Genomic DNA, 57,671 nt, shown 5'->3' with positions numbered 1-57,671 from the left:
TGCCGGTTTGTCCACCGGCGTGCAGCCGTGACGCGCGTTCCCGTCGGCCGGGCAAACTCCGACTGCGGGGATTAATCAGCCGCCTTGGCAAGGCTGCGCAAACCCTGGTGCGATGTCATGAAAATCCGCTCTTCCTGCGTTGGCGGTCGCGGATTTACAGCACGGCCAAGTGCGGTCACAACCTCGTCAATGTCGAGGAAGCGTCGCGCCTTGCGGTCGTAGACGCCGGCCGTCGTCAGGATCAAGGCGGCCGTGTCGCCATTGTCGAGGACGAAGCGGTGCTTGCCGATGACCTGGGTGCCTTCCCAGGTCTCGATCGAGGACACCACCTCGAAACGGCGCCACAGCCTGATCTCGCGGGCATAGATCGCCTGCAGCCCGCCCATCATCGGCGCCCAACCGTTCTTCCGCGCCAACCTGATCAAGCCGGCACGGACGAACAGGTCGATGCGGCCGAGATCGGCCAGCATCATGTAGCGCGCATTGTTGAGATGGACGTTGAAATCGATGTCGGTCGGCATGCAGCGAAAGGCCAGTTGGCTTTCACCGCCCATCACATAGGGGCCACGGCTTCGCGTCGTGGCCAGCATGCGCGCCATACGCGCCCAGACGTACATGATTTACATCAGGCGGCCTGCTTCACGTCGCCCTTGGCGTAGGGGTCGAAGCGTTCGTAGAAGGTTTCACCCTTCTCGGCCATGTCGAGCAGCAGCTTCGGCGCCTTGAACTCGGCCCCGTATTTCTTCTGCAAGGCCTTGGCGATCTTGACGAATGCCTTGGCGCCGATGCCGTCGATATAGGACAGCGCGCCGCCGGTGTAGGGCGCGAAACCGAAGGCCAGGATCGAGCCGACATCGGCCTCGCGCGGATCGGTGACGATCCCCTCCTCCATCACCCGCGCCGCTTCCAACGCGATGGTGACGAGCAGACGTTGCTGCAGCTCCTCATAGTCGACCTTCTCGGGTGCCAGCTGCGGATAGAGATCCTTGAGGCCCGGCCACAGCTTCTTCTTGGCGGGCTTGGCCGGATAGTCGTAAAAGCCCTTGCCGTTCTTGCGGCCGAAGCGGCCATGGTCGTCGACCATGGCGTTGATCAGCGCCATCTGCTTGGGGTCGACAGCCTTGTCGCCGAGATCCCTGATGGTCTGCTTCATGATCTTCTGGGCAAGGTCGATGGCCGTCTCGTCGGTCAGCGCCAGAGGACCAACCGGCATGCCGGCTGCCTTGGCCGCATTCTCGATCATCGGCGCGGGCACGCCTTCGATCAGCATCTTGTAGGCTTCCGACATGTAGCGCAGCACGCAGCGGTTGACGTAGAAGCCGCGCGTGTCGTTGACGACGATCGGCGTCTTCTTGATGGCGCGGACGAAGTCGATCGCCGTCGCCAGCGCCTTGTCGCCGGTCTTCTTGCCCAAGATGATCTCGACCAGCATCATCTTGTCGACCGGCGAGAAGAAGTGGATGCCGATGAAATTCTTCGGCCGCGCCGAATTCTTGGCCAGCCCTGTGATCGGGATGGTCGAGGTGTTGGAGGCGAAGATCGCCGACGACTTCAGCACGGCCTCCGCCTGTTCGGTGGCGGCCTTCTTGACGGCGGAATCCTCGAACACCGCCTCGACCACCAGATCGCAGCCGGCAAGGTCGGCATAGTCGGCCGTCGGCGTGATCAGCGACAAAAGCTTGTCACGCTCCTCGGGCTTGGCGCGACCCTTCTTGACCTGATCGGAGGCCAAGCTGTCGGAATGCGCCTTGCCCTTCTGCGCCGACTCCATATCGCGGTCGAGCAGCACCACCGGGATGCCGGCCTTGGCCGTGACATAGGCGATGCCGGCGCCCATGAAGCCGGCGCCGAGAATGCCGATCTTCTTGAATTTGGTTTCCGGCACGCCGGCCGGGCGGCGGGCGCCCTTGTTCAGTTCCTGCAGCGACACGAACAGCGAGCGGATCATCGCAGCCGCTTCCTTGGTCTGCATGATCTCGGTGAAATAGCGCTGTTCGATCCTGAGCGCGGTGTCGAACGGCACCAGCAGGCCTTCATAGACGCATTTCAGGATCGCGGCGGCTGCCGGATAATTGCCATAGGTCTCGCGACGCAGGATGGCGATGGCTGGCGGCCACAGGTTGAAGCCGGCGGGTGTATAGATCTGGCCGCCAGGCAGCTTGAAGCCCTTCTCGTCCCACGGCGCCACCGGCTTGAGGCCGTTCCTGATCATCGCCTTGGCGGTCTCGACCAGCCTGGCCGGCTCGGCGATCTCGTGGATAAGACCCATCGACTTCGCCTTCTGCGGCGACAGCGTCTGGCCGGAAGTCAGCATCTGCAGCGCCTGCTGCTGATCGGTCAGCCGCGGCACGCGCTGGGTGCCGCCGGCGCCGGGGAAGATTCCGATCTTGACCTCGGGAAGCGCCATCCTGACCTTATCAGAGTCGGCTGCTACGCGGCCGTGGCAGGCGAGCGACAGCTCGAAAGCGCCGCCCATGCAGGTGCCGTTGATCGCCGAAACCCACGGCTTGCCTGAGGTCTCCAGCTTGCGGAACAGGCCGGTCATATAACCGGCATTCTCGAACAGCGCCTTGGTCGCCTTTTCGGCATCCTTGCCCTTGTCCGTGGCGAAAGTCGCCAGCATCTTCTGCAGCATGGTGATATCGGCGCCGCCGGAGAACGTGTCCTTGCCGGAGGTGATCACCGCGCCCTTGATGGCAGTATCGCCAGCCACATGATCGACAATGGCGTTCAACTCGCGCATCACCTCTTCGGTGAAGACGTTCATCGAGCGGTCCGGGCTGTTCCACGTGACCAGCGCGATGCCATCGGCGTCGATGTCGAGGGTGAAATTGGTGTAGCTCATCTTCTCTCTCCCCGTCAGACGCGTTCGATGATGGTTGCCGTGCCCATGCCGGCGCCGATGCACAAGGTCACCAGCGCGGTGTTGAGGTCACGGCGCTCGAGTTCGTCCAGCACCGTGCCGAGGATCATCGCGCCGGTGGCACCGAGCGGATGGCCCATGGCGATGGCGCCGCCATTGACGTTGATCTTGTCGTGCGGGATGTCGAAAGCCTGCATGTAGCGCAGCACCACCGAGGCAAAAGCCTCGTTGAGTTCGAACAGGTCGATGTCGGACAGCTTCATCTTGGCGCGCTTCAACAGCTTCTCGGTGACATCGACCGGACCGGTCAGCATCAGCACCGGCTCGGAGCCGATGTTGGCGAAGGTGCGGATGCGCGCGCGCGGCTTCAGCCCCATGGTTTTCCCGGCCCTCTTCGAACCGAGCAGCACAGCCGCCGCGCCATCGACGATGCCCGACGAATTGCCGGCATGGTGGACGTGGTTGACCTCTTCCACCTCGGGATGCTTCTGCACTGCGACCGCATCGAAGCCGCCCATTTCGCCGGGCATGACGAAGGACGGATTGAGCGAGGCCAGCGACTGCATGTCCGTCGACGGCCGCATATGCTCGTCATGGTCGAGGATGGTCAGGCCGTTCTGATCCTTGATCGGGATGACGGAATTCTTGAAGCGGCCATCGGCCCAGGATTTGGCGGCGCGCCTCTGGCTCTCGACCGCATAGGCGTCGACATCGTCGCGGGAGAAGCCGTATTTGGTGGCGATCAGGTCGGCCGAAATGCCTTGCGGGACGAACCAGCCGGGCAGACCGACCGAAGGGTCCATGAACCAGGCGCCGCCCGAGGCGCCCATGCCGACGCGCGACATGGATTCGACACCGCCGGCGACGACGATCTCGTCGGCGCCCTGAGCGATCTTGGCGGCGCCGAAATTGATGGCGTCGAGGCCCGAGGCACAGAAGCGCGATATCTGCATGCCCGGCGCCTTGTCGTCGTAGCCGGCCTCGAAGGCGGCGGCGCGCGGAATGACCGAGCCGGCCTCGCCGACCGGATCGACGCAGCCGAAGATGATGTCGTCGACATTGCCGGTATCCAGCCCATTGCGGTCGCGCAAAGCCTCGAGCGTCTTAGCGGCAAGCCGTACCGCCGGCACCTCGTGCAGCGACCCGTCCTTCTTGCCCTTGCCGCGCGGCGTGCGCACGGCGTCATAGACATAAGCGTCAGCCATTTTTCTGCTCCTTGGGTTCGCCGGTCGTCGCTCTCAGAGCGAGCGGCCGATCAGCAATTTCATGATCTCGTTGGTGCCGCCATAGATGCGCTGGACACGGGCGTCGCGGAACATGCGGGCGATCGGATATTCATTCATGTAGCCATAGCCGCCATGCAATTGAAGGCATTCGTCGACGACTTTTCCCTGCAGGTCGCTGAGCCAGTATTTGGCCATCGACGCCGTCACCGGATCGAGGCCGCCATTGATGTGGCGGGCGACGCAATCATTGTAGAAGACGCGGCCGATGGTGGCCTCGGTCTTGAGCTCGGCCAGCTTGAACTGGGTGTTCTGGAAGTCGATGATCGCCTTGCCGAACGCCTTGCGCTCCTTGACGTAATCGATGGTCAGCGCCAGCGCCCGCTCGATCATGGCGATGGCGCCGGTGCCGATCTGCAGCCGCTCCTGCGGCAGCTGCTGCATCAGCTGGATGAAGCCCTGCCCTTCCTCATGGCCAAGCAGGTTGGAGGTCGGCACGCGCACATCGTTGAAGAACAGCTCCGACGTGTCGTTGGCCTTCAGCCCGATCTTGTCGAGGTTTCGGCCGCGCTCGAAACCTTCCACTTCATCTGTTTCGACGACGATCAGCGAAGTGCCCTTGGCACCCTTTTCCGGATCGGTCTTGGTGACGACGATGATGAAGTTGGCGAGCTGGCCGTTGGTGATGAAGGTCTTGGAACCGTTGATCTTGTATTGGTTGCCATCCTTCTGCGCCCGCGTCTTGACGCCTTGCAGGTCGGAGCCGGCGCCCGGTTCGGTCATGGCGATAGCGCCGATCAGTTCGCCGGTCGCCAGCTTCGGCAGCCACTTCTTCTTCTGCTCTTCCGAGCCGTAGTGGAGGATGTAGGGGGCGACGATCGAATTGTGCAGGCCGATGCCGAAGCCGTCGACGCCGACATGGCCGATGGCCTCGATGATGGCGCTTTCATGCGCGAAGGTCCCGCCCGAGCCGCCATACTCTTCCGGCATCGAGGCACAGAGCAGACCGGCGGCTCCCGCCTTCAGCCAGCTTTCGCGGTCAACCATCTCGTTCTTCTCGAACTCGTCGTAACGCGGCGCGATCTCCTCCGACATGAAGCGGACCGCCATGTCGTAGAGCATGCCGACCTCGTCCGCCGCCCAGGCGGGTTTCGGCAAAGAAAGCACTTCAGCTGGATTTGTCATGCCGTTTCTCCCGCGCCGACGTCCCCCTCCCCCTCGAGGGGAGGGTGGCCGCGAAGCGGTCGGGTGGGGTCGCCGATGACGTGCTCGACCTTATCTTCGAAACTGACGCGGGTTTGGGGCATTGCGATCATTCTCCTCCCAAAGCGCCAACCAGCCGGCGCACTGCACGCAGGACCCCTCCCGGCCCTTCGGGCCACCCTCCCCTCAAGGGGGAGGGTGACGCCGGCCATTTCTAGAACGCTTCCGCAGGCAGCGCCATTAGCGTGTCCGCACCACTGGAAATGCGGGCCAGATGTGCCGATGTCTCCGGCATGATCCGCTCCATGAAGAAGCGCGCCGTCACCACCTTGTGGTCGTAGAAGGACTGGGAACCGTTGGCGCCGGTCTTACCCAGCGCCGCCTTGGCCATCAGCGCCCACATGTAGCCCAGCGCCACGAGGCCGAAGAGATGCATGTAGTCGGTCGAGGCCGCACCGGCATTGTCGGGCTTGGCCATGCCGTTCTGCAGCAGCCACATGGTCGCCGCCTGCAGATCGTTGAGACCCTTCTTCAAGCCCTTGGTGAAGGGTGCCATCTTCTCGTCGGCGCGATTTTCCTCGCAGAATTCGCCGACTTCCTTGAAGAAGGCCTGGACGGCGCGGCCGCCGTTCAGGCCAAGCTTGCGGCCGACGAGGTCCAGGGCCTGGATGCCGTTGGCGCCTTCATAGATCATGGCGATGCGGGCATCGCGCACGAACTGGCTCATGCCGTGCTCCTCGATGTAGCCGTGGCCGCCGAACACCTGCTGCGCCATCACAGCGTGGTCGAAACCCTTGTCGGTGAGCACGCCCTTGACCACCGGTGTCATCAGGCCGGTATAGTCGTCAGCCGCCTGGCGGTCCTTGTCGTCGCCCGAGCGGTGGGCGACATCGGATTTGATCGCCGTCCACAGCGCCAGCGCGCGGCCAGCCTCGTTGAAGGCCCTCATGGTCATCAGCGAACGGCGAATGTCGGGATGGACGATGATCGGGTCGGCCTTCTTGTCGGGTGCCTTCGGCCCCGACAGCGAGCGGCCCTGCAAACGGTCCTTGGCGTAGGCGACGGCATTCTGGTAGGCGATCTCGGACAGCGACAGCCCCTGCAGGCCGACACCGAGCCGCGCCTCGTTCATCATCGTGAACATGGCCTTCAAGCCGCCATTGGCCTCGCCGAGCAACGTACCCTCGGCCTCGTCATAATTCATGACGCAGGTGGAATTGCCGTGGATGCCCATCTTCTCCTCGATCGAACCGCAGGAGAGGGTGTTGCGCTCGCCCGGATTGCCTGATGCATCGAGCTTGAGCTTCGGCACGATGAACAGCGAGATGCCCTTGACGCCTTCCGGCGCGCCCTCGATGCGGGCCAGCACCAGATGGACGATGTTGTCCGACATGTCGTGCTCGCCGGCCGAGATGAAGATCTTCTGGCCCGAGATCTTGTAGGTACTATCGCCGTTCGGCACCGCCTTGGTGCGCAGCAGGCCGAGATCAGTGCCGCAATGCGGCTCGGTGAGGTTCATGGTGCCGGTCCAGGCGCCCTCGACCATCCTGGGCAGCCATTTGGCTTTCTGCTCGTCGGTGCCGTGGGTGATGATCGCCGCGATCGCGCCCTGCGTCAGGCCAGGATACATCATCAGCGACATGTTGGCCGACACCATGTATTCGGCAACCGCCGTGTGCACGGCATAGGGCAGGCCCTGGCCACCGAACTCGACCGGCGCGGCAAGCCCCATCCAGCCGCCGTCGCGGTACTGGTCGAAAGCTTCCTTGAAGCCCTTTGGCGTCGTCACCGAGCCGTCGTCGTGACGGACGCAGCCCTCCATGTCGCCGACACGGTTGAGCGGGTGCATGACGTTTTCGGCAAGCTTGGCGCCTTCGGCGAGGATCGCTTCCAGCACGTCGGGCGTGGCATCCGCAAATCCGGGAAGGTTCGAATAGCGCTGGTAGCCCAGCACCTCGTTCAACACGAACAGCGTATCCTGGACCGGTGCCCTGTAGATCGGCATGCTTTTCCTCCACCCTGCAAACCTGGTCCGGAAGCCCCCAAATTCGCGTCAGGGCAGCATGCGGACCTGTGTTGAAGGCGGGATAGCAAAAATTGACGTTTGCGTAAACGTCAATTTTTTCGATGCGACAAGATTTCCGCCCTCTGCTTGCGAGGAGCCTAGCGGTACGGCGGCGCGCCGGCCAGTGCCTGGCAAGCCGAAGATAAGGCGTTGGCAGGCCTGACGGCAAAAAGCCGCGCGGCATGGCCACGCGGCTTTGATCGTCATTTGCCGATGGAAAAGCGCGTCACGCTTTTCCTGGAAGTTGCTTTTAGCCCGCGACGCTCGCCTGCGGCGCCGAGCGCTCGGCCAGCATCTGGCGCACCGCCGTCATCGAGCCGCCCAGCTCGTTGATGGCGTCGTCGATCAGCGCCCGCTGCTTCTGCAGGCGGGCAAGCTGCTTTTCAGACTTGTCGAGCGCCAGCCGCAGCTGCTTGGTGTTGGACCCGGTCGGATCGTAGAGATCCATCATCTGCTTGACGTCGCGCAGCGAGAAGCCGACCTTGCGGCCGAGCAGGATCAGCTTCAGCCGGGCCCTGTCGCGGCGCGTGTAGAGGCGGGTCGAACCGTCACGCTGAGGATTGAGCAGGCCCTTGTCTTCGTAGAAACGCAGCGTGCGCAGAGTCACGCCGTACTTCTTGGCCATCTCGCCGATGCGGACGAGATCCTCGCCGGCTTCGACAGGTACATTGTTGGTATTGGCCGCGGTCTCGCCGGCCGAAATAAGCTTCATGGTCACTGGCTTTCCCCGTCTGGTGGCGTCGCGGTCCTTGACCATGCGTCGCCTGACTGGAAGCGGGGGCGTGCTTCCGGCCGTGGTTTCGACAAACAAATCGCAAAACAGCACACTCAATGCGCCTTTTACGTTTACGTCAATTCTATACCGATAGCCGCCTCATGACGCAAGGGCGTTCTGTGGGTGTTCCGCGAACGGTGCTTTTTGCCGCAGCGCAAGTGCGATGCCGCGGCGCGAGCGCGGCAGCGAACTTCCTTCCAACTTCTTAAGCTTGGTTAACGCGTTGTTTACCACGTTGGGCGAAATGTGCGCATGTCGGCTACCCGTGTTTATCCTGTATCGAATTTTTCACGGTTTTTCGGAGCGCGGGTGAACCCCGGGAAGCTTGTCTTCCACCGCATGGAAGCGCGGTCGCCTCGTTCCGGCAGGGACTTGGGGAGCTGGTCGCAAACTGGCCAATCTGAAAGACGGACGCACCGATGAACAGCAAGCGGTCCTATCTCGATACACTCAACGCCGGCAGGCAGCGTAGGCCGCAGACCACGCTCGAGCAGCTCAACCGCTCGCTGGAGACGCTGGAACAGCGGCTGGGGCAGACGCGCGAAGACACGATGGCACGTCCCGCTCCCCGACAGTATGGCGCCGAACCGCGCTATCCCGCGGCCGATCCCCGCTATCCCGCCACCCAGCCTGCCGGCCAGCAGCGCTGGTACGAGGATCCGCAGCCGGCACCGCGCGCCAAGGCCCCGGCGCAGCCTCCCGCCTTCGACCAGAGCTATCAAGCTATTGCCCGCGACATCGACCGTGTCCGCGGCCAGGAAGACAGCGTCGCCATGGTCGGCAAGATCGCCGGCGAGCTGCGCGGCATGCGCGAGGAACTGCGCCACCAGATGACATCAGGACTGCAGCGCGAATTCGAAGCACTGCGCAAGGATATCGACCGCGCCTTCCAGTCGAACGCCAAGCCGGGCGCATCAGGCCCAGGCGCATCGGGCAAGGGCAGCGCCGAACTCGGCGTCGAATTCGAACGGCTCTCCGGCGCCATCAAGTCGCTGTCGGAAAAGAGCGACGACAGAAGCGTCAACCTGCTGCGGCTGGAACTCGAACAGGTCAAGGCCGCGCTCGACACGCTGGCGCGCGAGGAGAGCGTGCAGAAGGTCGATCGCCGCTGGGATGATTTCGATCGCCGCTGGACAGCCTTCGAAGACCGCGTCGACGCCGACCAGCGCAAGCGCTCCGACGAGCCCGCGCTTGCCGCCCTGACCGATCGGCTGGAGCAGATCAGCAATGCCGTCAACAACCTGCCGGAATCGCTGTCGCTGCGTTCGCTGGAGGAAAAAGTCCGCACGCTGGCCGGCGCCGTCGATCACTTCGCCAGCCAGCAGGACAATAGCGGCAGCGACACCCTCGCCATGATCGACGAGCGGCTGGACGAGATTTCCCGTGCCATCGTTGCCTCGACTGTCGCGGCGCAGGCCAATTCGCTCGACCATGAAGCCTTCGAGCGCATCGAGAAGCGGATCGATTCTCTGGCCCGGCAGATCGAGGAAGTGGCGCAGGACCGCCCCGGCAATGCCGTCATGGATCGCCTGAGCATGCTGTCGAGCCGTGTCGACGAGCTCGCCGGCCGCGCCAACCTGCCCGAACAGGCGATGGAACGGCTGGCCAAGCAGATCGCGCTCATCGCCGACAAGATCGACCAGGCGCCGGCCATGCCCGATGCCGACTATATCTTCCACGGGCTGGAGCAGCGTTTCGACGTGCTGTCGAGCATGATGGAACGCCGTCAGGGCGACGCCATCGAACAGGGCAACATGCTGTTTCGCGATCTCGAGCGCCGGCTGGACGAGGTTGCCGACCGGCTGGACCAGCGCGTGCCGCAGGTCGACAGTGCCGGTATCATGGAGGCCATCGACGCCCGCTTCACCGCGCTCGCCAAGCGCATCGAGACCCGCGCTCCCGATCCCGCCGGCGAAGCGGCGATCCGCGGCCTGGAAAGCCGCCTCGTGGACATTTCCAGCCGGCTCGACGCATCGGCCGCGCAGGTTGCCGGCATTGACCCGGCGCTGATCCGCAGCCTGGAGGCTCAGGTCACCGGCTTGTCCGCGCATCTTTCCAAGCCCGGCACGCCGCTGCCGGAATTCGAAGACATCAGTCCGCGCCTCAACGAAATCGAGAAGTCGCTGGCCGGGACCCGCGATTCCATCCTCGGCGCGGCGCGCGAAGCGGCCGAAAACGCAGTGCAGTCGCTCGCCGGGTCGAGCGCCAATACCGCCGCCGTTTCGGGGCTCGCGCAGGACCTGAAGACGCTCGAGACGCTGACACGCCGTTCCGACGAGCGCAATTCGCGGACCTTCGAGGCCATCCACGACACGCTGCTCAAGATCGTCGACAGGCTGGGCTCGCTGGAAACCAGCGATCCGTCCGAGGCGGTGAGCGAGCTTTTGGACGCGCGCCCGGACGAAGCGGTCGGCAAACGCCGCGCACGCACGGCCAAGATGGCTGTCGAGGCTCCGTCGATGGATATCGACGCGCCAATGCCGCTGACGGGCGACATGGCCGATCTCGACGGCCGTGCCGCTGCCATAATGCGCAACGAGCCGGGAGGCACACGCTCGCCGGCGGAAGCCGCTGCTGCGGCCGCCATGGCCGCACTCGGTTCCGACACCATTGCCGAGAAGGACCAGCCGGCCGGCCGCAAATCGATGTTCGGCGGGCTGGCACGCGCCTTCAAGGGCAAGAAGGTGGCGGACATGCCGCCCCTGGCCGGCTCGGCGCCGAGCGCCGATATCCCGAGCGTCGATCTCGACGAGCCGCTCGATCCGAAAGTGGCCAACCGGCCGCTGGAGCCCGGCTCGGGCGCGCCCGACCTCAATGCCATCATGAAGCGCGTGCGCGACGAGCGGGGCCAGCCGGCAAAGCTCAGCGACAGCGATGCCTCCAAATCGGACTTCATCGCGGCGGCGCGGCGCGCGGCGCAGGCCGCCGCGGCCGAAGCCGATGCCTTGAAGCGCCAGTCGACGATGAAAGGGCCGGTGAAGGCGCTCAGGATCGGCGATCTGCTCAAGGCGCGGCGCAAGCCGATCCTGATGGCGGCGGCCGCGATCATGCTGGCGCTTGCCGGCCTGCAGCTCGGCAAGGCATTCCTCTCCGATCCGGCTCAGGTGGCGAGCAACGACGCGGCACCAATCGCGGCCTCGCAGCCGGTTCAAACGGCATCCGTCGACACGGCCAGCCCGCCGAAGCCGGAAGCCCAGCCGGCGGCAACGGACAACGCGCCGGCCCACGCCGTCAGGCAGGCCGAACCATCCACGCCGATGGCCAAGGACGACATGGTCAACCAGACCGCCATGGCGATGCCATCGGACAGCGATGCGATGGCGGATACGGCACCGGCCACATCGGGATCCACGGCTACGGCCGACGCTTCCGGCGCAGGCGCCGCCTCCGAAGCAATGGCTCCGGCCGCGCCGACGGCGCCCGCTTCGACAGCGCCGGCGCCCGTCACCGGTGGCGCGCAGGCGACGGCCAGCGATGCCCAGCCGACCATGGCCGCGCCAACCGCGACCAACGACACCGCGGGCAAGGACACCACTGGCGCGGTGGCGCCGACGGATACATCCGCCCCGACAGCCGCGGCCAAGTTCGACATTCCGGCCGAGGCCGGCCCGGCCGCGCTCCGCGATGCCGCCGCCGGCGGCGATGCCAAGGCGCTGTTCGAGATCGGCTCGCGCTATGCGGAGTCGCGCGGCGTCAAGGAAGACATGGCGACAGCGGCCAAATGGTATGAGAAATCGGCGGAACTCGGCTTCGCGCCGGCCGAATATCGTATCGGCAATTTCTACGAGAAGGGCATCGGCGTCGCGCGCGACATCAAGAAGTCGAAGACCTGGTACCAGATGGCCGCCGAGCAGGGCAACGCCAGCGCTATGCACAATCTGGCCGTGCTGTTCGCCATGGCCGCCGACGGCGTGACCGACAATGAATCGGCCGCCCACTGGTTCCAGGAGGCCGCCGACCTCGGCGTCAAGGACAGCCAGTTCAATCTCGGCATTCTCGCCGCCAAGGGCGTCGGCATGAAGCAGAACCTCGAGGAATCCTACAAATGGTTCGCGCTCGTCGCCAAGACCGGGGACAAGGACGCGGCCGCCAAGCGCGACGAGATTGCCAATGCGCTGCGGCCCGAACAGCTCGAGCGCGCCCGTGCCGCGACCGAATTGTGGAAGGCCAAGCCGCTCAACGTGGCAGCCAATTCGGTCGACGTTCCCGATGCCTGGCAGGACGGCACGCCGCAGACCACCGCCAGCATCGACATGAAAAAAGCGGTCCAGAACATCCAGCGCATTCTCAACAAGAATGGCTACGATGCCGGTGGTGCCGACGGCAAGATGGGCCAGAAGACGAAGACCGCGATCATGGCTTTCCAGACCGACAACAAGATGCCGGCCACCGGCGCGGTCGACGAGAAACTGGTCAAGGCACTGCTGGCGCGCAAATAACGGCAGATGCGTCGCTTCCACGACGCCCTTGCCACACATTTGCCTGTTAACTGATTGAGATGTTTTTTGTTTCGGCCCGGTGACGGGGTTTTTCCCCGCCGCCGCGTCGGCGCAAGAAAAAATTGGCTTTTCGGTGCGAGACTGTCCGCAACGGCTGTATTCGCCGACAGGCAAACTGATCGAGACTGACGGGTGGGCATCTATCTCCCGATTGCGGAAATTTCCGTCAACGTCTTCGTGCTGCTGGCCATGGGCGCCGCGGTGGGCTTCCTGTCGGGCATGTTCGGCGTCGGCGGCGGCTTCCTCATCACCCCGCTCCTGATCTTCTACAACATTCCGCCAGCGATCGCGGTCGCCACGGGCGCCAATCAGGTTATCGCCTCCTCCTTCTCCGGTGCGCTGTCGCACATGAAGCGGGGTACGCTCGACTTCAAGCTCGGCGGGGTGCTTCTGGCCGGCGGCGTTGTCGGTTCAACCGGCGGCATCTTCGTGTTCGCTTTCCTGCGCAGGCTCGGCCAGCTCGACCTGTTCATCTCACTGCTTTACGTCGTGCTGCTCGGCACCGTGGGCGGACTGATGCTGGTCGAAAGCGTCAATGCGCTGCGCGCGACGCGCAGCGGTGCGGCACCGGTTATGAAGAAATCCGGCCAGCACAACTGGATCCACCGCTTGCCGCTGAAGATGCGCTTCAGGGCCTCGAAACTGTTCGTCAGCGTCATCCCGGTGCTAGGCCTTGGCGCCGGCATCGGTTTCCTGTCGTCCATCATGGGCGTCGGCGGCGGCTTTATCATGGTGCCGGCGCTGATCTATCTGCTCAAAGTGCCGACCAATGTGGTTATCGGCACGTCGCTGTTCCAGATCATCTTCACCTCCGCCTACACGACGCTGGTTCACGCCAGCACCAACCAGACCGTCGACGTGATGCTGGCTTTCCTGCTGATGGCGGGTGGCGTGGCCGGCGCACAATATGGCGCCAAGGCCGGCCAGAGGCTGCGCGGCGAGCAATTAAGGGCGCTCCTGGCGTTGCTGGTCCTGGCGGTGGCGATAAGGCTTGCCATCGGCCTGTTCGTCACGCCGCCCAACCTATATTCGCTGTCCGGCGCGGGTCTCAACTGATGGCGGGCCCTAACGCATTCGCAACTGCCATTCTCCTGTCCTTGCTCGTGGCCGCCTTGCCGGCGAAGGCACAGACGCCGCTGACGGAAGGCATCCAGATCGGGCTCTCCACAGACAATGTCTCGATCACCGCCGGCTTTTCCGGTGCCGACCTGACCATTTTCGGTTCGCTGGAGAACCCCGACCCGCTGGTTGCCCGCCAGGGCCGCTACGATGTCATCGTCGTGCTCGAAGGACCACCCAAGCCTGTGGTGGTGCGCCGTAAGGACCGGGTGCTCGGGGTCTGGGTCAACCTGGAATCGGAAACCTTCGAGAACGTGCCGGTCTCCTATTCGGTGGCGACGACACGGCCGCTGCAGGACATCACCGAACCGAACAGCTACAAGCAGCTGTCGCTCGGCGCCTCCAACCTCTACATGCAGCCCGCCGATGCCGGCGACAGCCCGGCGACGATCCAGGAATTCACCGCCGCCCTGCGCGAGCGCAAGGCGGCGGCCGGCCTCTACAGCGAGAATGTCGGCGGCGTGCAGTTCCTGTCGCAGAACCTGTTCCGCGCCACCGTCAGGCTGGCGCCGAACGTTCCGGTCGGCACCCATAAAGCCCGCGCCTTCCTGTTCAAGAGCGGCCTGTTCATCAAGGAGAGCTCGGCCCAGCTCGAAATCCGCAAGTCCGGCTTCGAACAGTCGATCTTCCGCGTCGCTCACGATTATGCCTTCCTCTATGGCGTCTTCGCCATATCGCTGGCCATGCTGACGGGCTGGCTCGGCAGGCTGGTCTTCCGCAGGGATTGAGGCATCTGAAAGGGGTTTCCCTTTTCCGGATCATGCTGTAGACCGCACCTCCCCCGCCCGACGGGCAAGCAATTCAATTCGGCAGAGTGGTCAATCCGGCAGAGTGGTTCGGTCGCCCCGGACCGCAGCGCACGCTCCCTTCTGCGAGCGCCGATCCGCTGCCTGCCACCAATGACAGGAGGCTGCCTTGCGACCAGCATTCGCCGGTATCGACTTCGGCACGTCGAACTCCACTGTTGGCGTGGTCCGCAATGGGCAGCCTCGCCTCGTCGGGCTTGAAGACGGCCAGGTCACGTTGCCGAGCGCGGTGTTCTTCAATTTCGAGGACGGCCGCATCTGCTTTGGCCGCCAGGCCATCGCCAACTACACCGACAGCGTCGAAGGCCGGCTGATGCGCTCGCTGAAGAGCGTGCTCGGCAGTTCGCTGGCGCACGAAAAGACGCGCATCAAGGCGCGCTCGATCGGCTTCATGGAAATCATCGGCCTGTTCCTCGGGCATCTCAGGAAGAAGCTGGAAGAAGACGCCGGCGACGTGGTCGAGACGGTGGTGCTCGGCCGGCCGGTACAGTTCGTCGACGACGATCCGCAAGCCGATGCGAATGCGCAGGGCGACCTCGAAAGGGCCGCCCACGCCCAGGGCTTCAAGCACATTGCTTTCCAGTTCGAGCCGATCGCCGCGGCGCTCGACTACGAGCAGAGGGTCACGCGCGAGGAGCTGGCGCTGATCATCGATATGGGCGGCGGCACGTCCGACTTCTCGGTCGTGCGCGTCTCGCCGGAGCGCTCCCGCTCGCTGGACCGCAAGGACGATATCCTGGCCAGCCGGGGCGTTCATATCGGCGGTACGGATTTCGACCGGCTGCTGAGCATTGCCCATGTGATGCCGCGGCTCGGCTATCTGACCCCGACCAAGGACGGCAAGCGCAATCTGCCGGCCAGCTATTTCATCGATCTCGCGACATGGCAGCGCATCAACCTGGTCTACACCGCCAAGGCGATGACGCATCTGCGCCAGATCCGCTACGAGGCCGTGCGCGCCGACCTGGTCGATCGTTTCATCCACATCGTCGAGCATCGTTATGGGCACGCGCTGGCGGCACTGGTCGAAAAGGCCAAGATCGAGTTGACGGACAGATCATCCGCCGAGGTGGCGGTGAAGCTGCCGGGCGCGGACTTCTCCGCCGAGATCACGCGCGGTGGGCTCGACGCCACGATCGCCAGGGACATCGAGCGGGTCACCGCAACGGTCGGGGAGACCATCCGCGACGCGCGGGTCAAACCATCCGACATCACCGCGGTGTTCCTGACCGGCGGATCGACCGCGATCCCGCTGGCAAGACGGGAGATCCTGTCGCTGGTGCCGCAGGCTTCCGTCATCGAGGGCGACATGTTCGGCTCGGTCGGGCTTGGCCTGGCTCTCGACGCGCAGCGCAAGTTCGGCTGACCGGTCCGTTGATATTCAGGTGATGTCGGCCTGCAAATGGCCGTTTCCTGCGCTTCCGGTACTCGCGTACCCGAACGTACGCTCCGTTCCGGTTCTCGGAACCAACCATTTTCGGCACGGCCTGACCTGAATCTCAACGAACCTTATGCTGGCGCAGATCCGGTTGTTTCGGCACCGAGATGCGCCTTGAGCGCCATCTGGGCCAGGCTTGCCTGGCGATCCCGGTGCGTGATCATGGCGAAGTCGCGTTTCGGCAGTTCGAGCGGCACCGACCGCAGGCTGCCTTCGGCAACGGCACGTCCGACGACCAGATCCGAAATGATGGTGGCGCCGGCACCCGCCTCGACCGCCTGGCGAACCGCCTCGTTGCTGGGCAGCACCAGGAATATTTGCAGGTCGGCAAGCGAAATCCCCTCGCGCCGCGCCAGATCCTCCAGCACCTCGCGCGTGCCCGAGCCGCCCTCGCGGATGATCCAGCGCAGGCCCCTGATGTCGGGATGGCCGGGCGCGGTTTCCGCGATCTCGGGGTGGGAGCTGGCAACGACCAGCATCAGCCTGTCGGTATCGACCTTGGCGCGGCGCAATATGTCGGATTCGGTGCGCCCCTCGACCAGGCCGAGATCGGCGGTTCCATCCAGCACGCTGGCCTCGACCTGCCTGGTGTTGCCGATGGTGACGCTCAGCCTGACGGCCGGATAGGCTTCGTGGAAGGAAGCCAGCCGGCGCGGCAGCCAGTAGCTGGCGATGGTCAGGCTGGCCGCGATGGAGAGGCTGCCGGCGATCGTCTGCGAGACATGTTCAAGCACATTGCGGGCGGCGGTGGCCCGCTCGAGCACGGCCTTGGCCTCCGGCAGGAACCGATGGCCGGTCTGGGACAGTTCGATGTTGCGGCCGACGCGGTTGAAAAGGTGCACGCCGTGCTGCTCTTCGAGCGCGCGGATGGCAGCCGATGCCGCCGACTGGGAGATACCCAAAAGCTCCGCTGCCTTGGTCATGTGGCCGCGCTCGGCGACGGCGACGAAAATGCGCAACTGGTCCAGGGTCATGCGCCCATTAAGAACCAATATCGATCGAATTTACAAGAACAACTGATTAGACGGATCGATAGCTTTATTCTACTTTTTCAGTCGAAGTTAGAAAAAATTGGCCATCAGGTCGCAGCGAATAAAATGATCGGGCGGTTCAGATCCCTGTTTGCCCATTGGGCCCGTGGCATAAGGCGACGGCTGACCGGCGATCGCTACCACCCGGAAGAACATTACATGCGCGGCCCCGGACCGAAGACGCGGGCCAAATCCGCGAACCGCACGGGATCATGATGCACGGACCGCCGCGCGGCGCGAATTCGGCACCATCGCAACGCCCGCTGGCTGACACGCGCGCGCCTGACGAAGGTGACGGCGTCGACACTTCGCCCGATGTTTCCGACAGCATCGCCAAGACCACCTGCTACATGTGCGCCTGCCGCTGCGGCATCGACGTGCACATCAAGGATGGCAAGGTCCGCTACATCAACGGCAACAAGGACCATCCGGTCAATCGCGGCGTGATCTGCGGCAAGGGCAGCTCCGGCATTATGCAACACTACAGCCCGGCCCGGCTGAAGAAGCCCTTGTTGCGCACAGGCCCCCGCGGTTCGGGCGAGTTCCGCGAGATCGAGTGGGAAGAGGCGTTCGCGATCGCCACGGAACGGCTCTCCGCCATCCGCCGGACCGATCCGAAAAAACTCGCCTTCTTCACCGGCCGCGACCAGTCGCAATCCCTGACCGGCTGGTGGGCGAGCCAGTTCGGCACGCCGAACTTCGCTGCCCATGGCGGCTTCTGCTCGGTCAACATGGCGGCCGGCGGGCTCTATACGATCGGCGGTTCGTTCTGGGAGTTCGGCGAGCCCGACTGGGACAACACCAGATACTTCATGCTGTTCGGCGTTGCCGAGGATCATGATTCCAACCCGATCAAGATCGGCCTCGGCAAGCTCAAGGCGCGCGGCGCCAAGGTGGTGTCGATCAATCCTTGCCGGACCGGCTACAATGCCATTGCCGACGACTGGATCGGCATCCGGCCGGGCACCGACGGCCTGTTTGTCTTCGCGCTCATCCACGAATTGCTGAAGGCCGGCCGCGTCGATCTCGATTATTTGCTCCGCTACACCAATGCCCATATCCTCGTCGTGCAGGAGCCGGGCGCCTCCGACGATGGGCTGTTCATCCGCGATGCCGACGGCAATCCGCTGGCCTGGGACAGGGTTGCGAAGACCTCCATCAAGGCAACCGACCCGGAGGCGAAGCCGGCGCTGACCGGCAGCTTCGAGGTCGGCGGCCGTCGCTGTACGCCGGTGTTCCAGCTCATTGCCGACCGCTACCTTGACGAGAGCCATGCGCCGGATGCGGTCGCTGAGCGTTGCGGCATTCCGGCCGATACGATCCGCCGGATCGCCGCTGAGCTCGCCCATGTCGCCTTCGAACAGACGATCGAATTGCCGATAGCCTGGACCGACTGGGCCGGGCGCCGGCACGAGACGATCAAGGGTCGGCCGATTTCGATGCATGCCATGCGCGGCATCTCCGCCCATTCGAACGGTTTTCACACCTGTCGCGCCATCCATCTGCTCCAGGTGCTGCTCGGAACCGTGGATGTTCCCGGTGGCTTCCGTTTCAAGCCGCCCTACCCCAGATCCGCGCCGCCGGGCCCAAAACCCGCCGGCAAGATAACCAAGGCGATGACGCCTCTCGACGGCATGCCGCTTGGCTTCGTCTGTGGGCCGGACGATCTGCTGGTCGACAAAACAGGCACACCGCTTCGTATCGACAAGGCCTATTCGTGGGAGGCGCCACTGGCCGCGCACGGCCTGATGCACACCGTCATCCGCAATGCCTGGGCCGGCGATCCCTACCCGATCGACACGCTGATGATGTACATGTCGAACATGGCCTGGAATTCCTCGATGAATACCGTCGAGACCATGGCCATGCTGACCGACAGCGATGATGCGGGTAATTACAAGATCCCCTTCATCATCTATTCCGACGCCTATTATTCCGAGACGGTGCCATTCGGGGACCTCGTGCTGCCGGACACCACCTATCTCGAGCGGCATGACTGCATCAGCCTGCTCGACCGGCCGATCAGCCATGCCGACGGGCCGGGCGATGCCATCCGCCATCCCGTCGTCGAGCCGGACCGCGACGTCAGGCCGTTCCAGTCGGTGCTGATCGAACTCGGTGCGCGGCTTGGCCTGCCCGGCTTCGTCAGGGATGACGGTTCGGCCAGATATGCCGACTATGCCGACTATATCGTCAACCACGAGCGCACGCCGGGCATCGGCCCGCTTGCCGGCTGGCGCGGCCAGGATGGGACGTCGATCGGCAAGGGCGAGGCCAATCCGGACCAGTTGCAGCGTTACATCGACAATGGCGGCTTCTGGCACCACGACTTCGCTGACGACCAACGCTACTACAAGATGGCCAACCGCTCCTATCTCGACTTCGCCGTGCAGATGGGCTTCATCCCCACGGCGGAGCCGATCGTCTTCCAGCTTTATTCCGAGCCGTTGCAGCGCTTCCGCCTCGCCGCGCGAGGCCACGGCCGCGTCTTGCCGCCAGAGGGTGATCGCCAGCGCATCGAGACCTACATGGACCCGCTGCCGTTCTGGCACATGCCGTTCGAGGAAGCGGCCGTCGACCTCGAAAAATACCCGCTGCACGCGCTGACGCAGCGGCCGATGCACATGTATCATTCCTGGGGTTCGCAAAATGCGTGGCTCAGGCAAATCACCAGCCAGAACCGGCTGTTCGTGCATCACCGGACCGCCGCCGGCCTCGGTCTTGCCGACGATGACTGGGTGTGGATCGAAAGCGTCAATGGCAAGGTGAAGGGGCAGATCAAGCTGATCGACGGCGTCAACGAAAGCACGGTCTGGACCTGGAATGCGATTGGCAAGCGGCGCGGCAGCTGGGGGCTGAAGGACGACGCGGCCGAGAGCAATCGCGGCTTCCTGCTCAACCATGTCATCGGCGACCAGACCGCGGCGGACGCGCAGGGCAGACGCTATTCGAACTCCGATCCGGTCACCGGCCAGGCGGCATGGTTCGATCTGCGCGTGCGCATCGTCAAATGCGCTGATGAGGAATCCGGCTTCACCGAACCGCAATTCGAGCGGTTTCAACAGCCTCCGCATTTCGAGCCCGCGCCCGATAAATTGACCTTCGGCGCCGAATTCCGCACAAAAAGAGAAACCACCGGATGACCTGCCTTCCCTCCCACACCGACAAAAGGCTCGGCCTGGTCATCGACCTCGATACCTGCGTCGGTTGCCAGGCCTGCGTCACCGCTTGCAAGGAGTGGAATACCGGCGGCCACATGGCGCCGCTGACCGACATCGACCCCTATGGCGGCCATGCCGACGGCGTCTGGTTCAACCGTGTGCACAGTTACGAGCACACCACCGAGATGGGCGGGCGCACGGTCAACTTCCCACGCTCCTGCCTGCATTGCGAGACGCCGGCCTGCGTCACCGTCTGCCCGACCGGGGCCTCCTACAAGCGGGCCTCGGACGGCATCGTGCTGATCGACGAGGACAAGTGCATCGGCTGCAAACTGTGCAGCTGGGCCTGCCCTTATGGGGCCCGCGAATTCGACACCGATGTCGGGGTGATGAAGAAGTGCACGCTCTGCGTCGACCGCATCTACAACGATAATCTGGCCGAAGGGGACCGCGTGCCGGCCTGCGTCGCCGCGTGCCCGACCAGCGCCCGGCATTTCGGCGACCTCGGCGATCCCCAGTCAGCCGTCTCGCAACTGGTGGCGGAGCGCGGCGGCGTCGACCTGATGCCGGAACTCGGCTATCACCCGACCAACAAATACCTGCCGCCGCGCGCCCACACGCAGCGCGCCGCATCGGTGCCCGCCAAGCCGCTTGAGCCGGTGCGGGCCGAGGGCGGCTTCCTCGGCTGGGTCGACCGCATGCTTTCGAACTAGAACATGCATCCAGCCTTTTCCGTTGTCTTCTTCACCACTGCTACAGGCGCGGGCTACGGCCTTCTGGCGCTGCTCGGCGTGCTCGGAGGCCTCCAGATCATCCCGCCCGATTTCTGGCTCGGCCTCATCGGCCTGGGGCTGGCGCTCGGCTTGATCGCGGCCGGATTGTTGTCCTCGACCGGCCATCTCGGCAGGCCCGAACGCGCTTGGCGGGCGTTCTCGCAATGGCGCAGTTCATGGCTGTCGCGCGAAGGCGTTGCCTCCGTCATCACCTTCATCCCGGCGGGGCTGTTCGGCATCGGCTGGGTGTTCTTGGGCCGCACGGACGGCTGGGTCGGCATTGCCGGAATTCTGACGGCCTGTTGCGCGGTGGTCACCGTCTGCACCACAGGCATGATCTACGCGTCGCTGAAGCCGATCGCCCAGTGGCACAGCCGCTTCACCCTGCCCGGCTATCTCATCTTCTCGGCGATGACCGGCAGCGTGCTGTTGAATGCGCTGCTGCAGAGTTTTGATATCGGTTCGAAGACGCTTCTGGCGGCTTGTGTGCTGCTGACCGTGATCGGCTGGGGCTGGAAGCTGGCGACATGGCGCTACAACGACCGACTGGAGATCCCGACCACCGCCAACACCGCGACCGGCCTTGCCGGCGGCACGGTGCGATCGCTGGAGTGGCCGCATACCGAAGAAAATTACCTGCTCAAGGAAATGGGTTTTCGCATCGCGCGCAAGCATGGCGCACGCCTGCGCCAGATCACGCAAGCTCTGGCCTTTGCCTTGCCAGTCCTGCTTCTCGCCGTCACCTTTGCCCTGCCCTGGCCCTTTGCAGCGGTGCCGTCGGTGCTCGCCGCGATCGTCCAGTTCGCCGGCATGCCGGTCGAGCGCTGGCTATTCTTCGCCGAGGCGAAGCACACGGTCACGCTCTACTATGGACGTTGAGGTCAGCCGGGGCGCAGCATCGAGCCGGAGATGGCGAAGATGCGGTCGACGCCAAGCATGTAGGCCATCAGCGATTCCAGGCGGAACAGCCCGGCATAGGCGCGGTCGAGCACGTTGAGCGAACCGGTATAGGCGCCAAAGGCCGGCATGATCATGCGGCCACCGTCGCCGGCAAAGCAGCGCCTGCGCACCGAGCGGCCCTGCTGTACGATGCGCGCGCACGGATGCAGGTGACCCGATATCTCGCCCTCGACGCGCAGCTTGGATGGCTCATGCCGAAAAAGCAGCGAGCCGATCGCCAGTTCGCGCACGGTCTCGCCGGGCAGGTCGGCCGGCGCTTCCGGATCATGATTGCCAGCAACCCAGAACCAGTCGCGGCCTGCCATCAGCGCTTCCAGCCGCTCGCGAAAACTCGAATGCATGCGCTCGGCGCCGCCGCCATCATGGAAGCTGTCGCCCAGGCTGATGACGATCGAGGGTTGATAATCCGATATCACAGCCTGCAGCCGCAGCAATGTCGCGCCGGTGTCGTAAGGCGGGATCAGCGTGCCGCGCCTTGCCAGCGACGAGCCTTTTTCGAGATGCAGGTCCGATACCGCCAGAAGCCGAAGCTCGGGAAAGTAGAGCACGCCGCGCGGATCGCAGACCGCGCTCTCGCCGGCGATGCCGACAAGGTCGGCCTCGGCGATCAGCGATGTCCTCGCCAGCGAAAAGTTCATTCCTCGACCATCTCCGGCCCCATGGCCTCTGCGACCAGCGTCGCGGCATCCATCAACAGCGTTTCATCGGCTTCGCCGTTCACCGGCATCTTGCCGATCTCAAGCATGATCGGCACGGCAAGCGGCGAGATCTGTTCCAGATCCTTATGCACGATTCGACCTTGGATGCGCGAGAGCATGTCGGCAAGTCTGCTGACATCGAGCAGGCCGGCCGCGGCATCGGCACGTGTCGCCTGCAGCAGAACATGGTCGGGCTCGTGGCTGCGCAGCACATCGTAGATCAGGTCGGTGGATACCGTGACCTGGCGGCCGCTTTTCTCCTGGCCGGGATGGCGTTTTTCGATCAGTCCGGAAATCAGCGCGCAGTTGCGGAAGGTGCGCTTGAGAAGCCAGCTGTCGGCCAGCCAGGCTTCGAGGTCGTCGCCAAGCATATCCTGGTCGAAGAGCGCACCGAGCGAGGGCTTCCGGGCCTTGAACATCGCGCCCATATCACCCAGCGACCATATGGCCAGCGCGTAGTCGGTGGCGACGAAGCCGAGTGGTCTCGCGCCCGCCCGGTCGAGACGCCGGGTAAGCAGCATACCGAGCGTCTGGTGCGCCAGCCGGCCTTCAAAGGGATAGGCGACCAGATAATGGCGATTGCCGCGCGGAAAGGTCTCGATCAGCAGATCATCGCGTTTTGGCAGCACCGATTTGTCGGCCTGAAAGCTCAGCCAGTCGGCCACCTGCTCGGGCAGTTTCTTCCAGCGCCCCGGGTCGTCCAGCATGATGCGGACCTGCTCGGCAAGGTAGGTCGAAAGCGGGAACTTGCCGCCGCCATAATAGGGTACCTTGGCATCGCTGCCGGGCGCATTCGAGACGAAGCATTCGTTCTCGCGGATCCCTTCGAAGCGCAGCACCTTGCCGGCAAACATGAAGGTGTCGCCATGCGTCAAGGTTTCGAGAAAAGCCTCCTCGATCTTGCCGAGAACCCGGCCACCGCGTGAGGCCGAGCCCTTGCTGCCAGCCTGCACGTAGCGCACGTTCAATGCCGGCACTTCTATGATGGTGCCGACATTCAGCCTGTATTGCTGGGCGACGCGCGGATTGGAGACGCGCCATAGCCCATCCTTGTTGAGGCGGATGCGGGCGTAGCGCTCGTAATTTTTCAGCGCGTAGCCGCCGGTGGCGACGAAATCGATGACGCGGTCGAAGGTGGGCCGGTCGAGGCTGGCATAGGGCGCCGCCGTTCGCACTTCCTCGAACAGATCATCGGCACGGAACGGCGCGCCACAGGCGCAGCCGAGCACGTGCTGCGCCAGCACATCGAGCCCGCCATCGACCAGCGGCGGTGTATCCTGGGCGCCGAGATAGTTGGCGTCGAGCGCTGCCCGGCATTCCAGCACCTCGAAACGATTGGCCGGAATGAGGATCGCCTTCGACGGCTCGTCCATGCGATGGTTGGCGCGGCCAATGCGTTGCGCCAGTCGGCTCGCCCCCTTCGGCGCACCGACATGCACGACCAGATCGACGTCGCCCCAGTCAATGCCGAGATCGAGCGTCGAGGTGGCGACGATGGCGCGCAGTGCGTTCTCGCCCATCGCCTTCTCGACGCGCCGGCGCTGGGCGACATCGAGCGAGCCGTGATGCAAGGCGATCGGCAAGGTATCCTCGTTGACCCGCCATAATTCCTGGAACAGCAGCTCCGCCTGGCTGCGGGTGTTGACGAACAGCAACGTCGTCTTGTGGCGCTTGATCTCGCGATAGATCTCCGGCGTGGCGTAGCGCGCCGAATGTCCTGCCCAAGGCACGCGCTCTTCGGAATCGAGGATGGAAATCTCAGGCTTCGCGCCACCGGTGACAACGATCAATTCGGACATATCGCCGGGTGGATTCTGGCTAACCAGCCAGCGCCGCAATTCGTCCGGCTCGGCGACCGTCGCCGACAAGCCTATCGTCTGCAGGCCGGGCACGTAGCCGCGCAACCGCACCAGCCCGAGCGCCAGAAGATGGCCGCGTTTCGAGGTCACAAGCGAGTGCAATTCGTCGAGCACGACATAGCGCAGGTCCTCGAAGAAGCGCCGGGCGTCGGAGGCGGCGATGAGCAATGCCAACTGCTCGGGTGTGGTGAGCAGAATGTCGGGCGGCACCAGCTTCTGCCGCTGGCGCTTGTGGGAGGGCGTGTCGCCGGTGCGCGTCTCGATGGTGACGGGCAGGCCGATCTCTTCCACCGGCTTGCCGAGGTTGCGCTCAATGTCGACAGCCAGCGCCTTCAGCGGCGAGATGTAGAGCGTGTGGATGCCGCGATGCGCCTGCCCTGGCTTTCGCTTTGGCCTGACGGCGAGTTCGGTCAGCGAGGGAAGAAACCCAGCCAGCGTCTTGCCGGCGCCGGTCGGTGCGATCAGCAGCACCGATTGCCCGGCCTGGGCCTTCGCCAGGAGTTCGATCTGATGGGCGCGCGGCGACCAGCCTTTCTCGCCGAACCATCTGATGAATGGTTCGGGCAGGACGACGGCTGCATTCTGATTGGCAAGGCGCGGTTGCTCGGTCACGCTCCCAGAGGTAGCGCGACGGCGGCCCAACGCCAAGGAAAATCGGAACAAAAGGGGATCGAGCGGTTCTTCCTTCTCCCCCTGCGGGAGAAGGTGGATCGGCGCGCAGCGCCGAGACGGTTGAGGGGTGTTCCAGCGGAGTGAGACGTTGGCGTTCCCTGGAACACCCCTCATCCGTCGCCTTCGGCGACACCGCCCGGGGGCGAGCCACTTGTCTCGCCCCGTCCTTCGGACCCCACAAGGGGAGAAGGGAAGATCAGTGCTACGGCCTTCTGAACCCGGTCGGCCCACCGTAGAGATAGCCGATGCGGGCGATGGCGTCCTTCAGCCCTTCGCGCGAGACCAGCATGGTGTGGCCATTGGCGTGGATCATGGTCCCGGCATCGGTCATGACGGCGACATGGCCTTTCCAGAAGACGAGGTCGCCGCGCCGCAATTCTGAGAAATCAGCGCCCGGATCGAGCGGCTCGCCGATGCTTGCCGCCTGCATGTCGGAATCGCGCAGCACGTTTTTGCCGGCCATGCGCATCGCCAGTTGCACGAGGCCCGAGCAATCGATGCCGAAGCCGGAAACACCGCCCCAGAGATAGGGCGTGCCGAGAAACATCTCGGCCACCGAAACATAGTCGCTCGCCCTCTCACCGATCGGCCGAAGGTGACCTGATATGACGGCCTCGCCGGAAGGCAGGACAGCATAGTGCGTGCCCCTCGTTTCGGCGGCACCTGCCACGGTTACCGTCGATCCCATCGACAGCTGTCCGGCGATCGGGAAACGCAGGTCCGGACCAGGGTAGAGGAAGGTGCGCGGTACCGAGACGATATGGGTGGGCGCGCGGTCGCGTCCGCCCAGCATCATGTCGGCGACATAGCCGACATAGCCGTCGCGCTCTGCCTGGACCCAGGCCCAGCCTTCCCTGTCCTCGAAGACGAGGACATCATCACCGAACAGGAGCTGCGTGTTGATGCCGGCATCCGGACGCGGCGCCTTGCGCAGATCAGCAACGGAGGCGGTGACCCGGGCCGGCCGGCCGGCGACAAAGCGGTCGGCGGTAACCTCTCCTTTCAATCTTGCATCGGCAAGGTCGGAACGAAAGGCGTGAAGGCGGGCATCCCTGGCAGTCAAATCAGCAACTCGGTCAAGGTTGGTTGGTTAGATCGGCAGTTCGTGGGCTCTGGCAATGATACCATCGCCGAAGCGCTCGACAAAGAGCGCGCCCTCGACCGTGCGTTTGATCAGCACGTTGCGCTTGTCGAGCTCGTCGCGGTGGCGCGACACCAGTTTCAGCGCGCCCATCGTGTCGAGCGCGCGGGTGATGACCGGCTTGGTGACGTTGAGGCGGGCGGCGAGCCCGCGCACCGTGTGCGGCGGCGGATCGAGATAGATGGTGAACAGGATCGCCGTCTGGCGCATGGTCAGGTCGGGCGCATCGTCGCGCACCTGCGACAGCATCACTTGCTGCCACAGTCGCAAGGCCTGGCTTGGGCGCATCGCAATCGACATTGCGCCAGCATGGCGGCAAATTGTTTCGGTTCCGTTTCAGTCACGGCAATTTGCCGGCTCAGCCCACAGCTGTCAGCCGAAGCGTTTCGAGATGATCCGCTCCAACGCGCGAATACCCTGCGCCTCGCCGCCGGCGGGGCCGTGCGGGCGGTCGGCGGGGCTCCAGGCGAAGATATCGAAATGCGCCCAGCTCGCCGTCCTTTCGACAAAGCGCTTGAGGAACAGCGCCGCCGTGATCGAACCGGCGAAAGCGTCCGATGTGACATTGTTGATGTCGGCGATCTTCGACGACAGTTTCGCCTCATAGGGCCGCCACAGCGGCATGCGCCACAGCGGATCCTCGACCGCGGCGGAAGCCGCCGCCAGGTCGGAAGCCAGTACCTCGTCGCCGGTGTAGAACGGCGGCAGATCAGGGCCGAGCGCGACACGGGCAGCTCCGGTCAGCGTTGCCATGTCGACCAGCAGCTGAGGCTCCTCGTCATCGGCCAGCGCCAGCGCGTCCCCCAGCACGAGCCTCCCTTCAGCGTCCGTGTTGCCGATCTCGACTGAGATGCCCTTGCGGCTCGCCAGCACATCGCCCGGCCGGAAGGCGTTGCCGGCGATGGAATTCTCGACCGCCGGGATCAGCACGCGCAGCCGCACGTTCAGCCGGGCGGCCATGATCATCGAGGCCAGGCCAAGCACATTGGCCGCACCGCCCATGTCCTTCTTCATCAAAAGCATGCCGGATGACGGCTTGATGTCGAGACCGCCGGTGTCGAAACAGACGCCCTTGCCGACCAGCGTCACCTTCGGTGCGCCTTGTCGTCCCCATGTCATGTCGATCAGGCGCGGCGCGCCGACGGATGCGCGGCCGACGGCGTGGATCATCGGGAAATTTTGCGCAAGCAGGTCGTCGCCCTTGATGACCGAGACTTCGGCCTTGTGGACCTCGGCCAGGGTGCGCACCGCCGCCTCCAGATCGTCCGGCCCCATGTCGCTGGTCGGCGTGTTGACCAGGTCGCGTGTCAGGAAGACACCATCGGCGATGCGACGAACGCGCGCTGCATCGGCACCGGCCGGCAGGTCGAAGCGCAGCGTCTTGCCTGGCTTCTTGCCATAACGGGTAAAGACATAGCCGCCGAGCACCAACGCGATTGCCGCAAGTTGCGGATCGGCCGGCCCCGAGGCGAAATGCCAGTCGCCTTCGGGCAGGGCTTTCGCCAGCGCGCCGAGCGCGAGCGCGCCATCGCCGTCGCCAAGACCGAACAAGGCACCGGCGAGCGCGCCATTTTCGCCGGGCACGGCCAGCGTCCTGCCCGCCTCCCCGGAAAAGCCGTTGACGCCGGCCCAGGCGGCCATGGACGGCGCAAGGCCCGCGGCCTCCAGGCCATCCCTGGCGACCAGATGAACCGGCAGCGCGCCCTGCAATTTCTTCTCGACGAGTTCGACAGGCATCCGATGTTCTCCTGCCGACCCCTGGCGAGTCGGCGTTTCTTAACCGTCCGTTAGGGTTAACAGAATATTTCTGCGGGAGGAAAGATGGCCACGCAATGGCCGCGTATGAATGGAGGCCCAAGGCCGATGCCGACCAACCGCACGATCGACGCCAGGGGAAAACGGCTGATCACCACGACCTTCATGCTGGCGCTCGCAGCGGGTGTCGCCGGCTGTGGAACCAGCAATCTCACCACCGGCTCGATCGGCCGCACCACCAGCGGCAAACCGCTGGAGACCATGTCGGCGGGCGAACTCCACAATGCCACCGCTTCCCTGGGCCAGTCCTACTCCAGGAACCCGAACGACAAGCGAATCGCCACCAATTTCGCGGCCGCGCTGCAGATGGACGGCGATGCCGACCAGTCGCTTGCCGTGATGCGCAAGCTGGCGATCGCCTACCCCAAGGATCGCGACGTGCTCGCCTCGTATGGCAAGGCGCTGGCCGCCAATGGCCAGTTCGAAGCGGCGCTCGACGCCGTGCAGCGCGCACAGACGCCGGAATATCCCGACTGGAGGCTGGTGTCGGCGGAAGCGGCCATCCTCGATCAACTCGGCCAGAAGGACCAGGCGCGCCAGGACTATCGCAAGGCGCTCGAACTCAAGCCGAACGAGCCTTCGGTTCTCTCCAATCTCGGCATGTCCTATGTGCTGGCAGGCGATCTGCGCACCGCCGAGACCTACATGCGTTCGGCCGCACAGCAACCCACCGCCGACAGCCGCGTGCGTCAGAACCTCGCGCTCGTCGTCGGCCTGCAGGGTCGCTTCGACGAAGCCGAGAAGATCGCCTCGCAGGAACTCTCGCCCGAGCAGGCGCAGGCCAATGTCGCCTATCTCAGGCACATGCTGGCGCAGCAGAATGCCTGGAGCCAGCTCAAGGACCAGGACAAGGACAAGTCGAAGTCGGCGACCAACTGAAGCGCACCGCGCCGAAAGCGGATTCAGCCGGCGCGCTCAACTCACGATTTCATGCATGCGGATTTTCGGGCGACATGCATCAGGCGAAAATCCGTTGCGACCATGAATGAAAGCCGCGCTTGGTTCAGCGCGGCTTTTTTAGATGTCATGCGGGGATGTGCCGCCGTTACTGGGCAGTCGATGAGGCATGATCGCTGCCGAAGATGCCGCGCTGGCTGACCTGAATGCCGGCGGGACCCAGAATGATGGCGAAAAGCACCGGCAGGAAGAACAGGATCATCGGCACGGTGAGCTTTGGCGGCAGGGCTGCCGCCTTTTTCTCGGCGGCGTTCATGCGCTGGTCGCGGCTTTCGGCTGCAAGCACGCGCAACGCATGCGCCACCGGCGTGCCGTAACGCTCGGCCTGGACGAGTGCCTGCGACACCGACCTGACCGATTCCAGGCCGGTGCGGCTGGCCAAATTCTCGTAAGCCTGCTTGCGTTCCTGCAGATAGGAAAGCTCGGCGTTGGTCAGGATGAACTCTTCAGCCAGTGCCACCGATTGCGCGCCGATCTCGTCGGCGACCTTGCGGAGCGCGGCTTCGACCGACATGCCCGATTCCACGCAGATCAGCATCAGGTCGAGTGCATCCGGCCACGCCATCTGGATCGATTGCTTGCGCTTGGTGGCGCGGTTGTTGACATAGACAACCGGCGCATAGAAGCCGGCATAGGCAACGAGGATGCAAACGAACAGCCGGATGACCAGTGGCTTATCGGGCAATCCTCCGAGCACGAATATGTAGACCAGGGCCAACGCCAAGCCGACGAAAGGCAGCACGAGACGGAAGAACAGAAACCGCGTCAGCGGATTCTGGCCGCGAAAGCCGGCAACCTTGAGCTTCTGCAAGGTGCTTTCGTCGGCAAGGGCGCGGCGCAGATCGAGCCGGTCGACAATGTTGCGCATGCCGACCGACTGTTCTTCGCGCAAGCCCTTGCGCCGGCGATCGGCCTCGGTGGCCAGCCGCGCGCGCTGCTTGGCGCGAAGCTCATCCCGCTCCAGCGCGACCGATTTCATGCGCGACTTGAGCTGGTTTCCGCTGAACGCCGGCAGCAGTGTAAAGACGGTCGCGAACACCGCGATGGCGACGAGCAGCGCGATCAGGAGGCTCGGATCGGTCAGTGATTTGATGACTTGATCGGTCATGTCGCGATCCTAGACCTCGAAGTTCATCATCTTGCGCATCACCAGGATGCCGATTGACATCCAGACTGCCGAACAGCCGAGGATGAGATTTCCAACGCTGGTGTTGAACAGCGGCATCAGGTAGCTCGGGCTCGACAGGTAGACGAGAAACGCGACGATGAAAGGCAGCGCGCCGATGATGGCGGCCGACGCCTTTGCCTCCATCGACAGCGCCTGGACCTTGGCCTTCATTTTCTTGCGATCACGAAGCACCCGCGAAAGATTGCCCAACGCCTCGGAGAGATTGCCACCGGCCTGCGACTGGATCTGGATAACGATGCCGAAGAAGCTCGCCTCGGTGCATGGCATGGTTTCGGGCATGCGCAAGGTTGCGTCGGGGATCGACAGGCCCATCTGCTGCGAATCGACGATGCGGCGAAACTCGGTCTTCACCGGCTCGGGGGCTTCGTTGGCGATCAGGCGCACGGCATCGTTCAGCGGCAGGCCGGATTTGACGGCGCGCACGATGATGTCGAGCGCGTTTGGAAACTCGTTGAGGAACGCCTTGACGCGCCGGCTGCGGCGAAATGAAACGAACCAGCGCGGCAGGCCGAGCGCACCGGCCAGCAGCACGCCGGGCAAGACGATCAGCGGCGCCCCGGCCACGAACGCGAGCACTGTCAGCGCGATGCCGCATATGGCGGAATAGATATAGAAACGCTCGATCGGAACCTTCATCCCAGCCTGGCGAAGCTGTGCCTTCAGGGGCGGCTTCTTGATGGCGCTGTCCTTGGATTTCTGCTTCTCGTCGAGTTCCTTGAGCGAATCCTGGACCGATTTGCGGCGCTTGGCCGCGTCCGTCGCGCGGTCGCGCGTGGCCTTGACGACGGAACGGTCGGTCTCCGCGGCCTTGATCGTTTCAAGCCGCTTGCCGGTCTGTCTCTCATTGCTGATCTGGTTGAACAGAAATGCATAGGCGACCGCGCCGGCGCTGAAGCCGGCGAGCACGACAAACGCCAATACAGTGCCGTCAATTCCAAACATCGACCAGAACCTTCACGCCTGCGGGTACGTCAGTCAGCGCGTTTCTCCATCGCCTCGAGCGCTATGGCGAGGCGCTGCTCCTCGCCGTAGTAGCGAGCCCGTTCCCAGAAATGCGGACGGCCGATGCCGGTCGAGACGTGCTCTCCCAGCAGCCTGCCGTTGGCGTCCTCGCCCTTGATATTGTAGAGGACGATATCCTGCGTGATGACGACGTCGCCTTCCATCCCGATCACCTCGGTGATGTGGGTGATGCGACGCGAACCGTCGCGCAGGCGGGCCGCCTGGATGATCACATCGATGGAGCCGACGACGATTTCGCGCACGGTTTTCTGCGGCAGCGAGTAACCGCCCATGGCGATCATGGATTCGATACGGTTCAGGCATTCGCGCGGGCTGTTCGAGTGGATCGTTCCCATCGAGCCGTCGTGGCCGGTGTTCATCGCCTGCAGAAGGTCGAACACCTCGGGTCCGCGCACTTCGCCGACGATGATGCGCTCGGGTCGCATGCGCAGGCAGTTCTTGACCAGATCGCGCATCGTCACCTCGCCTTCGCCTTCGAGGTTGGGCGGACGGGTTTCCAGGCGCACGACATGCGGCTGCTGCAGTTGCAGTTCCGCCGAATCCTCGCAAGTGATGACGCGCTCCTCGCGGTCGATGTAGTTGGTCAGGCAGTTGAGCAGTGTCGTCTTGCCGGAGCCGGTGCCCCCCGAGATGACGATGTTGCAGCGAACACGGCTGATGATCTTGAGGACTTCGGCTCCCTGTGGCGAGATGGCGCCGAACTTGACCAGCTGATCGAGCGTCAGCTTGTCCTTCTTGAACTTGCGGATGGTGAGCGCGGTGCCATCGATGGCGAGCGGCGGCGCGATGACGTTGACGCGGGAGCCGTCGGGAAGGCGGGCGTCGCAGATCGGGCTGGATTCATCGACACGGCGGCCGACCTGGCTGACGATGCGCTGGCAGATGTTGAGAAGCTGCTGGTTGTCACGAAAGCGGATCGGGGTCTGTTCGACCTTGCCGTTGACTTCGATGTAGACGTTCTTGGAGCCGTTGACCATGATGTCGGCGATGTCGTCACGGGCAAGCAATGGCTCGAGCGGCCCATAGCCAAGCACGTCGTTGCAGATGTCCTCGAGCAGTTCCTCCTGCTCGGCGATCGACATCGCGAAATTCTTGATCGCGATGATGTCGTTGACGATGTCGCGGATTTCCTCGCGCGCGCTTTCGGGATCGAGTTTGGCGAGCTGCGACAGGTCGATCGTGTCGATGAGCGCCGAGAACACCTGGCTCTTGGTGTCGTAATAGGTCTCACTCTTTTCGCGGCCACGCTTGGGCTCCGGCGCGACGGGCGGCGCCTCGACCGCGCGGCGAACCGTCGGTGCGACAGGTGCGCTCGGCTGCGGCGCTGCCGCCGGCCGTGCAAGAACCGCCGTGTCAGCCGAACCCGCGGCTGCCGGTGCGGCCGGCGCAGGTGCCGGCTGGCGAAATTCCGGCGTGAACCGGTTGCCGTCGTCGTTGCCTCGTTTACCAAACATGATCGACTACCGATCCCACTGCGTCACTTCTTGTTGCGCGACAGCTTGCCGAGCAGACTGCCCAGGCCAGCCTTCTTTTTCGTCTTGATCTCGCTGCGGCCGGTCAGCACATGAGCAATCTCGTTGATCGTGGCCACAACCGGGTTCTTGGCATCCATCTCGCCGAGCATACGCCCGTTGTTGGCGGCATTGCCGAACAGGACCGGATCAAAGCCGATGACCGACATCGGCGTCAGGCCGAGCGGCTCGGCGAAATCGGAAGGCGAAATCTCCGGTCGCTTGGGGATCCCGGCCTGGTTGATGATCAGCTTTGGCGGCGGGTCGTTGGGACGAAGCCGCTTCAACATGTCGACCAGGTTTTTGGTATTGCGCAGGTTGGCCAGCTCCGGCGTCGCCGTGATGACGATCTCGTCGGCCTTGACCAGCGTGTTCTTGGCCCACCCGGTCCAGACATGGGGAACGTCGAGCACCAGGAGCGGCACGCTGCGCTGCGCGGTATCGACAAGTTGCGCAAAGGCATCCGGATCGAAGTCGTAGACGCGTTCCAGTGTCGAAGGCGCCGCGAGCAGCGACAGGTGCTCGGCACACTGGGTCAGCAGCCGGTCGAGATAGACTTCGTCTATGCGCTCGGGCGAAAACACCGCTTCGGCGATGCCCTGTGCCGGATCCTGGTCGAAATTGATGTTGGCGGTGCCGAAGGCGAGGTCGAGGTCGGCAACGACGACCTCGGATTTGAAGAGAGAAGACATCGCCCAGGCTACATTGTGGGCGATCGTCGAGGAGCCGACGCCGCCCTTGGCGCCAATGAAGGCGACCGAGCGGCCGAGCGGTTCAGCCTCCGGATCGACGAAAATCGACGACACGACACTGACGATGTCGGCCATCGAGACCGGCGCGATGACATATTCGGAGATGCCGGAGCGGATGAGTTCGCGATAGAGGCCGACATCATTGTAGTGGCCGATCACCACCACTTTCGAGGACGGATCGCAGTACTCCGAGAGCTGGGCGAGTTGCTCCAGCAGTTGCTTGGGTTCGCTGCGCGACTCGAGCAGGATCAGATTGGGCGTCGGCGCCGACTGATAGAACTCGATTGCGGTGGGAACGCCGCCCATGTGGACCTTGAGATGCGCCTTGGTCATGCGGCGGTCCTCGCCGGCCCGCTCGACCGGATTGGCAACGCCCTCCGTCTCGCAGAATGCCTGGATCGAGATGCGCGGTATCGGCCGCAACGCCTGCATCGCGGCGATGTCCTGCGGCGAGGTATCGCCGCCATCCACGGTGGCGTCATAGGCGAGGTTGCTCATGGTCATGCTCTTTCCGTGGCCTGTTCTTTGCGTAGCCTGTTCTTGCGTGACTTCTCTTTCCCGAGGGCGGCTCAGTAGGTCACTTCCGAATTGCCGAGGAACTCATCCGAAATGCCCCTGCTGCGGTAGACATCGATCACCGCGCCACGATTTTCCGCATCGATGGTGGTCTGCTTGCGCGGTCCGAGCAGATCGGCCGGATTGGCCATCTGGGCGGCGAGATTGTTCTGATAGGAGCAGCCGAAGTCGGCGTAGTGCTTGTTCTCGGACGACTCGACCAGATCTTCGGGCCAGCGTCCGCATTTGTCGGTCTGGGCCCTCACCGCGATAAAGGAGACGCGAACCGGGGCCGATGCCTCGCTCGACCCAGCCTGATAGGAGACCACGGCGATCCGGTTGCGCTTGATGCCGCTGGCGACCGCGAGCCTGGCGAAATCACGGCCGGCCGCCCTTGCGGCAACCTCGTTGGCCGATCCGCTGGGAATCTGGATGGTCAACGCCGGAGCGGCACTCTTGTCATAGCCATCGAGGAAACCCAGAAGCGTATCGCGTTGCGAGCCGGTCATGCCGCGGTCGCCGGCACCGACGGGCAGGTCGATCTTCTGGTTCTTTTCCGCGATGACGATGGGATGGTTGGTGCGATAGTCGTCCGGAATGGCGCCGACGGTGACACTGTCGCGCTGGGCGCAACCGGCCAGCAGAGCCGTTGCCGCCACCGCCAGGACCGGAAGGGCGCGCAGCCAGATCCGCGAACGGCCAGGGCGCATCGTGGCGATGCTTGTCTTCAACGCTGACTGAGACATGTCCGCTTCCCCATTCACTTGTAGATGTAGCCGACAACGCCGTGGTACCGGCCGTTGGGCTTGTCGGTCTGCATGGTGCCGTAGACGCGATTGACCTTGCCAAGGAACATGGCGGCGCCATCGCTGGCAGCGTTGAAATTGTCATCCGGCTTGGCGAGATCGTTGCGCGCCACCGGCTTCACCAGATAAGGAGTGATGATGATCACCAGCTCGGTCTCGTTGCGCACGAAATCCCTGCTGCGGAAGAGCGCACCGAGCACCGGGATCTTCGTCAATCCAGGCAACCCGTTGACGGCTTGCCTGACATCGTCGCGCACCAGGCCGGCGATCATCATGGAGCCGCCCGAGGGCAGTTCGACGGTCGTATCCGCAAGACGCTTGCGCAGCGACAGGGCATTCATGCCGACACTCGTGTTGGACGTGGAGGACGACACGGATCCTTCGGTTGTCGGTTCGGAAACCGAGGTTCTAACTTTCAGGCTTATGCGACCGGGCGACAAAACCACCGGCTGGAATTCCAGGCCGATGCCGTACTCGATCTTGTCGACCGAATAGGTCTTCAGGCCGGTCTGGTTGTCGGCGGACACGTTCGCGGAGACGCCGGTCACCATGTTGTATTCACCGCCAACCTTGAAGGTCGCCTTTTCTCCAGACACGGCGGTCAAGGTCGGCTCTGCCAGGGTCTTCATGACTCCCGACTGCTCCATTGCGTTGATATAGGCCTGCAGCCCCGAAGCATTGATACTGAAGCCCGCATTCGACAACGGCTTGCCTAGACCCGTGAAAGGGTCACTGAGCGCGCCGTAGCTGATGCCGTTGCTGCCGCCGCTGCCAACCATGTTGACACCGAGCTGCTTCATCACCGAGCGGCTGACTTCAGCGACGGTCACTTTCAGCGTCACCTGGTCGTCACCGATGATCTGCAGGAGGTTGACGATCTTGCTGGTGCGGCGTTCCTGGTCGGGGTTGTTGATGTCGACACCGCTCTGGGCCGAGCCGCCGGCCGCGGTCTGCGAATATTGTCCTGTCGTTGCTTCACCGCCCGAGACGAAGATGGTCGCCAGATCAACGGCTCGTTTCGAGTCCAGCGGCGTATCGACCGTTCCGGTCAGGACGACGTTGTCGTTCAGCAGTTCCACCTTGATATCCGAGGTCGGAATAAAGCGCCTGATGTAGTCTTCCAGGCCGGCGACGTCGCGTTCGACGGCCAGATCCAGGCTGGCGATCTGTTCGCCGTTCGGACCGAAGACGAAGATGTTGGTCTCGCCGACCGCCTTGCCGAACAGGTAGATACGCCTTGCGGTGCGGGTCACGGCATCGGCAACGGACGGGTTGGCGACGAGAATGTCGTAGGCATCGCTCGGCAGGTCTATGACCACCGACTTGTTGAGGCCAAGCTTGACACGCTGGGAGGCCGTGGTGGCCGTCACCTGCGTACTCTTGGCCTCGACAACGCCCTGCACGTTCGTCCCGACAAGCAGGAGGCCGAATGCCGCGGCCACGATCGCTGGCAGTTTACCGCTTAGCCTCATTTCCTTGCCCCTACTTCGGAAACTTCGCCCGACTTGATCAGTCTCACCGTTCCCTTGCGGCCATTGCCGGAAACGAGATAGTCGGCCTCGTCCACATTCTTTTCCTGGGTGTCCGTGATCGCCCGCAGCGCCAGTGTCAGGCGATCCGCCATCTGCTGGGCGACGGTGATGATCTCCGCCTGCTTGGGTGTGAGTTCCAGCGTGGCGGTCTGGCCCACCCTGGTCTTCTTGCCTTCCTCGTCCTCCTGGATGGTCTGATCGATTGCCAGGACGCGGATGTTCTTGAGGATGGTTTCGGTGTTGAAGCCGGTGCTGCCGCTGTTGGCATCCGCCCTGCGGGTCATGATGACGTCGACAAAATCATTGGGAAGGATGAAGCCGCCGGCCGACGTGTCGGCCGATATGGTCGTGGCGACCGCCCGCATCCCGGAAGGCAGGATCGACGACATGAAGCTTTGCCCCTCGCCGATCAGCTTAGAACGCCGAACAGGTTCGCCCGCGTACATCCCCACACGGGCTATCGACCCCTTCAGTTTCTCCAGCGCGTCGGGAGCCGTGGCCTTGGTGATGAAGTTCGCGTTGATGCCGTCTGCTGGCCAGGACTGCCAGGCGATGTTGTTCTCGAGCTGGTTGCCCATCGCGACATCGCCCGAAAGCACAAGCACGTCCTGGAGAGCCACCGCGGGAGCCTTGGGGCCGGAATCGACGACGATCTGGGCGGGTGGCGGGGCGACCATGTTCTTCGCGACGTAGCCAGCACCACCCGCCGCGGCTACCGCCACGCTTAAGATAATCAATCGGGATGCTGGCATCTGTCCGAACCCTCGCCCTTGGCAAACCACGTAGCCAAGGCGGACTTTGCAGCGGCAATCGTCAAAACAAGGTTAATGTAATGCTTACGATCGTGATTAATTTAAGGTTTACATAAATTAGACGGATCGGGCCGCAGCCCAGCAATGCTGCCGGCCAGACCCTTTTCAAGGCCAAGCCCAACGACACAAATCAGGAAAAGAAATTAGGACTGAACTCAGCTCGCCAACCTTGCCAGCGCCCAGACCATCAAGGGCGAATCCGGATAGGTCAGCAGCCCACCCAGGCCGAGAGCGATCCCGTATGGAACACCGGCCGACTCTTCGGCGAAATGACGCAGGAATGGATTGCGGCCGGTAATTACCGCCAGCGGCGACTTGCGATAAAGCACGATGGCGAGCGTCAGCAGGCCGCCGATGAACGTCGAGACAACAAGGTACTCGACGAGATGCACGTTGAGCCCCATCCACACGGCCGTGGCGGCCAGCAGCTTGGCGTCGCCTCCGCCCATGCCGCCCATCGCGAACAGGCCGAACGTCACGGCCAGAATCAGCGCGCCGGCGGCAAAATGCCAACCGTATGTTGCCCATTCCATGCCCGTCAGCGGCGCAACCAGTGCAAAGACGATAACGAGCAGCACCGACACGCGGTTGGCTATCGTCATCGACAGCATGTCGGAGATTGCCGCGAACAGCATGCAGAACGGAAAGACGACGAAGATCAGGGCTTCAAGCATCGGCGCTATGCCTATTGTGCGAATTCCACCGGGTTCAATCTATGCATCTTCGATTAACGATTGATGAGACCCGGAATGAAAGATGGCTGTGTTGGCTAGGATATAGAAAAAGGGCCGCCACGCGGCAGCCCCTTTCCAATACGCAATCTGGATACCCAGCAATACGGCGGATCAGGCGCCGCTGGAGTTCAGGGTGGTTCCGATCGTGGTGAACTTGGCATTGATTGCATTGCCGAGCGCGCCGGCGCCGGTGATGATGGCGAGCGCGATGAGAGCGGCGATCAGACCATATTCGATAGCGGTCGCGCCGGATTCGTCCTTCACGAAACGTGCAAAAAGGTTAGACATTCGAGAGCTCCTACTCCACGTGTTACAGCACTTCCGTCAACTTCTGTGATGGTTGATCGGATGCTGCCAATCTAGGGAGAAGCTCTTTCGATCGGCTTAATAAACAGCCTTACCGATTCCTTTCCCGGCTCGAACATATTGCGTGGTTAACCCCATACTAAGCGGTCGCTAAAATACCATTTTCAAGGCCAATGCCGCAAAGGGCAAGGGCTGGGAACGCTCGCGACCAAGCTGAGATCCAGCCGTGCCGAACACCCCCTCGATCGCGACTTCCGATGCCGGGCAGGCAGACTTAACCGTTGGTTCACCAATCTCGTTCATGTTCTGTTGAACAAGTTGCTTGCGTGGAGCGCCCCAATGGCCGAGCCGAGATTCTCAATCCTGATTGCCGCGCTTCTTGCAGCAACGTGCCTCGTCGTGCCTGCCATCGCCGGCACCGGCATCGAGGTCACCATGAATCAGGCCAAGATCGTGAAGCTGTCGCGCCCCGCCGACACGATCGTCGTCGGCAACCCGTCAATCGCCGATGCCTCGGTCCAGGACGCCTCGACGATCGTGCTCACCGGCAAGGGATTCGGCGTCACCAATCTCGTCGTTCTCGACCAGGAGGGCAGCCCGATCGTCGACGCGCAGGTTACAGTCGTTCGGCAGGCAGCCTCCTCGGTGCGCATTTACCGGCGCGCCGAAGTGCAGACCATGTCCTGCACGCCCTACTGTGAAAGCTCGTACAAGAGCGAGGCGGAAAAATCCTCCGAAGCAGAGATGGGCGGCGGCAGCAAATAGGCGGCGCCCGCCCGCTATCCGGGTTACCGCCTGGTTAAGACGCGTGCGTCGACTTTAGCGATCATTCAAACCGGGCCTCAATTGGTTTGCGCTAATAACACCTGTCAGAACCGTCCAGGGGTGGCAGGAAACAGGGCATGGGCAAGGAATTCACATCGAAAGGTCAGCGCAAGGTGGAGCGCTCCAGCTTCTTCAGGCGCTTCGTTCGCGACCGGCGCGGCAGCACGGCCCTGGAATTCGCGCTGCTGGCAATGCCGTTCGCCCTCCTCGTCTTCGCTATCCTTGAAAGTTGCATCTCGTTTGCCGGCCAGGAAGTGATGGCCAACATCACCGACGATGTCGCGCGCCAGCTGCGCACGGGCCAGCTGAGGCCGGCCGATGTCGCGGGAGGCAAATTGACGACCCTGATCTGCGACAGGCTGGAGATCATCGTCTCCACGGATTGCCCCAATCAGTTGCTTGCGGATCTTCGCGAATATCCGACTTTCGCCGACGCGGCCTCGGCGAGCTTCAAGATCCAGAACGGCGACGTCGTGCTGATGCAAGGCACCAACTCACAGGCCTTCGCGACCACGCCTGGCCTCGCGGAATCGAGAAACATGCTGCGGGTCTTTTACAAATGGCCTGTGATGACCGATCTGATGGCCAAGTCGATGGCCAATCTGAGCGGTGGCCGGACATTGCACTTCGCGTCAGTGACCTGGCAGAACGAGCCGTTCGACAATTGAGTTCGCAAACACCAACAAGAAAAAAGGCAAGGGCATGATGCGTGCGGGGGCACATCCGGAAATCGCAGGGATCCGCGGCAAGGCCGTCGGGTTCTGGTCCAATCGCCGTGGCGTCGCCGCGGTCGAGTTCGCTCTCATCGTGCCTATCCTGCTGGTCATGTACTTCATGACCATGGAGGCTTCGCAGGCCATCGAGACCAGCAAGAAGGTCAGCCGTATCGGCAGCATGGTCGCCGACCTGGTCACGCAGCAGCCGACCATCGTCGCGGCGGACCTCGATGCCATCATGAAGATCGGCACCTCGACCATTCAGCCCTATAACCGGTCGACGCCCAGCATTATCATCACGGCAATACAGGTCACCACCGATACGCCGCCCAAGGTGAACGTGGTGTGGTCGCGCAAGCTGGTCAATGGCGTCTCCAGCATCGCCACTACCCTGCCCGCGACCACCACGGTTCCGACAACGCTCAAGGTCGCCGGCACCTTCCTCATCCGCGTTCAGAGCAATCTCAGCTATTCGCCGATTATCAACTGGCAGCCGGATACCCAACAAAAGCTCGGATTGACCCAATCCCTCAGCACCACCATACCGATGGGCGAAACCTACTATCTGCGTCCCCGCAGAAGCCTGACGATCCCCTGCAGCGATTGCTGAGGCCTTACTGCTGCCCGCCATCGGTTGATACAAATCGCACGATGGCTTCCGCCATCGCGTAATCCTTCGGGGCCACGGTCAAAAACCCACCGGAATGTTTCGATTCCAGGAGATCGTAGACATCCGGCGTCGTCGACTTGAGGTTGGTGAGGAACACGGTCAGCCGGCGCTTGGCTTCCGGGTCAAGATCGCTGCGTACGGCGTGGGGACCGTATCTGAGCACCCCCGACGTCCAGACGATCTGGAAAGCCGACGGCGAAAGACCGGCCGCCTCGAGCCTTGCCTGCGTGCCGCCCGATAGCAGCGGCTGGCCGTCGGCCGCAGCCCTTACCCAGCCGAACAAGGCGTCGGCCCTGCCATCGAAGAGCATGGCCTCCGCCGCTGACGCCGTCACGGCATGGATCAGAAACGGTGAATCTTCGGCGATCTTGACGTGTTCGGCGGCCAAGCCCGCCAGCGGCAAAAGCGAACCTCCGACGCTGTCCGATGGCGGCATGGCGATCCGGTGGCTCTCCATCGCCGCCAGGCCTGATAGCTTGCCGTCCCTGGTGAGCAGCACCGAACGGATGCCGGCCGCACCGTCGGAATCGACCGGAGCCACAAGCGGCTCGACGCATCCACAACGCTGCAGCGCCGTGGTGTAGGCAGTCGCCGAATAGATGGCGTATTCGATCCGGGCGTTGGTCTGCGCCTCGATCAGGGCGGCATAATCGCGCGCGACGACGAACTCCACCTTCATGCCGAGCGCGTTGGTGAAGGCTTGCGTCAACTGCGCCAGCCCGGGAACGGTGTTGCCGGCGCCAGGCTCGGCGACGACGCCGATGCGGAATGTGCCGATATCGTCGCGCCAGTCGGCCTGCGCCGGCCCGCACCAGAACGCACCATGCACGAGCATAAGGGCAGCCAATGCCTTGGGCGCAGCCTTCATGACAGGACCGTCCCGGGTTCTATTCCATCCATGCCACGCCCGCCGCGTCGCCACACTTTTGTTTTGTCCATGTCGTTATCCAAAACCGCTGCGCACTTTTGGGCGACATGGACTCTTGGCCTATCCATGTCGTTATCCCAAAACCGCTGCGCACTTTTGGGCGACATGGACCTGACTATCGCGCCAAGCCGTTGCCGTTTGGTTTCCGAATTGCCAATGCCACCGTGGGACCCTATGTCTGGTCGTTCACACTGGCAACGATGATCCGATGGCGCGTGCTTTCCTCTTTGTCCTGGATTCCTTCGGCATCGGCGGCGCGACCGACGCCGAACGCTATGGCGATGCCGGCGCCAATACCCTCGCCCACATCGCCGAAGCCTGCGCGGAAGGGCGCGCGGACCGCGAGGGGCTTCGTCAAGGTCCGCTGTTTGTCCCCAACATGGCATCGCTCGGGCTTGGCAAGGCGGCCGAGACAGCGACGGGATTGGGCTTTGCCCATTTCGGGACGGACCTGCTCGCCTATGCCTTCCACGGTGCGGCGCAAGAGGTTTCGAGCGGCAAGGACACGCCTTCCGGCCACTGGGAGATGGCGGGCCTGCCGGTGGGCTTCGACTGGGGTTACTTCCCCGACACGGTTCCCGCGTTTCCGGCGGAACTGACCGAGGCGATCATCCGCGAGGGCAAGGTTCCAGGCATTCTCGGCAATTGTCATGCGCCCGGCACCGAGATCATCGAACGGTTCGGCGAGGACCATATCCGCACCGGCAAGCCGATCTGTTACACATCCGTCGATTCTGTCCTGCAGGTTGCCGCGCATGAGGTTCATTTCGGCCTGGAGCGGCTTTATGAATTCTGTCAGGTGGTGCGGCGGCTGGTTGATCCATTGAGGATCGGACGCGTGATCGCCCGACCTTTCGTCGGCGAAACCGCCGCCACCTTCACGCGAACGTATAACCGCCACGACTACGCCGTGCCGCCGCCGGAGCCGACCTTGCTCGACCGCCTGACGGCGCGGGGAAGCCGCGTCATCGCCATCGGCAAGATCGGTGACATCTTCGCCCATCGCGGGATTTCGGAAGTGCGCAAGGCCGCCGGCAACATGGCTATGTTCGACAAGGCGTTGGGCGCGATGGACGACGCCGGCGCCGGCGATCTCGTTTTCGCCAATTTCGTCGATTTCGACACCGAATTCGGCCATCGCCGCGATGTGGCGGGCTATGCCGCCGCGCTCGAGGCCTTCGACCGGCGGCTGCCGGAGGCATTCTCCAGGCTGAGGCAGGGCGACCTGCTCATCCTGACGGCCGATCACGGCAACGATCCGACCTGGCGCGGAACCGATCATACGCGTGAGCGTGTCCCGATAATCGGCATCGGGCCGGACCTCGGGGGTGGCGACATCGGGCTGCGTGCGACATTCGCCGATATCGGCGAGACCGTGGCCGAACATCTCGAACTGGCGCACGGCCGTCATGGCACTTCCTTCTATCCAGCGATTGGCGGCCCGGCGATTGGCGGCCCAATGATTGGTGGCCATGCCTGAATTGCCCGAAGTCGAAACGGTCCGGCGCGGGTTGCAGCCGGTTATGGAAGGCGCCCGCCTTGTCCGTGTCGAGACGCGACGACCGGATTTGCGGTTTCCCTTTCCCGAACGGTTTTCGGAGCGGCTGACCGGCAGGACGATCACCGCGCTCGGCCGCCGCGCCAAATATCTGACCATGCACGTACAGGACGGTCCGGTGCTGATCTGCCATCTCGGCATGTCGGGCTCCTTTCGCATCGAGGCCGATGACGACAACGAGGCCGACGACAACGGGACTCTGGGCGCGTTCCATCACGAACGGTCGAAGAGCGCGGTGCACGACCATGTCGTGTTCCATGTCGCCTCCGCGGCCGGTGCCCGGTCGCGCGTGATCTTCAACGATCCGCGCCGCTTCGGCTTCATGCTGTTTGCGGAAGGATCGCCGGAGACGCATCCGATGCTGGCCGGGCTGGGCGTCGAGCCCACGGGCAACGCGCTGGACGGCGTGCTGCTCGCCTCGTTGCTGAAGGGCCGCAGATCGCCGCTGAAGGCAGCGCTTCTCGACCAGAGGCTGATCGCGGGGCTTGGCAATATTTATGTGTCGGAAGCGTTGTGGCGCGCCGGCCTGTCGCCGCTGCGCGAAACAGGCACCATCGCCAGACCGGGCAAGAAGGCCAGGGAACAGAGCGAACGCCTCGCCGAGGCGATCCGCTCTGTCATATCGGATGCCATCGCCGCTGGCGGATCTTCGCTGCGCGACTATATGCACGCGGACGGATCGCTGGGCTACTTCCAGCATTCCTTCGCCGTCTACGACCGGGAGGGTGAGCCTTGCGCGAAACCCGGCTGCGGCGGCCACGTCGAACGCGTCGTCCAGAGCGGGCGCTCGACCTTCTATTGCCGGACGTGTCAGAGCTGAGTTAGACCGGATCAAGCGAGGAGCGCAGCCATGGCCTATGAAACGATCATCACCGAGACGCGCGGCAAGGTCGGGCTGATCACGCTGAACCGGCCAAAGGCGCTCAACGCGCTGAATTCCCAGATCCTCGCTGAACTCGTCGTGGCGGTGAACGCTTTCGGCGCCGATCCCGGCATCGGCGCCATGGTCGTTACCGGTTCCGACAAGGCCTTTGCCGCCGGTGCCGACATCAAGGAGATGCAGGCCATCTCCTATGTGGACGCCTACAGCCAGGACTTCTTCGCCGGTTGGGAGGAGTTCACGCGTGTCAGAAAACCTGTCATCGCGGCGGTGGCCGGCTATGCCCTGGGAGGCGGGTGCGAACTGGCGATGATGTGCGATTTCATCATCGCCGCCGATACGGCCAAATTCGGCCAGCCCGAAATCACGCTTGGCGTCATTCCTGGCATGGGCGGGTCGCAACGACTGACCCGGTTCGTCGGCAAATCGAAGGCCATGGACATGTGCCTGACCGGACGAATGATGGACGCCGCGGAAGCCGAGCGCTCCGGCCTGGTGTCGCGGGTGGTGCCTGCCGGCGAGCTTGTCGAGGAGGCCGTCAAGGCGGCGGCCAAGATCGCCGATTTCTCCTTGCCGTCGGTGATGATGGCGAAGGAAGCCGTCAACCGCGCCTACGAGACGACGCTGGCGGAGGGATTGCGGTTCGAACGCCGCCTGTTCCACTCGCTTTTCGCGCTCGAAGACCAGAAGGAAGGCATGGCGGCCTTCGCCGAAAAGCGGAAGCCGAATTTCACCAACCGGTGAGCTTCGCCGGCCGCGACCGAAACCCCACGGCATCGGCCAAAAAGAACGCCAGGCAGCGTTGACGCGCCGGAAAAGCTGAACTATAAGCCGCACCAACCGAGGCGGCCCCGTGGCTGCCCGTTTGTTTTTTGCGCCCTGCGGCATGCCGCGTGCGCCGACCAGATCAGAAGAGAGGCATCATGGCCAACACATCCTCGGCCAAAAAGGCAACGCGCAAGATCGCCCGCCGTGCGGAGATCAACAAGAACCGCCGCTCGCGCGTCCGCACCTACGTCCGCCAGGTCGAGGAGGCACTCGCTTCCGGCGACAAGGCCGCCGCGCAGGCCGCTTTCAAGGCCGCCGAGCCGGAATTGATGCGCGCCGCGACCAAGGGCATCATCCACAAGAACACCGCGTCGCGCAAAGTGTCGCGTCTGGCTCAGCGCCTCAAGGTGCTGTCGGCCTGATATCGCCTTCCAAGGCTGATCTTCTTTGAACCCGGCCGATCGCGCCGGGTTTTTTCGTTTGCCGGCAAGTACTTAAAAAGAATGCCCGCAAGCAGCGTCAAGAACGGATTGCACGGTTCAAAGTGTTTTGCCGGCACATGCATGCCCGTTGAAGGTCGACATGCTTGAAAAGCGTCGCCTAAAAAATTCTCACCCCTCAGAAATAGCCCTTATTTTTCAACCAGTTATTGATGGTCATCCACAACTTGTCCACAGCGCGTCGGGGCGACGGGAGGACAACTGGCTGTCAAGAGAATTATTTCAGAAAATTTCGCGCCGGCCCGGCTTTTTCATATTCGCCGGAAAAGGGTTTGAATCACAATGGCTTTGTCAAAATATACCACTACGCCATAGAGCACCAACCTGCCGGCGCTAACCAGATTCCTTAAAAATCCGTTAGAGGTGGCCTTGCCCTATCCACAGCGATTTCGGTAATGTCGGTTCATCAAAAAGGGACGGGCCATTGGCCCTTAACCCAGCCCGAATCGGCCAGCGCAAATTGGCGGGATTTGCAACGCGGATCAAGTCCGCGAACGGGTTTGGTTTGTCTTTTTTTGATACGGTAGGGGACTGGCGTAACAAGACATGGCAGGTAGACGGCGCGCCGGCGCTCTTTTCGCCGGGCGGTGTTGTATTGCCCTGACATACCCAACGCGGACTGGCTTTCAAGGCCGGCACCGGTCCCCCCGGTAATGGGCGACGTTCATCTGCCGGCGGCGGCAGCGGGCATCGTAGCAAAGACTTAGGTCGCCGGATCACGGATGCAGGAGGCGCATTCCCGGCGGAAAACAGGTACAAAAAGACAAGGAACTCGATCATGCAGAGCGGCGTCGAAAGGGAGCTTACGGGCGACCTTCCATTTCCAGGAACTTTGATTGGAGCAAACGGCATGGCGGTCTCCAGCGACGCGGAACAGAAGTTCGACCGGGTCAAGGCCCAGTTGAAGGCGCGTCTGGGAGCCGAGGTCTATTCGAGCTGGTTCGGCCGCATGAAGGTCGCGGAGGCCTCCAAGGGCATTGTCCGCATCTCGGTGCCCACCGCGTTCCTGCGCTCCTGGATCAACGGCCATTATCTCGACCTGATCTCCGAACTGTGGAAGCAGGAAGATGCCGATCTCCTCAAGATCGAAATCATCGTGCGCACAGCCACCCGCCAGGGACGCAGCCATGCCGAGCCGGAACTGGCGCCAGTGCGCAAGATGACGCGGCAGACGCAGACGGCGCTGGCCGCCGGCACCGTGAGCCCTGGCAGGATCGAGCGATCCCCGGTGCCGCGCCCCGGCGCCGCGATCGAGAGCGAATTCCGCCACAATGTGCTGGGATCGCCGCTTGACCCGCGCTACACGTTCGGCTCGTTCATCGAGGGGCCGTCGAACCGGGTGGCCTTCGCCGCCGCCAAGGCCGTGGCGGAATCGCAATCGAGCGCGGTGCGCTTCAATCCGCTTTTCCTGCACGCGACCGTCGGGCTCGGCAAAACCCATCTGCTGCAAGCAATCGCCGCGGAATCCCTGAAGCAGAACCCCAAATCACGCGTCGTCTATTTGACGGCCGAGTATTTCATGTGGCGCTTTGCCACCGCGATCCGTGACAACAATGCACTGACGCTCAAGGAACAGTTGCGCGACATCGATCTCTTGATCATCGACGACATGCAGTTCCTGCAGGGCAAGTCGATCCAGCACGAATTCTGCCATCTGATCAACATGCTGCTCGACAGCGCCAAGCAAGTGGTCGTTGCCGCCGACCGGCCACCGTCGGAACTGGAATCGCTCGAACCGCGAGTGCGCTCGCGTCTCAACGGCGGCGTCGCGCTCGAAATGTCGGCGCCCGATTTCGCCATGCGCCTCGGCATGCTCAAACTGCGCCTGGCCACCGCCAGGGTCGACGACGCATCGCTCGACATCTCGGAGGAAATCCTCAACCACGTCGCCCGCACCGTGACCGGCAGCGGCCGCGAACTGGAAGGCGCCTTCAATCAGCTGCTGTTCCGTCAGTCGTTCGAGCCGCAGATCACCATCGACCGCATCGACGAGATCCTCGGCCACATCTATCGCACCGGCGAACCGAAGCGGGTCCGGATCGAGGACATCCAGCGCATCGTGGCACGCCACTACAACGTGTCGAAGACGGAATTGCTGTCCAACCGGCGCACGCGCACCATCGTCAAGCCGCGGCAGGTCGCCATGTACCTGTCAAAGGTGATGACGCCGCGTTCGCTGCCCGAAATCGGACGGCGTTTCGGCGGCCGCGACCACACCACGGTGCTGCACGCCGTGCGCAAGATCGAGGATCTGTCCGGCAACGACAACACGCTGGCGCAGGAACTCGAGCTGCTGCGGCGCCTGATCAACGACCAGGCCTGACCGATCCGGGACAGGCAAGCCAGAACCGCGCTGGAATTCAATGACTTGCTTACAATGCCATGGGCCCGGAACGGGCTCGCGGCATTGCCTGGAGACGATCCGGATTCCCGATTCTGCCCAGCGGCTGGCGGTCTTCGTACCCTTTATCCCCAGAAAGGCCGCACGGCCGGCCCGAACCGGTCGCGCGGGCTTGCGTTTACTGGCTTTTTCCTGTCAGTTTACGCAGATTCTGAGCCTGTTCAGACCTTTCGCGGGGCGCCGCCAGCCGGAGACCCGCTCATCCTTTCAAGCGAGCCTGTTTCGTCATGCGTGTTATCCTGGAACGGTCCAATCTCCTGAAGTCGCTCAACCACGTCCACCGTGTGGTCGAACGGCGCAACACCATACCGATCCTGTCCAACGTGCTGCTCAGCGCCGACGGCGCAAGCCTCGAAATGAAGGCCACCGACCTTGACCTGGAGGTGACGGAAGCGACGCCGGCCAAGGTCGAGCGCGGCGGGGCGACGACGGTTCCGGCGCACCTGCTCTACGATATCGTGCGCAAGCTTTCCGACGGCGCGGAGGTGATGCTGAAGACGGATGAGGACGGCAACGCCATGACGGTGACGTCCGGCCGCTCGAGCTTCCGCCTGCAGTGCCTGCCGCAATCCGATTTTCCCGAGCTATCGGCCGGATCCTTCTCGCATATCTTCCGCCTCGATTCGGTTGCCCTGAAGGGCCTGATCGAGAAGACGCAGTTCGCCATTTCCACCGAAGAGACGCGCTACTATCTCAACGGCATCTACCTGCACACGCATGAGGTCGGCGGCAAGCTGAAGCTGCGCTCGGTGGCGACCGACGGCCACCGCCTGGCACGCGCCGAGATCGACGCGCCGGCTGGCTCCGAGGGCATGCCGGGCATCATCATTCCGCGCAAGACGGTGAGCGAGCTGCAGAAGCTGGTCGACGATCCGGATGTCGCCGTGACCACCGAACTGTCGGACACCAAGATCCGCTTCACCATCGGCAGCGTCGTGCTGACCTCGAAGCTGATCGACGGCACCTTCCCGGATTATCAGCGGGTCATTCCGACCGGCAACGACAAGAAGCTGATCCTCGACCGCCAGAGCTTTGCTGCCGCGGTCGACCGCGTCTCGACCATTTCCTCCGAACGCGGCCGCGCGGTGAAGCTTTCGATCAGCGAAGGCCAGGTGACGCTCGCGGTCAACAACCCGGATTCAGGCAGCGCCACGGAAGAACTGGCGGCGGACTATTCGTCGGACCCGATCGAGATCGGCTTCAATGCCAAGTATCTGCTCGATGTCGCCGCGCAGCTGACTGGCACGGAAGCGAAATTCATGCTGGCCGATGCCGGTTCGCCGACGCTGATCCACGACATGGCCGACGAGACCGCGCTTTACGTGCTGATGCCGATGCGGGTATAGCCCGCGCGGCGGTTGCCTCGCGGCACGGCCGGCAGCGAAAGCTATGTTGCGGCGACTTCTATAGGCGGATAGCGGTTGCCAGGACAAACCCACATAAGTAAGCTAACACTTACTAATTTCCGCAATTATGCGGCGCTGGCGATCGATCTCGCGCCAGGCGCGGTGGTCTTTTCCGGCGACAACGGTGCCGGCAAGACCAATCTCCTCGAAGCAATTTCCTTTCTGACGCCCGGGCGTGGCCTGCGCCGCGCTCCCTACGCCGATGTCGCGCGCGCGGGCGGCGACGGCGGCTTTGCACTGCACGCAAGGCTCGACGGGCCCGACGGCCAGGTCGAGATCGGCACCGGCGTTTCCGGCGGTGACAGCGAGGGCGGCAGGCGGGTGCGTATCAACGGCGTCACCGCACGGTCGGCCGAGGACATGCTGGAATGGCTGCGCGTCGTGTGGCTGACACCGGCCATGGATACGTTGTTCACCGGGCCGGCCGCGGATCGCCGGCGGTTTCTCGACCGATTGGTGCTGGCGATCGATCCCGGTCACGGCCAGCGCGCCCTGGATTACGAGAAGGCGATGCGGGGCCGTAACCGCCTGCTTACCGAAAATTCGCGGGACGACCGCTGGTTCGAGGCGATCGAGATACAGATGGCCGAGACCGGGGTCGCCATCGCCGCGGCACGCGCCGAGCTGGTGCGTCTGTTGGCCGCCATGATCGACAGGCTGCCCGACAGCGGGCCATTCCCGCAGGCCGATATCGGCCTTGCAGGCGATCTGGAAGCCGAGATCTCCGGCACGCCGGCGGTCGATGTCGAGGAGCGGTTCCGGCGGGCGCTTGCCGATGGCCGTGACCGCGACCGCGCCGCCGGGCGTACGCTGGAGGGTCCGCACCGCTCGGATCTCTTGGTCCGGCATCGCACCAAGGCGATGCCGGCCGAGATCTGCTCGACCGGCGAGCAGAAGGCATTGCTGGTCGGCATCGTTCTGTCGCATGCGCGGCTGACCGGCGAGATGTCCGGGATGACACCGATACTGCTGCTCGACGAGATCGCGGCACATCTCGACGGCGGACGGCGGGCGGCACTGTTTTCGATCCTCGAGGAGTTGAACTGCCAGGCTTTCATGACGGGAACCGATGCGGCGCTGTTTTCCAGCCTGCAGGGCCGCGCGCAGTTCCTGACGGTCGACCATGGCATGGTTGGGCCAACCGTCTAGATTTTTGTTGCATGGATGTCGTCAAGATTTTTCGGCCGCTATATGGTCCTGATATGACCACCGCGCTCACCGCCGACGAGATCGAACGCTACGCCCGCCACATCGTACTGCCGGAGGTCGGCGGCGCGGGCCAGCAGAAGCTGAAGCAGGCACGCGTGCTGGTGATCGGCGCCGGCGGGCTGGGCGCGCCGGTGCTTGAATATCTCGCGGCAGCCGGCGTCGGTACGCTCGGCATCGTCGACGACGACACCGTGTCGCTCTCCAACCTGCAGCGTCAGGTCATTCACGGCACCGATACTGTCGGCCTGCTGAAAACCCATAGCGCCGAGGCCGCAATCGCCCGCATCAATCCCAACACCAACGTCGAGACGCACACATTCCGGCTGACCGCGGACAACGCCCCTGCGCTGGTCGCTCGCTATGACATGGTCGTCGACGGTTCCGACAATTTCGAGACCCGCTACGTGGTGGCCGACGCCTGCGCGAGCGAGCGCAAGCCCTTGGTGCATGCCGCCGTCGGTCGTTTCGACGGCTCGGTGACCGTGCTGAAGCCTTTCGAGGACGGCAAGGATGGCAAGCCGAACCCCGGCTATCGCGACCTGTTCCCGGAAGCCCCGCCGCCGGGCCTGGTGCCGTCCTGCGCCGAAGCCGGGGTGCTTGGCGCGTTGACCGGCGTCGTCGGCACGCTGCAGGCGATGGAGGCGATCAAGTTGATCACCGGCATCGGCGAGCCGCTGGTCGGCCGGCTGCTGCTCTACGATGCACTCGCCGCGCGCTTCGAAACGATCCGCTACAAGAGAAGTTGACCTTGGCGCGGATCGCGGCGCCCTCGATTACGCGAATCCCGGCGGACTTCGGCCGCTGGGATGATGTGCTCGCACTCATCATGCGCGCCTTCGCCTTCATGGACGGCGTCATCGATCCGCCGTCATCGGCTCACCGGCTCACCGTCGATTCCCTGCGCGACAAGGCCCGCCTGGAGAGCGGCTTCGTGGCTCTCGACGGCGACAGGATCGTCGGCTGCGTCTTTGCCATCGAAAGGGCTGACGACTTCTATGTCGGCAAGCTCGCCGTCGAGCCGGACTGCCAAGGACAAGGCATCGGCCGGCAGCTGATGCGGGCGGTCGAAATTCTTGCGCTCGACCGCGGCAAGGCGGCGCTGGAGCTCCAGACGCGGATCGAGCTCACCGCCAATCACGCCGCCTTTGCCCGCCTCGGCTTTCACGAGACCGAACGGACGGCGCATGAGGGCTACAGCAGGCCGACCTCGATCACCATGCGCAAGGCCCTTTCGTAAGAACTAGCTTCATTTGCCGTCAGGTTCGGAGCGGCAGCACGCGATCCGGCGGTCGATGGCCATCGACGAAGGCCCGAATGTTGATGATGACCTTCTCGCCCATGTCGATACGGCCCTCCAGCGTCGCCGAGCCCATATGCGGCAACAGCACGACCTTGTTCCTGGCGGCAAGCTTGAGCAGCTTGCCGTTGAGCGCCGGCTCGTGCTCGTAGACGTCGAGGCCGGCGCCGGCGATCTTGCCGTCCTGGATCAGCTTGACCAGCGCTTCCTCATCGATGATGTCGCCGCGCGCGGTGTTGACGATGTAGGCCGTCGGCTGCAGCAAGGCCAGCCGCCGCGCCGACAGGAGATGGAAGGTGGCTGGCGTCGACGGACAATTGACCGAGATGATGTCCATGCGGGCCAGCATCTGGTCGAGGCTCTCCCAGTAGGTCGCCTCCAGCCCGTCCTCGACGGCCGGCAGCACGCGATGGCGATTGTGATAGTGGATGGAAAGGCCGAAAGCCTTGGCCCGCCTCGCCACGGCCGTGCCGATGCGGCCCATGCCGACGATGCCCAGCCGCTTGCCCCAGATGCGCCGGCCAAGCATCCAGGTCGGCGACCAGCCGGCCCATTTCCTGTCGCCGGTGAGCACGTTGGCGCCTTCCGCCAGCCGGCGCGGCACCGCCAGCATCAGCGCCATGGTCATGTCGGCGGTATCTTCGGTGAGTACGTTGGGCGTGTTGGTGACGGTGATGCCCTTCTTGGCAGCCGCCGCCACGTCGATCTTGTCGACGCCATTGCCGAAATTGGCGATCAGTTTGAGGTTGTCGCCGGCCTGGGCGATCAGTGCGGCGTCGATCTGGTCGGTCACGGTCGGCACCAGAACGTCGGCTTCCTTGACTGCGGCAACCAGCTCCGGCTGCGTCATCGGCCTGTCCTCGACATTCAGCCTCGCGTCGAACAGTTCGCGCATGCGGGTCTCGACCGGGTCGGGCAGCTTTCGCGTGATGACCACGAGAGGCTTCTTTTTGCCTGCCATTGTTTCCCTCGTTGAGACCTCTTTAACCAAGACCGGCGAAACTGAAAGCCGGTCGCGGTAGCCGATTTACCCATGTAACAAGCGGTGCCGCCGAAGACAAAGAAAAAGGGGCGCAGCAGCCATCAGGCCGGCGCCGAAAGGAACGAAAGTGTCTGGTTTCGCGTCGCTTCGCCTGGTCCTCAGCGCAGCATTTCTCGGCACTCTCCTCTATTCTCCGCTCGCGGCGGCGCAGGGCGCGGCCGCACCTGCCCAGGGCGCCGTCACGCTGGGGCCGAGCGGCCTGCCGCTGCCGCGATTCGTCAGCCTGAAATCCGGACGCGTCAACTCGCGCGTCGGCCCGGGGGCCAATTACTCGGTCGACTGGATGTATATGAAGGCCGGCCTGCCGATGGAGATCATCCAGGAATTCGATACGTGGCGCCGCGTGCGTGATGCCGACGGTTCGGAAGGTTGGATCAACCAGTCGCTGCTTTCAGGCCGGCGCACCGCGATCATTGCGCCCTGGCAGCGCGGCAAGGGTGCCCAGATCAACCTTCTGAACAGCCCGGACAAGGACGCCAGGGTGATAGCGATCGTCGAGCCGGGCGTCATGGGCATGATCAAGTCCTGCGACGGCCAGTGGTGCGAAATGACGCTCGGCGGCCACACCGGCTGGCTCGCCCAGTCGACGGTGTGGGGCGCCTATCCCGGCGAGCGGGTCAAGGACTGAACGCCCCCGGTTTGCGCCCGATGCGGCCGAGATGAGTATCCTGAAAGCCGGTCGACAGCTTGAGGCCGTAGCCCAAGGAACGGTCGATGGCGATGTGGGCGATCCAGATCAGCGCGACCGTGATAGCGGCCGCATTGCCTAGCAGGTGGCCGGCGAGCAGCAGAAGCACCGGTGCGATCAGCATATGCAAGGCGTTGTAAGCTATCGCGCCAAGGCGCGGCCCACCGAGGTAGCCGAGCATCGACAGATCCGGCGCCAAGATAAGCACGGCAAAGAGCCACCAGGAAATGCCCGACGAAGCGTAGAAGACAATAGCGGCCACCGCCACGACGACCCATTCGAGCCGGATTATCAGGTCGATGGGTTTCATCCCGATTGTCCGGCCAAGCGGATTATTCTGGCTTCGCCGACTGTTCTGGGCCGGCCGGTGATTCCTGGCGCTTGGGACGCAGCCTCACCACGATATCGACATTGGCGATTTCCATGCCCTCGGGCGGGTCAGGCAGGTTGGTGACCGTCACCGGGCCGTTGGCGATGTCGAAAATCCGGTTTTCACCCTCGATGTAGAAATGATGGTGGTCGGAAGTGTTGGTGTCGAAATAGGTTTTCGCGCCCTCGACGGCGAGGATGCGCAGCAGCCCCGCCTGGGTAAACTGGTGAAGCGCGTTGTAGACGGTGGCCAGCGACACCGGCACGCCGGCGGCCAGCGCCTCCTCATGCAGTTCCTCGGCCGACAAATGGCGGTCGCCCTTGGCGAAGAGCAGGTCGGCCAGCGCGATGCGCTGACGCGTCGGCCTCAGGCCGGCTTCACGTACCCGCTTGTCCACAGCGACATTTTCCTTCCGGCAGCCCCGGTCCATCTGGTCTTCCAAGCTCACAGTCCCGCTTCAAGACACGCCCAGAATGGCAAAAAAATGAATGTCTGCCGAAACCGGACCCCTGTTGACATATATTCTGTCGCCGGAATGCGATCAATAGCGCGCATTGACCCGGGCAGACTGGCGGGTTAAGCGCAAACGCCGGTTTCCGGCCTGAAACAGATTGTGTTAGGACACCGACGACAAGGGCGCGTTACCGCCCGGACGAATGGGGATGAGATTGATGGCGGGTAAACCCAGCTACGACTACGACGAATTGCTGGCCTGCGCCCGCGGCGAGCTGTTCGGAGAGGGCAATGCCCAGCTGCCCTACCCGCCCATGCTGATGTTCGACCGCATCACCGAGATCAGTGAAACGGGCGGTGCCTTCGACAAGGGTTTCATCCGCGCGGAATTCGACATCAAGCCGGATCTTTGGTTCTTCGCCTGCCACTTCATCGGCAATCCGATCATGCCTGGATGCCTCGGCCTCGACGCCCTGTGGCAGTTGACCGGCTTCTACCTCGGCTGGCTCGGCGAACCCGGCAAGGGAATGGCGCTGTCGACCGGTGAGGTCAAGTTCAAGGGCATGGTCACCCCATCGGTGAAGAAGGTCGAATATGGCGTCGATTTCAAGCGCGTGATGCGCGGCAGGCTGGTCCTGGGCATCGCCGATGGCTGGATGAAGGCGGATGGCGAGCCCATATATGCGGCGACGGACCTGAAAGTCGGTCTGTCGAAGCAGTCGGCGGTCGCTTGACCGCAGCCCTGGCCGATCCACTGGCCAGCATCCCTGGAAGGAGTTGCGAATGAGACGTGTCGTAGTCACAGGCATCGGCATCGTGTCGTCGATCGGAAACAATGCCAACGAGGTGCAGACCTCGCTGCATGACGCCAGATCCGGCATCAGCTTCTCCGATTCCTTCGCCGAGCACGGCTTCCGCTGCCAGGTCTGGGGAGCGCCGACGCTCGATCCGTCCGCCATGATCGACCGCCGCGCGATGCGCTTCCTGTCGCAGGGCGCGGCCTGGAACCACGTCGCCATGGACCAGGCGATCGCGGATGCGGGACTCGGCGAGGACGACGTCACCAATGAACGCACCGGCATTGTCATGGGCTCGGGCGGGCCTTCCACCCGCACCATCGTCGAGGCGGCCGAAACAACGCTCAAGAACGGCAGTCCCAAGCGCATCGGCCCGTTCGCGGTGCCGAAAGCGATGTCGTCGACCGCGTCGGCCACCCTGGCCACCTGGTTCAAGATCCACGGCGTCAACTATTCGATCTCGTCGGCCTGCTCGACCTCGGCGCATTGCATCGGCAATGGCTACGAACTGATCCAGTGGGGCAAGCAGGACATGGTCTTTGCCGGCGGCCATGAGGATCTCGACTGGACGATGTCGGACCTGTTCGACGCCATGGGCGCCATGTCGTCCAAGTTCAACGACAAGGCATCGACCGCCTCGCGCGCTTATGACGTCAATCGCGATGGCTTCGTCATTGCCGGCGGCGCCGGCGTGCTGGTGCTGGAAGAGCTGGAGCACGCCAAGGCACGCGGCGCCAAGATCTACGCCGAAATCGTCGGCTACGGCGCGACCTCTGACGGTTACGACATGGTCGCGCCGTCAGGCGAAGGCGCCGTCCGCTGCATGCGCCAGGCGCTGTCGACCGTTTCCACGCCGGTCGACTACATCAACACCCATGGCACCTCGACGCCGGTGGGCGATTCCAAGGAAATGGGCGCGATCCGCGAGGTCTTCGGCGAGAAGATGCCGTTCATCACCTCGACGAAATCGCTGACCGGCCATTCGCTGGGCGCGGCCGGTGTGCAGGAATCCATCTATTCGATCCTTATGATGCAAGGTGGCTTCATCGGCGAGAGCGCCCATATCGAGACGCTCGATCCCGAATTCGAGGGTATGCCGATCGTGCGAAAGCGCATCGACAATGCCAAGATCGACACCGTTCTGTCGAATTCCTTCGGTTTCGGTGGCACCAACGCGACGCTCGTTTTCCAGCGCTATTCCGCATAGGGCCATTGTCTTTGTACAAGGCCAGCAATTTTAAAAAGGATTTGGCGGCCATGAACGGACTGATGAAGGGCAAGCGCGGGCTTGTCATGGGCGTCGCCAACGATCATTCGATCGCCTGGGGCATTGCCAAGAAGCTGTCCGAGCATGGCGCGGAACTCGCCTTCACCTACCAGGGCGAGGCCTTCGGCCGCCGGGTCAAACCGCTTGCCGACAAGCTCGGCGCCGCACTTGTCGTCCCCTGCGATGTCGAGGACAGCGCTTCGGTCGCCGCCACGTTCGAGACGCTTAACAAGGAATGGGGCGGGCTCGACTTCGTCGTCCATGCCATCGGCTTTTCGGACAAGAATGAGCTTAAGGGTCTCTATGCGGACACCAGCCGCGACAACTTCGTCCGCACCATGGTGATCTCCTGCTATTCCTTTACCGAGATCGCCCGCCATGCGGCCGCGTTGATGAACGATGGCGGGTCGATGATCACGCTGACCTATGCCGGCTCGGTCCGCGTCATGCCGAACTATAATGTCATGGGTGTCGCCAAGGCGGGACTCGAGGCCAGCGTGCGCTACCTCGCCAATGATTACGGCCCGCGCGGCATCCGGGTGAACGGCATCTCGGCGGGACCGGTGCGCACGCTCGCCGGCGCCGGCATTTCGGACGCCCGCCACATGTTCTCCTACCAGCAGCGCAACTCGCCGCTGCGCCGCACGGTGACCATCGACGAGGTCGGCGGCTCGGCGCTTTATCTGTTGTCGGACCTCTCCTCGGGCGTCACCGGCGAAATCCACTATGTCGATTCAGGCTACCACATCGTCTCGATGCCGACGCTCGACGAGTTGAAGCAGACGGATGGCACGCGCGACTGAAGCGTCGTCTTGCCTTGAGCCGCGTCCGAAGTGCCTTTCAGTAAAAAAGATGCTCTCCAGTAAAATTGGACGCATTCGCGGCAACTCATTTTAAGAAGATTTCCGCTATAGAGTCCCGCAGTCTGGGGATTTTTAATGCCTGCCGTCAGCAATCCGAAGCGAACACCAGTGTTCCGACTGCTCACGATAGCAAGTTCGGGTATTGGCAGTTTCGTCCTTGGCATCTGGGGTCTCAAGTACGGCCTCGGCGGTGGGTTTGCCGGCATATCGGCGGACATGATGGTCGCGATCATGGCTGCGCTTTGCGCGCTGGCGGCGTCGGTTGCGGCAATGTCCTTCTTCGCCGGCGTCGATGAATCGGCGGATTTCGTCTTCAACGAAACCCATTTCGACAAGCTGACAGGACTGCTGGGGCGCCCGGCGATGGTCGGCAAAATCGCCGAGGCGGCATGCACGACAAGCCGGACCGGCGAACCGGTGTTCCTGATCGACATCGACATCGACCGGTTCAAGCAGATCAATGACGCGATCGGCTATACCCAGGGCGACGAACTGATCCGCGCCTTCACCAAGCGGCTGCAGAGCTGCGTGCCCGCACGCGCGCTGATCGGGCGCATCGGCGCCGGCGAGTTCGCGGTGCTGCTGCCGGATCATCAGATCCCGGGAACGATGGAAAGCATGGTCGAAAGGCTCATCGACGAAATGATGGAGCCCTATGAACTCAGCAGCCATCAGCAATCGGTGAGCCTGTCGGTGGGTATCGTGGCCATGCCCAAGGATGGCGTCGATCCGGTGCTTATCCTGCGCCGCTCCAA

50 protein-coding genes (1 of these 50 only partly in view) are annotated in these 57,671 nt (G+C 63.4%); 25 read left to right on the top strand and 25 right to left on the bottom strand.

The features are described from left to right. Positions 1 to 71: 71 nt before the first annotated feature. From LB568_RS26040 to LB568_RS26015, 6 genes are all read right to left on the bottom strand, one after another. Positions 72 to 617, bottom strand: a complete 546-nt coding sequence (locus tag LB568_RS26040) for a thioesterase family protein (RefSeq protein ID WP_224731618.1) — start codon at positions 615 to 617, stop codon at positions 72 to 74. 8 nt (positions 618 to 625) lie between these two features. After that, complete coding sequence (locus LB568_RS26035; protein WP_224731617.1) at positions 626 to 2,845, bottom strand: 3-hydroxyacyl-CoA dehydrogenase NAD-binding domain-containing protein; 2,220 nt, start codon at positions 2,843 to 2,845, stop codon at positions 626 to 628. 14 nt (positions 2,846 to 2,859) lie between these two features. Continuing rightward, entirely contained in the window at positions 2,860 to 4,068 is a 1,209-nt protein-coding gene (locus tag LB568_RS26030; RefSeq protein WP_224731616.1) for an acetyl-CoA C-acetyltransferase, read from the bottom strand. 33 nt (positions 4,069 to 4,101) lie between these two features. After that, on the bottom strand, positions 4,102 to 5,271 hold the full coding sequence (locus tag LB568_RS26025) for an acyl-CoA dehydrogenase family protein (protein ID WP_140569995.1): 1,170 nt from the start codon (positions 5,269 to 5,271) through the stop codon (positions 4,102 to 4,104). Between the two features lie 232 nt (positions 5,272 to 5,503). After that, positions 5,504 to 7,294, bottom strand: coding sequence for an acyl-CoA dehydrogenase (locus LB568_RS26020; protein ID WP_224731615.1), 1,791 nt, complete (start codon positions 7,292 to 7,294; stop codon positions 5,504 to 5,506). Between the two features lie 310 nt (positions 7,295 to 7,604). After that, positions 7,605 to 8,066, bottom strand: coding sequence for a MerR family transcriptional regulator (locus tag LB568_RS26015; RefSeq protein ID WP_224731614.1), 462 nt, complete (start codon positions 8,064 to 8,066; stop codon positions 7,605 to 7,607). A 482-nt stretch (positions 8,067 to 8,548) separates the two neighbouring features. Between LB568_RS26015 and LB568_RS26010 the strand changes: the two genes are divergently transcribed. The 4 genes from LB568_RS26010 to LB568_RS25995 all read left to right on the top strand — a co-directional run bounded on the left by LB568_RS26010 (position 8,549) and on the right by LB568_RS25995 (position 15,919). Further along, entirely contained in the window at positions 8,549 to 12,568 is a 4,020-nt protein-coding gene (locus tag LB568_RS26010; RefSeq protein ID WP_224731613.1) for a peptidoglycan-binding protein, read from the top strand. A 192-nt stretch (positions 12,569 to 12,760) separates the two neighbouring features. Further along, positions 12,761 to 13,684, top strand: a complete 924-nt coding sequence (locus tag LB568_RS26005) for a sulfite exporter TauE/SafE family protein (protein WP_140570009.1) — start codon at positions 12,761 to 12,763, stop codon at positions 13,682 to 13,684. Beyond that, positions 13,684 to 14,475 (top strand): TIGR02186 family protein, encoded by a 792-nt coding sequence (locus tag LB568_RS26000; protein ID WP_031257928.1) that lies wholly within the window; start codon positions 13,684 to 13,686, stop codon positions 14,473 to 14,475. Before LB568_RS26005 ends, LB568_RS26000 begins: the two co-directional genes overlap by 1 nt. Positions 14,476 to 14,662: 187 nt before the next feature. Then, positions 14,663 to 15,919, top strand: a complete 1,257-nt coding sequence (locus tag LB568_RS25995; RefSeq protein ID WP_224731612.1) for an Hsp70 family protein — start codon at positions 14,663 to 14,665, stop codon at positions 15,917 to 15,919. 143 nt (positions 15,920 to 16,062) lie between these two features. Here the strand turns inward: LB568_RS25995 and LB568_RS25990 are convergent, their stop codons facing one another. Next, positions 16,063 to 16,965 carry a LysR family transcriptional regulator gene (locus tag LB568_RS25990; protein WP_224731611.1) on the bottom strand — a complete coding sequence of 301 codons (903 nt, stop codon included), beginning with the start codon at positions 16,963 to 16,965 and terminating at the stop codon, positions 16,063 to 16,065. 269 nt (positions 16,966 to 17,234) lie between these two features. Between LB568_RS25990 and LB568_RS25985 the strand changes: the two genes are divergently transcribed. The 3 genes from LB568_RS25985 to LB568_RS25975 are packed head-to-tail and all read left to right on the top strand — an operon-like array spanning position 17,235 to position 21,835. Further along, positions 17,235 to 20,165 (top strand): molybdopterin oxidoreductase family protein, encoded by a 2,931-nt coding sequence (locus tag LB568_RS25985; RefSeq protein ID WP_224731610.1) that lies wholly within the window; start codon positions 17,235 to 17,237, stop codon positions 20,163 to 20,165. Further along, complete coding sequence (locus tag LB568_RS25980; RefSeq protein WP_224731609.1) at positions 20,162 to 20,896, top strand: 4Fe-4S dicluster domain-containing protein; 735 nt, start codon at positions 20,162 to 20,164, stop codon at positions 20,894 to 20,896. The genes LB568_RS25985 and LB568_RS25980 overlap by 4 nt, the downstream gene beginning before the upstream one ends. A gap of 3 nt (positions 20,897 to 20,899) precedes the next feature. Next, positions 20,900 to 21,835: a dimethyl sulfoxide reductase anchor subunit family protein gene (locus LB568_RS25975; RefSeq protein ID WP_224731608.1), complete on the top strand. Its 936-nt coding sequence runs from the start codon at positions 20,900 to 20,902 to the stop codon at positions 21,833 to 21,835. Between the two features lie 2 nt (positions 21,836 to 21,837). On the opposite strand, the gene pdeM is transcribed toward LB568_RS25975, so the two are convergent. From pdeM to LB568_RS25950, 5 genes are all read right to left on the bottom strand, one after another. Next, positions 21,838 to 22,554, bottom strand: coding sequence for a ligase-associated DNA damage response endonuclease PdeM (gene pdeM / locus LB568_RS25970; RefSeq protein ID WP_224731607.1), 717 nt, complete (start codon positions 22,552 to 22,554; stop codon positions 21,838 to 21,840). Beyond that, complete coding sequence (locus tag LB568_RS25965; RefSeq protein ID WP_224731606.1) at positions 22,551 to 25,085, bottom strand: ligase-associated DNA damage response DEXH box helicase; 2,535 nt, start codon at positions 25,083 to 25,085, stop codon at positions 22,551 to 22,553. The genes pdeM and LB568_RS25965 overlap by 4 nt, the downstream gene beginning before the upstream one ends. 262 nt (positions 25,086 to 25,347) lie before the next feature. Beyond that, positions 25,348 to 26,208, bottom strand: a complete 861-nt coding sequence (locus tag LB568_RS25960) for an NlpC/P60 family protein (protein ID WP_224731605.1) — start codon at positions 26,206 to 26,208, stop codon at positions 25,348 to 25,350. Between the two features lie 27 nt (positions 26,209 to 26,235). Continuing rightward, positions 26,236 to 26,586: a MarR family winged helix-turn-helix transcriptional regulator gene (locus LB568_RS25955; RefSeq protein ID WP_010913361.1), complete on the bottom strand. Its 351-nt coding sequence runs from the start codon at positions 26,584 to 26,586 to the stop codon at positions 26,236 to 26,238. A 72-nt stretch (positions 26,587 to 26,658) separates the two neighbouring features. Further along, positions 26,659 to 28,023: a leucyl aminopeptidase family protein gene (locus LB568_RS25950; protein ID WP_224731604.1), complete on the bottom strand. Its 1,365-nt coding sequence runs from the start codon at positions 28,021 to 28,023 to the stop codon at positions 26,659 to 26,661. Positions 28,024 to 28,149: 126 nt separating this feature from the next. Here LB568_RS25950 and LB568_RS25945 point away from each other — a divergent pair, with 126 nt between their 5' ends. Next, entirely contained in the window at positions 28,150 to 28,980 is an 831-nt protein-coding gene (locus LB568_RS25945; protein ID WP_224731603.1) for a tetratricopeptide repeat protein, read from the top strand. 166 nt (positions 28,981 to 29,146) lie between these two features. On the opposite strand, the gene LB568_RS25940 is transcribed toward LB568_RS25945, so the two are convergent. From LB568_RS25940 to LB568_RS25900, 9 genes are all read right to left on the bottom strand, one after another. Next, positions 29,147 to 30,166 carry a type II secretion system F family protein gene (locus LB568_RS25940; protein ID WP_013897304.1) on the bottom strand — a complete coding sequence of 340 codons (1,020 nt, stop codon included), beginning with the start codon at positions 30,164 to 30,166 and terminating at the stop codon, positions 29,147 to 29,149. Positions 30,167 to 30,175: 9 nt separating this feature from the next. Next, positions 30,176 to 31,189, bottom strand: coding sequence for a type II secretion system F family protein (locus LB568_RS25935; RefSeq protein ID WP_140570039.1), 1,014 nt, complete (start codon positions 31,187 to 31,189; stop codon positions 30,176 to 30,178). Between the two features lie 29 nt (positions 31,190 to 31,218). Further along, entirely contained in the window at positions 31,219 to 32,724 is a 1,506-nt protein-coding gene (locus LB568_RS25930) for a CpaF family protein (RefSeq protein ID WP_140570042.1), read from the bottom strand. 23 nt (positions 32,725 to 32,747) lie between these two features. Further along, complete coding sequence (locus LB568_RS25925) at positions 32,748 to 34,037, bottom strand: AAA family ATPase (RefSeq protein WP_032923236.1); 1,290 nt, start codon at positions 34,035 to 34,037, stop codon at positions 32,748 to 32,750. A gap of 65 nt (positions 34,038 to 34,102) precedes the next feature. Beyond that, positions 34,103 to 34,834, bottom strand: coding sequence for a CpaD family pilus assembly protein (locus tag LB568_RS25920; RefSeq protein WP_013897308.1), 732 nt, complete (start codon positions 34,832 to 34,834; stop codon positions 34,103 to 34,105). A gap of 14 nt (positions 34,835 to 34,848) precedes the next feature. Beyond that, positions 34,849 to 36,366 carry a type II and III secretion system protein family protein gene (locus LB568_RS25915; protein WP_013897309.1) on the bottom strand — a complete coding sequence of 506 codons (1,518 nt, stop codon included), beginning with the start codon at positions 36,364 to 36,366 and terminating at the stop codon, positions 34,849 to 34,851. Then, positions 36,363 to 37,178: a Flp pilus assembly protein CpaB gene (gene cpaB, locus LB568_RS25910; protein ID WP_224731602.1), complete on the bottom strand. Its 816-nt coding sequence runs from the start codon at positions 37,176 to 37,178 to the stop codon at positions 36,363 to 36,365. The genes LB568_RS25915 and cpaB overlap by 4 nt, the downstream gene beginning before the upstream one ends. Before the next feature lie 215 nt (positions 37,179 to 37,393). After that, entirely contained in the window at positions 37,394 to 37,912 is a 519-nt protein-coding gene (locus tag LB568_RS25905) for a prepilin peptidase (RefSeq protein ID WP_013897311.1), read from the bottom strand. 171 nt (positions 37,913 to 38,083) lie between these two features. Continuing rightward, positions 38,084 to 38,260, bottom strand: a complete 177-nt coding sequence (locus LB568_RS25900) for a Flp family type IVb pilin (protein WP_013897312.1) — start codon at positions 38,258 to 38,260, stop codon at positions 38,084 to 38,086. 357 nt (positions 38,261 to 38,617) lie between these two features. Between LB568_RS25900 and LB568_RS25895 the strand changes: the two genes are divergently transcribed. From LB568_RS25895 to LB568_RS25885, 3 genes are all read left to right on the top strand, one after another. Then, positions 38,618 to 39,043, top strand: coding sequence for a pilus assembly protein N-terminal domain-containing protein (locus LB568_RS25895; protein WP_224731601.1), 426 nt, complete (start codon positions 38,618 to 38,620; stop codon positions 39,041 to 39,043). A 137-nt stretch (positions 39,044 to 39,180) separates the two neighbouring features. After that, positions 39,181 to 39,771 carry a TadE/TadG family type IV pilus assembly protein gene (locus LB568_RS25890; RefSeq protein WP_224731600.1) on the top strand — a complete coding sequence of 197 codons (591 nt, stop codon included), beginning with the start codon at positions 39,181 to 39,183 and terminating at the stop codon, positions 39,769 to 39,771. A gap of 34 nt (positions 39,772 to 39,805) precedes the next feature. Next, positions 39,806 to 40,429 carry a TadE/TadG family type IV pilus assembly protein gene (locus LB568_RS25885; RefSeq protein WP_140570045.1) on the top strand — a complete coding sequence of 208 codons (624 nt, stop codon included), beginning with the start codon at positions 39,806 to 39,808 and terminating at the stop codon, positions 40,427 to 40,429. Positions 40,430 to 40,433: 4 nt separating this feature from the next. Here LB568_RS25885 and LB568_RS25880 read toward each other — a convergent pair whose 3' ends face one another. After that, on the bottom strand, positions 40,434 to 41,357 hold the full coding sequence (locus LB568_RS25880; RefSeq protein ID WP_140570047.1) for a phosphate/phosphite/phosphonate ABC transporter substrate-binding protein: 924 nt from the start codon (positions 41,355 to 41,357) through the stop codon (positions 40,434 to 40,436). Positions 41,358 to 41,625: 268 nt separating this feature from the next. Here LB568_RS25880 and LB568_RS25875 point away from each other — a divergent pair, with 268 nt between their 5' ends. The 9 genes from LB568_RS25875 to LB568_RS25835 all read left to right on the top strand — a co-directional run bounded on the left by LB568_RS25875 (position 41,626) and on the right by LB568_RS25835 (position 51,376). Continuing rightward, positions 41,626 to 42,897: a phosphopentomutase gene (locus tag LB568_RS25875; RefSeq protein WP_224731599.1), complete on the top strand. Its 1,272-nt coding sequence runs from the start codon at positions 41,626 to 41,628 to the stop codon at positions 42,895 to 42,897. Further along, positions 42,890 to 43,795: a bifunctional DNA-formamidopyrimidine glycosylase/DNA-(apurinic or apyrimidinic site) lyase gene (gene mutM, locus LB568_RS25870; RefSeq protein ID WP_224731598.1), complete on the top strand. Its 906-nt coding sequence runs from the start codon at positions 42,890 to 42,892 to the stop codon at positions 43,793 to 43,795. Before LB568_RS25875 ends, mutM begins: the two co-directional genes overlap by 8 nt. Before the next feature lie 30 nt (positions 43,796 to 43,825). Continuing rightward, entirely contained in the window at positions 43,826 to 44,599 is a 774-nt protein-coding gene (locus LB568_RS25865; RefSeq protein WP_140570059.1) for an enoyl-CoA hydratase, read from the top strand. A gap of 179 nt (positions 44,600 to 44,778) precedes the next feature. Then, positions 44,779 to 45,045 carry a 30S ribosomal protein S20 gene (rpsT, locus tag LB568_RS25860; RefSeq protein ID WP_013897320.1) on the top strand — a complete coding sequence of 89 codons (267 nt, stop codon included), beginning with the start codon at positions 44,779 to 44,781 and terminating at the stop codon, positions 45,043 to 45,045. Positions 45,046 to 45,901: 856 nt separating this feature from the next. Further along, positions 45,902 to 47,446 carry a chromosomal replication initiator protein DnaA gene (dnaA, locus tag LB568_RS25855; RefSeq protein WP_013891250.1) on the top strand — a complete coding sequence of 515 codons (1,545 nt, stop codon included), beginning with the start codon at positions 45,902 to 45,904 and terminating at the stop codon, positions 47,444 to 47,446. Positions 47,447 to 47,751: 305 nt separating this feature from the next. Then, the gene (dnaN, locus tag LB568_RS25850; protein WP_224731597.1) at positions 47,752 to 48,870 is read left to right on the top strand and encodes a DNA polymerase III subunit beta; all 1,119 of its coding nucleotides are present in this window, start codon (positions 47,752 to 47,754) and stop codon (positions 48,868 to 48,870) included. 75 nt (positions 48,871 to 48,945) lie between these two features. Next, positions 48,946 to 50,079 (top strand): DNA replication/repair protein RecF, encoded by a 1,134-nt coding sequence (gene recF / locus LB568_RS25845; RefSeq protein ID WP_224731596.1) that lies wholly within the window; start codon positions 48,946 to 48,948, stop codon positions 50,077 to 50,079. 53 nt (positions 50,080 to 50,132) lie between these two features. Continuing rightward, the gene (locus LB568_RS25840; RefSeq protein ID WP_224731595.1) at positions 50,133 to 50,885 is read left to right on the top strand and encodes a molybdopterin-synthase adenylyltransferase MoeB; all 753 of its coding nucleotides are present in this window, start codon (positions 50,133 to 50,135) and stop codon (positions 50,883 to 50,885) included. A 2-nt stretch (positions 50,886 to 50,887) separates the two neighbouring features. Further along, on the top strand, positions 50,888 to 51,376 hold the full coding sequence (locus LB568_RS25835; protein WP_224731594.1) for a GNAT family N-acetyltransferase: 489 nt from the start codon (positions 50,888 to 50,890) through the stop codon (positions 51,374 to 51,376). 19 nt (positions 51,377 to 51,395) lie between these two features. Here LB568_RS25835 and LB568_RS25830 read toward each other — a convergent pair whose 3' ends face one another. Beyond that, entirely contained in the window at positions 51,396 to 52,397 is a 1,002-nt protein-coding gene (locus tag LB568_RS25830) for a 2-hydroxyacid dehydrogenase (protein ID WP_140570072.1), read from the bottom strand. Between the two features lie 148 nt (positions 52,398 to 52,545). Here LB568_RS25830 and LB568_RS25825 point away from each other — a divergent pair, with 148 nt between their 5' ends. Next, a complete protein-coding gene (locus LB568_RS25825) occupies positions 52,546 to 53,106 on the top strand; it encodes an SH3 domain-containing protein (protein ID WP_013891255.1) in 561 nt (186 codons plus the stop codon). Here LB568_RS25825 and LB568_RS25820 read toward each other — a convergent pair. Both LB568_RS25820 and irrA read right to left on the bottom strand, forming a co-directional pair. Then, positions 53,096 to 53,476, bottom strand: a complete 381-nt coding sequence (locus LB568_RS25820; RefSeq protein ID WP_224731593.1) for a DUF4260 domain-containing protein — start codon at positions 53,474 to 53,476, stop codon at positions 53,096 to 53,098. The genes LB568_RS25825 and LB568_RS25820 overlap by 11 nt on opposite strands. Before the next feature lie 22 nt (positions 53,477 to 53,498). Next, positions 53,499 to 53,966 (bottom strand): iron response transcriptional regulator IrrA, encoded by a 468-nt coding sequence (irrA, locus tag LB568_RS25815; protein ID WP_013891257.1) that lies wholly within the window; start codon positions 53,964 to 53,966, stop codon positions 53,499 to 53,501. A gap of 241 nt (positions 53,967 to 54,207) precedes the next feature. On the opposite strand from irrA, the gene fabA reads away from it, so the two are divergent. The 4 genes from fabA to LB568_RS25795 all read left to right on the top strand — a co-directional run. Next, entirely contained in the window at positions 54,208 to 54,723 is a 516-nt protein-coding gene (gene fabA, locus LB568_RS25810) for a 3-hydroxyacyl-[acyl-carrier-protein] dehydratase FabA (protein WP_013891258.1), read from the top strand. Between the two features lie 49 nt (positions 54,724 to 54,772). Further along, entirely contained in the window at positions 54,773 to 55,993 is a 1,221-nt protein-coding gene (gene fabB / locus LB568_RS25805) for a beta-ketoacyl-ACP synthase I (protein ID WP_023766968.1), read from the top strand. Between the two features lie 50 nt (positions 55,994 to 56,043). Beyond that, on the top strand, positions 56,044 to 56,856 hold the full coding sequence (gene fabI, locus LB568_RS25800; RefSeq protein ID WP_023766969.1) for an enoyl-ACP reductase FabI: 813 nt from the start codon (positions 56,044 to 56,046) through the stop codon (positions 56,854 to 56,856). Between the two features lie 135 nt (positions 56,857 to 56,991). After that, positions 56,992 to 57,671, top strand: the beginning of a protein-coding gene (locus LB568_RS25795) for a putative bifunctional diguanylate cyclase/phosphodiesterase (protein WP_013891261.1). Its footprint extends 865 nt past the window's final position; only the first 680 of its 1,545 coding nucleotides appear in the window; its start codon is at positions 56,992 to 56,994; its stop codon lies beyond the right edge, outside the window.

It is taken from the genome of Mesorhizobium sp. B263B2A (assembly GCF_020165775.1).
GTDB lineage: Bacteria > Pseudomonadota > Alphaproteobacteria > Rhizobiales > Rhizobiaceae > Mesorhizobium > Mesorhizobium opportunistum.
The sequence above is the reverse complement of the archived record's forward strand: the minus strand, read 5'-3'. Positions and strand labels throughout refer to the sequence as shown.

What these genes read in the sequence shown, in the direction of transcription:
- LB568_RS25865 (WP_140570059.1), top strand. Translation starts at nt 43,826, where the DNA reads ATGGCCTATGAAACGATCATCACCGAGACGCGCGGCAAGGTCGGGCTG.
- LB568_RS25945 (WP_224731603.1), top strand. Translation starts at nt 28,150, where the DNA reads ATGCCGACCAACCGCACGATCGACGCCAGGGGAAAACGGCTGATCACC.
- LB568_RS25975 (WP_224731608.1), top strand. Translation starts at nt 20,900, where the DNA reads ATGCATCCAGCCTTTTCCGTTGTCTTCTTCACCACTGCTACAGGCGCG.
- LB568_RS25840 (WP_224731595.1), top strand. Translation starts at nt 50,133, where the DNA reads ATGACCACCGCGCTCACCGCCGACGAGATCGAACGCTACGCCCGCCAC.
- LB568_RS25880 (WP_140570047.1), bottom strand. Translation starts at nt 41,357, where the DNA reads ATGAAGGCTGCGCCCAAGGCATTGGCTGCCCTTATGCTCGTGCATGGT.
- dnaN (WP_224731597.1), top strand. Translation starts at nt 47,752, where the DNA reads ATGCGTGTTATCCTGGAACGGTCCAATCTCCTGAAGTCGCTCAACCAC.
- LB568_RS25915 (WP_013897309.1), bottom strand. Translation starts at nt 36,366, where the DNA reads ATGAGGCTAAGCGGTAAACTGCCAGCGATCGTGGCCGCGGCATTCGGC.
- pdeM (WP_224731607.1), bottom strand. Translation starts at nt 22,554, where the DNA reads ATGAACTTTTCGCTGGCGAGGACATCGCTGATCGCCGAGGCCGACCTT.
- LB568_RS25990 (WP_224731611.1), bottom strand. Translation starts at nt 16,965, where the DNA reads ATGACCCTGGACCAGTTGCGCATTTTCGTCGCCGTCGCCGAGCGCGGC.
- irrA (WP_013891257.1), bottom strand. Translation starts at nt 53,966, where the DNA reads ATGGACCGGGGCTGCCGGAAGGAAAATGTCGCTGTGGACAAGCGGGTA.
- LB568_RS25875 (WP_224731599.1), top strand. Translation starts at nt 41,626, where the DNA reads ATGGCGCGTGCTTTCCTCTTTGTCCTGGATTCCTTCGGCATCGGCGGC.
- LB568_RS25885 (WP_140570045.1), top strand. Translation starts at nt 39,806, where the DNA reads ATGATGCGTGCGGGGGCACATCCGGAAATCGCAGGGATCCGCGGCAAG.
- LB568_RS26035 (WP_224731617.1), bottom strand. Translation starts at nt 2,845, where the DNA reads ATGAGCTACACCAATTTCACCCTCGACATCGACGCCGATGGCATCGCG.
- mutM (WP_224731598.1), top strand. Translation starts at nt 42,890, where the DNA reads ATGCCTGAATTGCCCGAAGTCGAAACGGTCCGGCGCGGGTTGCAGCCG.
- LB568_RS25940 (WP_013897304.1), bottom strand. Translation starts at nt 30,166, where the DNA reads ATGACCGATCAAGTCATCAAATCACTGACCGATCCGAGCCTCCTGATC.
- cpaB (WP_224731602.1), bottom strand. Translation starts at nt 37,178, where the DNA reads ATGCCAGCATCCCGATTGATTATCTTAAGCGTGGCGGTAGCCGCGGCG.
- LB568_RS26015 (WP_224731614.1), bottom strand. Translation starts at nt 8,066, where the DNA reads ATGAAGCTTATTTCGGCCGGCGAGACCGCGGCCAATACCAACAATGTA.
- LB568_RS26040 (WP_224731618.1), bottom strand. Translation starts at nt 617, where the DNA reads ATGTACGTCTGGGCGCGTATGGCGCGCATGCTGGCCACGACGCGAAGC.
- LB568_RS25955 (WP_010913361.1), bottom strand. Translation starts at nt 26,586, where the DNA reads ATGTCGATTGCGATGCGCCCAAGCCAGGCCTTGCGACTGTGGCAGCAA.
- LB568_RS25920 (WP_013897308.1), bottom strand. Translation starts at nt 34,834, where the DNA reads ATGTCTCAGTCAGCGTTGAAGACAAGCATCGCCACGATGCGCCCTGGC.
- LB568_RS25830 (WP_140570072.1), bottom strand. Translation starts at nt 52,397, where the DNA reads ATGGCAGGCAAAAAGAAGCCTCTCGTGGTCATCACGCGAAAGCTGCCC.
- LB568_RS25890 (WP_224731600.1), top strand. Translation starts at nt 39,181, where the DNA reads ATGGGCAAGGAATTCACATCGAAAGGTCAGCGCAAGGTGGAGCGCTCC.
- rpsT (WP_013897320.1), top strand. Translation starts at nt 44,779, where the DNA reads ATGGCCAACACATCCTCGGCCAAAAAGGCAACGCGCAAGATCGCCCGC.
- LB568_RS25905 (WP_013897311.1), bottom strand. Translation starts at nt 37,912, where the DNA reads ATGCTTGAAGCCCTGATCTTCGTCGTCTTTCCGTTCTGCATGCTGTTC.
- fabI (WP_023766969.1), top strand. Translation starts at nt 56,044, where the DNA reads ATGAACGGACTGATGAAGGGCAAGCGCGGGCTTGTCATGGGCGTCGCC.
- LB568_RS25820 (WP_224731593.1), bottom strand. Translation starts at nt 53,476, where the DNA reads ATGAAACCCATCGACCTGATAATCCGGCTCGAATGGGTCGTCGTGGCG.
- LB568_RS25900 (WP_013897312.1), bottom strand. Translation starts at nt 38,260, where the DNA reads ATGTCTAACCTTTTTGCACGTTTCGTGAAGGACGAATCCGGCGCGACC.
- fabB (WP_023766968.1), top strand. Translation starts at nt 54,773, where the DNA reads ATGAGACGTGTCGTAGTCACAGGCATCGGCATCGTGTCGTCGATCGGA.
- fabA (WP_013891258.1), top strand. Translation starts at nt 54,208, where the DNA reads ATGGCGGGTAAACCCAGCTACGACTACGACGAATTGCTGGCCTGCGCC.
- LB568_RS25950 (WP_224731604.1), bottom strand. Translation starts at nt 28,023, where the DNA reads ATGCCTGTCGAACTCGTCGAGAAGAAATTGCAGGGCGCGCTGCCGGTT.
- LB568_RS26020 (WP_224731615.1), bottom strand. Translation starts at nt 7,294, where the DNA reads ATGCCGATCTACAGGGCACCGGTCCAGGATACGCTGTTCGTGTTGAAC.
- LB568_RS26030 (WP_224731616.1), bottom strand. Translation starts at nt 4,068, where the DNA reads ATGGCTGACGCTTATGTCTATGACGCCGTGCGCACGCCGCGCGGCAAG.
- LB568_RS26000 (WP_031257928.1), top strand. Translation starts at nt 13,684, where the DNA reads ATGGCGGGCCCTAACGCATTCGCAACTGCCATTCTCCTGTCCTTGCTC.
- LB568_RS25985 (WP_224731610.1), top strand. Translation starts at nt 17,235, where the DNA reads ATGATGCACGGACCGCCGCGCGGCGCGAATTCGGCACCATCGCAACGC.
- dnaA (WP_013891250.1), top strand. Translation starts at nt 45,902, where the DNA reads ATGCAGAGCGGCGTCGAAAGGGAGCTTACGGGCGACCTTCCATTTCCA.
- LB568_RS26025 (WP_140569995.1), bottom strand. Translation starts at nt 5,271, where the DNA reads ATGACAAATCCAGCTGAAGTGCTTTCTTTGCCGAAACCCGCCTGGGCG.
- LB568_RS26010 (WP_224731613.1), top strand. Translation starts at nt 8,549, where the DNA reads ATGAACAGCAAGCGGTCCTATCTCGATACACTCAACGCCGGCAGGCAG.
- LB568_RS25930 (WP_140570042.1), bottom strand. Translation starts at nt 32,724, where the DNA reads ATGTTTGGTAAACGAGGCAACGACGACGGCAACCGGTTCACGCCGGAA.
- LB568_RS25935 (WP_140570039.1), bottom strand. Translation starts at nt 31,189, where the DNA reads ATGTTTGGAATTGACGGCACTGTATTGGCGTTTGTCGTGCTCGCCGGC.
- LB568_RS25980 (WP_224731609.1), top strand. Translation starts at nt 20,162, where the DNA reads ATGACCTGCCTTCCCTCCCACACCGACAAAAGGCTCGGCCTGGTCATC.
- LB568_RS25925 (WP_032923236.1), bottom strand. Translation starts at nt 34,037, where the DNA reads ATGACCATGAGCAACCTCGCCTATGACGCCACCGTGGATGGCGGCGAT.
- LB568_RS25895 (WP_224731601.1), top strand. Translation starts at nt 38,618, where the DNA reads ATGGCCGAGCCGAGATTCTCAATCCTGATTGCCGCGCTTCTTGCAGCA.